This is a genomic window from Pseudomonas sp. Irchel s3h9 (assembly GCF_900187475.1).
GTDB lineage: Bacteria > Pseudomonadota > Gammaproteobacteria > Pseudomonadales > Pseudomonadaceae > Aquipseudomonas > Aquipseudomonas neuropathica.
Genome location: NZ_FYDH01000004.1, coordinates 1 through 57,541 on the forward strand (window position 1 = coordinate 1; position 57,541 = coordinate 57,541).

The 57,541-nt window shown below is 57.4% G+C and carries 48 protein-coding genes, 5 tRNA genes and 1 riboswitch (1 of these 54 cut by a window edge); of the genes, 16 read left to right on the forward strand and 37 right to left on the reverse strand.

Annotated features, from left to right (window positions below; translation table 11 throughout):
- Positions 1–458: 458 nt before the first annotated feature.
- A tRNA-Arg gene (locus CKW26_RS07510) sits at positions 459–535 on the reverse strand.
- A gap of 295 nt (positions 536–830) precedes the next feature.
- On the opposite strand from CKW26_RS07510, the gene CKW26_RS07515 reads away from it, so the two are divergent.
- Positions 831–1,067, forward strand: coding sequence for a hypothetical protein (locus tag CKW26_RS07515; RefSeq protein ID WP_095048110.1), 237 nt, complete (start codon positions 831–833; stop codon positions 1,065–1,067).
- A 20-nt stretch (positions 1,068–1,087) separates the two neighbouring features.
- Positions 1,088–1,267, forward strand: a complete 180-nt coding sequence (locus CKW26_RS07520) for a PA3371 family protein (protein ID WP_095048111.1) — start codon at positions 1,088–1,090, stop codon at positions 1,265–1,267.
- On the opposite strand, the gene phnN is transcribed toward CKW26_RS07520, so the two are convergent.
- Positions 1,242–1,811 carry a phosphonate metabolism protein/1,5-bisphosphokinase (PRPP-forming) PhnN gene (phnN, locus tag CKW26_RS07525; RefSeq protein WP_095048112.1) on the reverse strand — a complete coding sequence of 190 codons (570 nt, stop codon included), beginning with the start codon at positions 1,809–1,811 and terminating at the stop codon, positions 1,242–1,244. The genes CKW26_RS07520 and phnN overlap by 26 nt on opposite strands.
- A gap of 390 nt (positions 1,812–2,201) precedes the next feature.
- On the opposite strand from phnN, the gene CKW26_RS07530 reads away from it, so the two are divergent.
- Positions 2,202–2,528 (forward strand): Arc family DNA-binding protein, encoded by a 327-nt coding sequence (locus tag CKW26_RS07530; protein ID WP_003178899.1) that lies wholly within the window; start codon positions 2,202–2,204, stop codon positions 2,526–2,528.
- A 113-nt stretch (positions 2,529–2,641) separates the two neighbouring features.
- Here the strand turns inward: CKW26_RS07530 and mgtE are convergent, their stop codons facing one another.
- Complete coding sequence (gene mgtE, locus CKW26_RS07535; protein ID WP_095048113.1) at positions 2,642–4,084, reverse strand: magnesium transporter; 1,443 nt, start codon at positions 4,082–4,084, stop codon at positions 2,642–2,644.
- A 321-nt stretch (positions 4,085–4,405) separates the two neighbouring features.
- On the opposite strand from mgtE, the gene CKW26_RS07540 reads away from it, so the two are divergent.
- Positions 4,406–4,924, forward strand: a complete 519-nt coding sequence (locus tag CKW26_RS07540; protein WP_095048114.1) for a cell envelope protein SmpA — start codon at positions 4,406–4,408, stop codon at positions 4,922–4,924.
- A 19-nt stretch (positions 4,925–4,943) separates the two neighbouring features.
- On the opposite strand, the gene CKW26_RS07545 is transcribed toward CKW26_RS07540, so the two are convergent.
- The 8 genes from CKW26_RS07545 to ltaE form a co-directional block, all read right to left on the reverse strand.
- A tRNA-Arg gene (locus tag CKW26_RS07545) sits at positions 4,944–5,020 on the reverse strand.
- A gap of 71 nt (positions 5,021–5,091) precedes the next feature.
- Positions 5,092–5,168, reverse strand: a tRNA-Arg gene (locus tag CKW26_RS07550).
- 72 nt (positions 5,169–5,240) lie between these two features.
- A tRNA-Arg gene (locus CKW26_RS07555) sits at positions 5,241–5,317 on the reverse strand.
- Between the two features lie 107 nt (positions 5,318–5,424).
- Positions 5,425–5,515, reverse strand: a tRNA-Ser gene (locus CKW26_RS07560).
- 62 nt (positions 5,516–5,577) lie between these two features.
- Complete coding sequence (gene csrA, locus CKW26_RS07565) at positions 5,578–5,766, reverse strand: carbon storage regulator CsrA (protein WP_002554426.1); 189 nt, start codon at positions 5,764–5,766, stop codon at positions 5,578–5,580.
- A gap of 187 nt (positions 5,767–5,953) precedes the next feature.
- Positions 5,954–7,195, reverse strand: coding sequence for an aspartate kinase (locus CKW26_RS07570; protein ID WP_007919332.1), 1,242 nt, complete (start codon positions 7,193–7,195; stop codon positions 5,954–5,956).
- Positions 7,196–7,285: 90 nt separating this feature from the next.
- On the reverse strand, positions 7,286–9,904 hold the full coding sequence (gene alaS / locus CKW26_RS07575; RefSeq protein WP_095048115.1) for an alanine--tRNA ligase: 2,619 nt from the start codon (positions 9,902–9,904) through the stop codon (positions 7,286–7,288).
- 146 nt (positions 9,905–10,050) lie between these two features.
- Positions 10,051–11,055 (reverse strand): low-specificity L-threonine aldolase, encoded by a 1,005-nt coding sequence (gene ltaE, locus CKW26_RS07580; protein WP_095048116.1) that lies wholly within the window; start codon positions 11,053–11,055, stop codon positions 10,051–10,053.
- Between the two features lie 198 nt (positions 11,056–11,253).
- A riboswitch (FMN riboswitch) is annotated at positions 11,254–11,425 on the forward strand.
- Between the two features lie 101 nt (positions 11,426–11,526).
- Between ltaE and CKW26_RS07585 the strand changes: the two genes are divergently transcribed.
- Positions 11,527–12,036, forward strand: coding sequence for a 6,7-dimethyl-8-ribityllumazine synthase (locus CKW26_RS07585; protein WP_095048117.1), 510 nt, complete (start codon positions 11,527–11,529; stop codon positions 12,034–12,036).
- 151 nt (positions 12,037–12,187) lie between these two features.
- Here the strand turns inward: CKW26_RS07585 and astE are convergent, their stop codons facing one another.
- The 7 genes from astE to CKW26_RS07620 form a co-directional block, all read right to left on the reverse strand.
- On the reverse strand, positions 12,188–13,198 hold the full coding sequence (astE, locus tag CKW26_RS07590) for a succinylglutamate desuccinylase (protein ID WP_095048118.1): 1,011 nt from the start codon (positions 13,196–13,198) through the stop codon (positions 12,188–12,190).
- A 12-nt stretch (positions 13,199–13,210) separates the two neighbouring features.
- A complete protein-coding gene (locus CKW26_RS07595) occupies positions 13,211–13,501 on the reverse strand; it encodes a hypothetical protein (protein ID WP_016983958.1) in 291 nt (96 codons plus the stop codon).
- 57 nt (positions 13,502–13,558) lie between these two features.
- Positions 13,559–14,905 (reverse strand): N-succinylarginine dihydrolase, encoded by a 1,347-nt coding sequence (gene astB, locus CKW26_RS07600; protein WP_095048119.1) that lies wholly within the window; start codon positions 14,903–14,905, stop codon positions 13,559–13,561.
- Between the two features lie 163 nt (positions 14,906–15,068).
- Positions 15,069–16,538, reverse strand: a complete 1,470-nt coding sequence (astD, locus tag CKW26_RS07605; protein WP_176471327.1) for a succinylglutamate-semialdehyde dehydrogenase — start codon at positions 16,536–16,538, stop codon at positions 15,069–15,071.
- Positions 16,535–17,560, reverse strand: coding sequence for an arginine N-succinyltransferase (gene astA / locus CKW26_RS07610; protein ID WP_095048121.1), 1,026 nt, complete (start codon positions 17,558–17,560; stop codon positions 16,535–16,537). The genes astD and astA overlap by 4 nt, the downstream gene beginning before the upstream one ends.
- A 51-nt stretch (positions 17,561–17,611) precedes the next feature.
- Positions 17,612–18,631 carry an arginine/ornithine succinyltransferase subunit alpha gene (gene aruF, locus CKW26_RS07615; protein ID WP_007951057.1) on the reverse strand — a complete coding sequence of 340 codons (1,020 nt, stop codon included), beginning with the start codon at positions 18,629–18,631 and terminating at the stop codon, positions 17,612–17,614.
- A gap of 215 nt (positions 18,632–18,846) precedes the next feature.
- Positions 18,847–20,067 (reverse strand): aspartate aminotransferase family protein, encoded by a 1,221-nt coding sequence (locus tag CKW26_RS07620; protein ID WP_008077923.1) that lies wholly within the window; start codon positions 20,065–20,067, stop codon positions 18,847–18,849.
- 304 nt (positions 20,068–20,371) lie between these two features.
- On the opposite strand from CKW26_RS07620, the gene CKW26_RS07625 reads away from it, so the two are divergent.
- Positions 20,372–28,159, forward strand: coding sequence for a dermonecrotic toxin domain-containing protein (locus tag CKW26_RS07625; protein ID WP_095048122.1), 7,788 nt, complete (start codon positions 20,372–20,374; stop codon positions 28,157–28,159).
- Positions 28,160–28,166: 7 nt separating this feature from the next.
- Here CKW26_RS07625 and argR read toward each other — a convergent pair whose 3' ends face one another.
- The 7 genes from argR to acs form a co-directional block, all read right to left on the reverse strand.
- Positions 28,167–29,159: a transcriptional regulator ArgR gene (gene argR, locus CKW26_RS07630; RefSeq protein ID WP_176471324.1), complete on the reverse strand. Its 993-nt coding sequence runs from the start codon at positions 29,157–29,159 to the stop codon at positions 28,167–28,169.
- A gap of 245 nt (positions 29,160–29,404) precedes the next feature.
- Positions 29,405–30,169 carry an ABC transporter ATP-binding protein gene (locus CKW26_RS07635; RefSeq protein ID WP_007912705.1) on the reverse strand — a complete coding sequence of 255 codons (765 nt, stop codon included), beginning with the start codon at positions 30,167–30,169 and terminating at the stop codon, positions 29,405–29,407.
- A gap of 27 nt (positions 30,170–30,196) precedes the next feature.
- Positions 30,197–31,309, reverse strand: a complete 1,113-nt coding sequence (locus CKW26_RS07640; protein ID WP_095048124.1) for a M14 family metallopeptidase — start codon at positions 31,307–31,309, stop codon at positions 30,197–30,199.
- Position 31,310: 1 nt separating this feature from the next.
- The gene (locus CKW26_RS07645) at positions 31,311–32,009 is read right to left on the reverse strand and encodes an ABC transporter permease (RefSeq protein WP_007912703.1); all 699 of its coding nucleotides are present in this window, start codon (positions 32,007–32,009) and stop codon (positions 31,311–31,313) included.
- Positions 32,006–32,695 carry an ABC transporter permease gene (locus CKW26_RS07650; RefSeq protein ID WP_007912702.1) on the reverse strand — a complete coding sequence of 230 codons (690 nt, stop codon included), beginning with the start codon at positions 32,693–32,695 and terminating at the stop codon, positions 32,006–32,008. The genes CKW26_RS07645 and CKW26_RS07650 overlap by 4 nt, the downstream gene beginning before the upstream one ends.
- A 91-nt stretch (positions 32,696–32,786) precedes the next feature.
- Positions 32,787–33,560 carry an ABC transporter substrate-binding protein gene (locus tag CKW26_RS07655; RefSeq protein WP_038366516.1) on the reverse strand — a complete coding sequence of 258 codons (774 nt, stop codon included), beginning with the start codon at positions 33,558–33,560 and terminating at the stop codon, positions 32,787–32,789.
- A 748-nt stretch (positions 33,561–34,308) separates the two neighbouring features.
- A complete protein-coding gene (gene acs, locus CKW26_RS07665) occupies positions 34,309–36,264 on the reverse strand; it encodes an acetate--CoA ligase (protein ID WP_095048126.1) in 1,956 nt (651 codons plus the stop codon).
- Between the two features lie 481 nt (positions 36,265–36,745).
- Between acs and CKW26_RS07670 the strand changes: the two genes are divergently transcribed.
- Together CKW26_RS07670 and CKW26_RS07675 are read left to right on the forward strand one after the other, a co-directional pair.
- Positions 36,746–37,006, forward strand: a complete 261-nt coding sequence (locus tag CKW26_RS07670; RefSeq protein ID WP_093430405.1) for a DUF2790 domain-containing protein — start codon at positions 36,746–36,748, stop codon at positions 37,004–37,006.
- Positions 37,007–37,547: 541 nt separating this feature from the next.
- A complete protein-coding gene (locus CKW26_RS07675) occupies positions 37,548–38,798 on the forward strand; it encodes a ribonucleotide-diphosphate reductase subunit beta (protein ID WP_095048127.1) in 1,251 nt (416 codons plus the stop codon).
- Between the two features lie 86 nt (positions 38,799–38,884).
- Here the strand turns inward: CKW26_RS07675 and CKW26_RS07680 are convergent, their stop codons facing one another.
- The 8 genes from CKW26_RS07680 to CKW26_RS07710 form a co-directional block, all read right to left on the reverse strand.
- Positions 38,885–40,165, reverse strand: coding sequence for an MFS transporter (locus CKW26_RS07680; RefSeq protein ID WP_095048128.1), 1,281 nt, complete (start codon positions 40,163–40,165; stop codon positions 38,885–38,887).
- Positions 40,162–42,603 carry a lantibiotic dehydratase gene (locus CKW26_RS07685; protein ID WP_095048129.1) on the reverse strand — a complete coding sequence of 814 codons (2,442 nt, stop codon included), beginning with the start codon at positions 42,601–42,603 and terminating at the stop codon, positions 40,162–40,164. Before CKW26_RS07685 ends, CKW26_RS07680 begins: the two co-directional genes overlap by 4 nt.
- A gap of 3 nt (positions 42,604–42,606) precedes the next feature.
- On the reverse strand, positions 42,607–43,413 hold the full coding sequence (locus CKW26_RS07690) for a hypothetical protein (RefSeq protein WP_095048130.1): 807 nt from the start codon (positions 43,411–43,413) through the stop codon (positions 42,607–42,609).
- Positions 43,403–44,317, reverse strand: coding sequence for a DUF692 family multinuclear iron-containing protein (locus tag CKW26_RS07695; RefSeq protein ID WP_095048131.1), 915 nt, complete (start codon positions 44,315–44,317; stop codon positions 43,403–43,405). The genes CKW26_RS07690 and CKW26_RS07695 overlap by 11 nt, the downstream gene beginning before the upstream one ends.
- Before the next feature lie 66 nt (positions 44,318–44,383).
- The gene (locus CKW26_RS29970) at positions 44,384–44,539 is read right to left on the reverse strand and encodes a TglA family RiPP precursor (protein WP_156685508.1); all 156 of its coding nucleotides are present in this window, start codon (positions 44,537–44,539) and stop codon (positions 44,384–44,386) included.
- Between the two features lie 10 nt (positions 44,540–44,549).
- Positions 44,550–45,695, reverse strand: coding sequence for a M50 family metallopeptidase (locus CKW26_RS07700; protein ID WP_177409233.1), 1,146 nt, complete (start codon positions 45,693–45,695; stop codon positions 44,550–44,552).
- On the reverse strand, positions 45,692–46,609 hold the full coding sequence (locus CKW26_RS07705) for a bifunctional 2-polyprenyl-6-hydroxyphenol methylase/3-demethylubiquinol 3-O-methyltransferase UbiG (protein WP_256579885.1): 918 nt from the start codon (positions 46,607–46,609) through the stop codon (positions 45,692–45,694). Before CKW26_RS07705 ends, CKW26_RS07700 begins: the two co-directional genes overlap by 4 nt.
- A 13-nt stretch (positions 46,610–46,622) precedes the next feature.
- On the reverse strand, positions 46,623–47,369 hold the full coding sequence (locus CKW26_RS07710) for a methyltransferase domain-containing protein (protein WP_256579886.1): 747 nt from the start codon (positions 47,367–47,369) through the stop codon (positions 46,623–46,625).
- A gap of 555 nt (positions 47,370–47,924) precedes the next feature.
- Here CKW26_RS07710 and CKW26_RS07715 point away from each other — a divergent pair.
- Both CKW26_RS07715 and CKW26_RS07720 read left to right on the forward strand, forming a co-directional pair.
- On the forward strand, positions 47,925–48,632 hold the full coding sequence (locus CKW26_RS07715) for an HNH endonuclease (protein ID WP_371857761.1): 708 nt from the start codon (positions 47,925–47,927) through the stop codon (positions 48,630–48,632).
- Positions 48,633–48,872: 240 nt separating this feature from the next.
- Complete coding sequence (locus CKW26_RS07720) at positions 48,873–49,862, forward strand: hypothetical protein (RefSeq protein ID WP_095048133.1); 990 nt, start codon at positions 48,873–48,875, stop codon at positions 49,860–49,862.
- 3 nt (positions 49,863–49,865) lie between these two features.
- Here the strand turns inward: CKW26_RS07720 and CKW26_RS07725 are convergent, their stop codons facing one another.
- The 3 genes from CKW26_RS07725 to CKW26_RS07735 form a co-directional block, all read right to left on the reverse strand.
- Entirely contained in the window at positions 49,866–51,056 is a 1,191-nt protein-coding gene (locus CKW26_RS07725) for a hypothetical protein (protein WP_095048134.1), read from the reverse strand.
- An 85-nt stretch (positions 51,057–51,141) separates the two neighbouring features.
- A complete protein-coding gene (locus CKW26_RS07730) occupies positions 51,142–51,861 on the reverse strand; it encodes a hypothetical protein (protein WP_095048135.1) in 720 nt (239 codons plus the stop codon).
- Between the two features lie 76 nt (positions 51,862–51,937).
- Complete coding sequence (locus CKW26_RS07735; RefSeq protein WP_095048136.1) at positions 51,938–52,753, reverse strand: sulfite exporter TauE/SafE family protein; 816 nt, start codon at positions 52,751–52,753, stop codon at positions 51,938–51,940.
- Positions 52,754–52,865: 112 nt separating this feature from the next.
- On the opposite strand from CKW26_RS07735, the gene CKW26_RS07740 reads away from it, so the two are divergent.
- The 4 genes from CKW26_RS07740 to CKW26_RS07755 all read left to right on the forward strand — a co-directional run bounded on the left by CKW26_RS07740 (position 52,866) and on the right by CKW26_RS07755 (position 54,762).
- Entirely contained in the window at positions 52,866–53,633 is a 768-nt protein-coding gene (locus CKW26_RS07740) for a helix-turn-helix domain-containing protein (RefSeq protein WP_095048137.1), read from the forward strand.
- A gap of 93 nt (positions 53,634–53,726) precedes the next feature.
- On the forward strand, positions 53,727–54,044 hold the full coding sequence (locus tag CKW26_RS07745) for a hypothetical protein (protein WP_095048138.1): 318 nt from the start codon (positions 53,727–53,729) through the stop codon (positions 54,042–54,044).
- Between the two features lie 42 nt (positions 54,045–54,086).
- Positions 54,087–54,455 carry a type II toxin-antitoxin system RelE/ParE family toxin gene (locus tag CKW26_RS07750; protein ID WP_095048139.1) on the forward strand — a complete coding sequence of 123 codons (369 nt, stop codon included), beginning with the start codon at positions 54,087–54,089 and terminating at the stop codon, positions 54,453–54,455.
- Complete coding sequence (locus CKW26_RS07755) at positions 54,442–54,762, forward strand: helix-turn-helix domain-containing protein (RefSeq protein ID WP_095048140.1); 321 nt, start codon at positions 54,442–54,444, stop codon at positions 54,760–54,762. The genes CKW26_RS07750 and CKW26_RS07755 overlap by 14 nt, the downstream gene beginning before the upstream one ends.
- 11 nt (positions 54,763–54,773) lie before the next feature.
- Here the strand turns inward: CKW26_RS07755 and CKW26_RS07760 are convergent, their stop codons facing one another.
- Complete coding sequence (locus CKW26_RS07760; RefSeq protein WP_095048141.1) at positions 54,774–55,829, reverse strand: MBL fold metallo-hydrolase; 1,056 nt, start codon at positions 55,827–55,829, stop codon at positions 54,774–54,776.
- Between the two features lie 216 nt (positions 55,830–56,045).
- Between CKW26_RS07760 and CKW26_RS07765 the strand changes: the two genes are divergently transcribed.
- A complete protein-coding gene (locus tag CKW26_RS07765; protein WP_095048142.1) occupies positions 56,046–56,654 on the forward strand; it encodes a TetR/AcrR family transcriptional regulator in 609 nt (202 codons plus the stop codon).
- Between the two features lie 156 nt (positions 56,655–56,810).
- On the forward strand, positions 56,811–57,541 hold the 5' portion of the coding sequence (locus CKW26_RS07770; protein ID WP_095048386.1) for a diguanylate cyclase. The gene runs 337 nt beyond the window's last position; 731 of the gene's 1,068 nt are visible here — the first part of the coding sequence; the start codon lies at positions 56,811–56,813; its stop codon lies off the right edge, out of view.

The following is a 57,541-nucleotide window of genomic DNA, read 5'->3' on the forward strand; positions in this document are numbered from 1 at the left end:
TGTCAAGTGATTATTTTCAGAAGTTTTCGAAGAATTCTTCAACAACTTCAACCACTTGCGCTTCCGATCTCTCGTCAGCGGGAGGCGAATTCTACAGCGTTACACGCTGCTGTCAACACCTCTTTTTCAACTTCCTTCTGGCTTCGATAAACTGAAGCAACCTGCCGCCGAAACCTACATAACTCATTGAATATCAAGGAGTTTTCCGTTTCGACTGCGCCGGAAGTGGGGCGAATTATAGACATCCTGAATCTGCCGTCAACCGTTAATTTCACTTTTCTATCAAAGCAGGCGAAAAAGCTCCCTCTATATAGACACAACTCCCATGCCTGATTCGAACTCAACCAGAAAGCCCTCCAAGAGAAAGCGCATACAAATTACGACTAGGCCTTGCCACGCCTGCTGATTGAGCGCTTCAAGACCATCGAGTATTAAAGGAGGGGAGTTTCAACAATAGATGGTGTCCCAGGGCAGGTTCGAACTGCCAACCTTCCCCTTAGGAGGGGGATGCTCTATCCAATTGAGCTACTGAGACACACGCTTTGTCGCAGCAGACGCTGCATGACGGACGGCGTGCATGTTAACCACCGAACCCTGATTTGTCATGTCGTCCGTTTGGCTTTTTAAGTGTAGGCAAGCGGCCTGCAATGCTGCGGGAAGATTTACCGTGCATTTTGCACGCCCCCAGAAAAGCCACTATTGCAGATTGCAACCTGCACAATTCGAGAAACCCGCTCAAATGCTTGTTTTTAAAGGACTTAACAGAGGTTAAACTGTTGGCACGACGGCTGCTTTGTCTGTTCTATCGAAGAACATTCGGAGCTACATCCATGAACAGCGCCCTTTTGCTTGCAAATGCAATTGCTCTAGCGGTTTTGGTGAGCTTCCAGTTTGTGCCCGAGCGTGCAACACAGAAGCCATTGGCCCAGCGCATGCCGTATTACTTGCAGGTACAAAAAGCCCCCCAACTGGCGGTGCTGAACGATCAGGACACCTCTACCCCACAGGCCGTCAGTAACTCCGAGCAGGTGCGACCAGCACTGACCTCCGAATATCTGGTTTTTTGAAACATCTTCAGGAGTAAAACATGTCCAAGTCAGCTGCGGGATTTCTGATCCTCGCCCTATTGAGTGGCGTTGTGCATTTATCGCTGTTCGAGGGCGCTGAAATCACCCTGCCCCTGATTGGCTGCGCCATTTTTGCCACACTATTTGTGTTGGCACTGGCTGCGGGAAGAAAGATCAAATTTGATCCGGTTTTACGCTGAGCCTGATCAGACGCAAAAGATCACTGACGGCCTCCGCCAGCTCCCCGGAATTATCAATGACATTTACCGGCTCATCACTTGACCGCCTATCCTTGAACAACATATTGCGATCCAGTCTTGCGTCAATTTGCTCAAGCGTTTCTCGACCGCGCTTGAGCAGACGCTCTCGCAACACCTCACCCCGAACTGTCAGCAAAACTGGCAGCAGCGCTGGATAGCGCTCCATTGCTTGACGCAGATTGGCCCGGGAACCATTGACCAATACATGCCGTCCGGCATTCAGCCATTGATCCATTTCCACTGGAATCCCGTAGGCGAGACCATTGGCACGCCAGGCCAATGAAAATTCGCCGGCGCGCTCACGCTGCTCAAACTCATCCGGTGTCACCCCAACAGCATCCTCCCCCACCGATTCGGCAGATCGCGTGATCACCCGACGCATCACTTCACAGTTCAATGCACGTAAGGGGGCTCGCGCAGCCTCGATCAAACTGTCCTTGCCTGACCCGGACGGCCCCATCAAGTAAATTAGCTTGCCATCCATCCTGAAAACGCCCTCCAGCAGGTGTATGCCACTAGTAAATCGGCAATTTGCCACTATCCTGTACAGGTAAGGAACAAGGATGCAGAACCCGCATAGCATGCACGTTCTGATGCTATCGGACATCAATTGATGTGCAGCAGGAAGCGGACAAGGATGCGGACAGAGGTGAAGATTTCTAACCAGTCCGCATTTCTGATAATTGGTGCTGGCATTACGCCTTTACCCAGCTCAATATTTGTCACAGAATTGACGCCAATGATCTGGCAATTTTGAGGCATGATGCGGGCCTCTTAACAATTCAGGTTGAACCATTTGGCGCGGATGCTTGTCCTACCACACATCCTGCGGCCAATCCCGAGAACCGCTCCCCTGAACTAACCGGTTAAATATATGCGCCCATTGAAACAGGCAATTTATTCCAGCCGTACGGCTGACAAGTTCGTCGTACGTCTGCCAGACGGAATGCGTGAACGCATTGCCGAGGTGGCTCGCAATCATCATCGCAGCATGAACTCCGAGATCATTGCGCGCCTTGAGCAGAGTCTTATTCAGGAAGGTGCACTGGGCGAAGAGCTGAGCATGCGCCTGGACAGCCCGGAACTGTCGTTGCACGAGCGCGAGCTGTTGCAACGTTTCCGCCAGCTGTCTCATCGTCAGCAAAACGCTTTGGTGTCCTTGATTGCCCATGACGCCGAAATGGCAGCAGACGCGTCCTGAGCCATACCGAACATCTCAAGCCAGCTTAATTGCTGGCTTTTTTTTGCGCGGCATTTGAGATTTCGCAGCCACAAAAAAGCCCGCCAATTGGCGGGCTGTTTCGCTAATACCGATCAGAGCAGGAAGATTGTCGCCAGCCCGAGGAAGATGAAGAAACCACCGCTGTCCGTCATCGCAGTGATCATCACGCTCGCCCCCATCGCCGGATCTCGCCCCATCTTCGCCAGGGTCATAGGGATCAACACCCCCATCAACGCAGCCAGCAATAGATTCAGCGTCATCGCTGCCGTCATTACCACGCCCAACGACCAACTGCCGTAGAGCAGATAAGCAACGACGCCGATCACACCGCCCCAGACCAAGCCGTTAATCAAGCCCACCGCCAACTCCTTGCGCATCAGACGCGAGGTATTGCCAGTGCTGACTTGGTCGAGCGCCATGGCGCGAACAATCATGGTGATCGTCTGGTTACCGGAATTGCCGCCGATACCCGCCACGATCGGCATCAGCGCTGCGAGCGCTACCAGCTTCTCGATCGAGCCTTCGAACAGACCGATCACTCGAGAGGCGACAAACGCAGTGATCAGGTTGACCGCCAGCCATGCCCAACGGTTGCGTAAAGACTTCCAGACGGAGGCGAAGATGTCTTCCTCTTCACGCAAACCGGCCATGTTGAGAACTTCGCTCTCGCTTTCTTCACGAATCAGGTCGACCATTTCGTCGATCGTCAGACGGCCGATCAACTTGCCGTTCTTGTCGACTACAGGGGCCGAGATCAAGTCGTAACGCTCGAACGCCTGAGCGGCGTCGTAAGCATCTTCGTCCGGATGGAAACTCACCGGATCGCTGGCCATCACCTCGGCAACCTGTTTCTCCGGATCGTTGACCAGCAGACGCTTGATCGGCAACACACCCTTGAGCACGCCGTCGTAATCGACCACAAACAGCTTGTCGGTGTGGCCGGGGAGCTCTTTGAGTCGACGCAGATAACGCAGAACCACTTCGAGACTGACATCCTCACGGATGGTGACCATCTCGAAGTCCATCAACGCACCGACCTGCTCGTCGTCGTAAGACAGGGCCGACCGTACGCGTTCACGTTGCTGGTTATCCAGACTCTCCATCAGCTCATGGACGACGTCTCGCGGCAGCTCGGAAGCCAGGTCAGCAAGTTCGTCGGCGTCCATGTCCTTGGCCGCAGCCAAGAGCTCGTGATCGTCCATGTCGGCGATCAGCGTTTCACGAACGGAGTCGGATACTTCGAGAAGAATGTCGCCGTCGCGATCAGCCTTGACCAATTGCCAGAGCGTCAGACGATCGTCCAGCGGCAAGGCTTCAAGGATGTAGGCGACGTCGGCAGAGTGCAGATCATCGAGCTTGCGTTGCAGCTCGACGAGATTTTGTCGGTGAACCAGATTTTCGACGCGATCGTGATGCGCGCCTTCCTGGCGGTGAGTCAGGTCTTCCACGACCCGCTGACGCTGCAGCAGTTCGACGACCTGAGCCAGGCGATCCTGCAGGCTTTCTTGTGTTTTCTTTACTTCGATTTCAGACATAGGCGAACTCCACTCCCAGCAGCGGGGCACGCCGGAAGGATCAATCAGTCAATTCATGATTGGTGAAACTATTTACTGAGTAACTACTGGGTAAGTCCATGGAGGTTTTCCATAAGCCCCGGCGGGGCTGACGGGCGCAATGATACACCGCCTGACGGTTTAAAACGTTAAAAAATCGCGGTCGAAACAAGCGCTTGCGAAACAAACCTGAGCACTGTCCTGATCCCTGCAAATGCGACGACTCATCCTGAAAAGAAAACACACCGGCGCTTGAAAATGTAGCGACTACTCTTGAGCGTAGATCGTCATGGAGGACGCCGAATGCCATTGAAACCATCCCACCTTGTGCTCACCTGTCTGCTCTGCCTGCCGCCCACCGGGGCCGCCCTTACCCTCCATCGTTGCGAAGCCGATGATGGCAGCATCACCTTCACCTCGATGAGCTGTGCGCACGGCGAGCAGCGCTCAGCACAGGAAGTCCACCCCTATTCCCCCGGATCAGTCGTGGCGGTGATGCCGGAACACAATCATGAAGAAATATCCGGGATGACAACAAAAACTCGAGCACTGGGGATTGTTGGTCACGCTGAAGACAGATGCGGAAACCTGATCGACGCCAGGCAACGTCGCGAAGCGATCATCAATCGCCGTGTCATTGCCGGCATGAGCCAACAAGATGTCGAGAGCGCGCTAGGTAAACCGCACAAGGTAAATATCCGAACATCGACGACGAGCTATCGATACGACCTCAAGCGAGGACGTTCGGCTCAAATTGATTTTGACGAGCGAGGATGCGTGAAAGCAAAAGCCAAATCCCGGACAGCAAAAAGCCCGCGTTAAACGCGGGCTTTTTGGTATATGGTGCACTCGACAGGATTCGAACCTGTGACCGCTCGGTTCGTAGCCGAGTACTCTATCCAGCTGAGCTACGAGTGCATTTGTGTTTTTAGACCAGACCACAACTGGCTGAAACCAAGTTATTCACATTGCTGCAACTAACTCTTAAATGGTGCACTCGACAGGATTCGAACCTGTGACCGCTCGGTTCGTAGCCGAGTACTCTATCCAGCTGAGCTACGAGTGCATTTGTGTTTGTTAGACCAGATCACACCTGGTTGAAGCCAAGTCATTTACATTGCTGTAACTGACTCTTAAATGGTGCACTCGACAGGATTCGAACCTGTGACCGCTCGGTTCGTAGCCGAGTACTCTATCCAGCTGAGCTACGAGTGCATTTGTTGCGCCGCATTATAGCCCGTCTAATCTCTATTCCAACCACTTTTTCTATTAATTTCAACAACTTACAGAAAAAGCCAGATTACAACGTACTAAGCAAATAATGGCGGAGAACGGGGGATTCGAACCCCCGACACCCTTTTGAGGTGTACTCCCTTAGCAGGGGAGCGCCTTCGGCCACTCGGCCAGCTCTCCGCAACACGGGGCGTATCTTAACCAACCTTTTCCCCGTTTGCAAACATAAAAATCGATAAAAATTAATGGCTTGGTTCTTCGTCCTTCTCTTTCTTTATACGCAGGTAAATTTCCTCACGGTGCACGGCAACCTCTTTCGGGGCGTTGACGCCGATACGCACTTGGTTTCCTTTAACGCCGAGCACGGTCACGGTGATTTCGCCATCACCGATAATCAGGCTTTCTGCGCACCGACGAGTCAGAATCAGCATACCTTTCTCCTCACGCAATTCATTTCAGGGACAACAGTCTGCAAAAAAAAGGCACCCGACCTACAACCGGAGCGATCGTAGCCCTACATGCCTGAGTATTGACCAGCGCGAGCAAAAGAACAGTTCAGGGCTCGCGCCATTCAAAAAATAAAGGGCGCGGTCAGACCGCGCCCTTCAAGAAACGGAATTACTCGCCCTGACGGGCCGGAGCATCCAGTTCGAAAGCCGTGTGCAGGGCGCGCACGGCCAGTTCCAGGTACTTCTCTTCAATCACCACGGAAACCTTGATTTCCGAGGTCGAGATCATCTGGATGTTGATGCTTTCTTTCGCCAGGGATTCGAACATGCGGCTGGCCACACCTGCGTGGGAACGCATGCCGACGCCGACGATCGAGACCTTGGCAATCTTGGTGTCGCCAACCACTTCACGGGCACCGATCTCGCGAGCGGTGTTTTCCAGCACGGTCTGTGCGGCCTGGTAGTCGTTGCGGTGCACGGTGAAGGTGAAGTCGGTGGTGTTATCGTGCGCGACGTTCTGCACGATCATGTCGACTTCGATGTTCGCGGCACTAATCGGGCCGAGAATCTTGAACGCCACGCCCGGGGTGTCTGGCACGCCACGGATGGTCAGCTTGGCTTCATCGCGGTTGAAAGCGATGCCGGAAATGATCGGCTGTTCCATGGTTTCCTCTTCATCAATAGTAATGAGGGTGCCCGGACCCTCCTTGAAGCTGTGCAGTACGCGCAGCGGAACGTTGTACTTGCCGGCGAATTCCACCGCACGGATCTGCAACACCTTAGAACCGAGGCTGGCCATTTCCAGCATCTCTTCAAAGGTAATCTTGTCCAGACGCTGAGCGACCGGCACAACGCGCGGGTCGGTGGTGTAGACACCATCAACGTCGGTGTAGATCTGGCACTCGTCAGCCTTCAACGCGGCAGCCAGTGCCACGCCGGTAGTGTCGGAACCGCCACGACCGAGGGTGGTGATGTTGCCGTGCTCGTCGACGCCCTGGAAACCGGCGACAACCACCACGCGACCTGCTTTCAGATCACCGCGAATCTTCTGGTCATCAATCTGCAAGATACGCGCTTTATTGTGCGCACTGTCGGTCAGGATCCGCACCTGATTACCGGTGTACGACACCGCCGGCACACCGCGCTTGATCAGCGCCATGGCCAGCAGGGCAATCGTCACCTGCTCGCCGGTGGAAACAATCACGTCCAGCTCACGCGGAACCGGTTGAGTGTCGCCACTGATTTGCTTGGCCAGATCGATCAGACGGTTGGTTTCGCCGCTCATTGCAGACAGCACAACCACCAGGTCATCGCCGGCATCGCGGAATTTCTTAACCTTGTCGGCGACCTGCTCGATTCTCTCGACGGTACCGACCGAGGTGCCTCCAAATTTCTGTACGATCAAAGCCATTTCAAAGCCGCCTCTGCCCATGAAGGGCGCCCAATAATCACTCGAACAGCCGCCGGGCCCGCCACTAGACTGCGGGCCGGGCGGACTGCCTTATAAACCCTGCTCGACGAATGGAACGGTCAGCGCCAAAGCACCATCCAGTGCGCCGGCGTCGACACCGCCGCCCTGCGCCATGTCCGGACGACCACCGCCCTTCCCGCCCACTGCCGCAGCAGCCTGCTTCATCAAATCACCGGCTTTGAGTTGGCCAGTCAGGTCCTTGGTTACGCCTGCAACCAGTACGACCTTTTCCTCATGGACACTGCCGAGCAGGATCACTGCGCGGCCGAGTTTGTTTTTCAGCTGATCAACCAGCGCCAGCAGCGCCTTGCCGTCCTGACCATCCAGACGTGCGGCCAGAACCTTCACACCCTTGACGTCCACTGCCGAGTTCGACAGATCGTCGCCCGCGGCACTGGCAGCCTTGGCCTGTAACTGCTCCAGCTGTTTCTCCAGTTGGCGGTTGCGCTCCAGCACAGCCGACAGCTTGTCGATCAGGTTGTCGCGGCTGCCCTTGACCAGGCTGGCCGCTTCCTTGAGTTGTTCTTCTGCCGCGTTCAAGTAAGCCAGTGCTGCAGCACCAGTGACTGCCTCGATACGACGCACGCCTGATGCCACACCGCCTTCGCTGATGATTTTCAGCAGGCCGATATCGCCGGTACGGTTGGCGTGGATACCGCCACACAGTTCGACGGAGAAATCGCCGCCCATGCTCAGCACGCGCACGTTGTCGCCATACTTCTCGCCGAACAGCGCCATGGCGCCTTTGTTCTTCGCGGTTTCGATGTCGGTTTCTTCGGTTTCAACCGCGGAGTTCTTACGGATCTCCGCGTTGACGATGTCTTCCAGCGCTTTGATCTGTTCCGGCTTGATCGCTTCAAAGTGGCTGAAGTCGAAACGCAGACGCTGGCTATCCACCAACGAACCTTTCTGCTGAACGTGCTCGCCCAAGACCTGACGCAATGCAGCGTGCAGCAAGTGCGTGGCCGAGTGGTTCAGCGAGGTAGCGTGACGCACTTCGGCATCGACGTGGGTTTCCACTGGCGCGCCAATGGTCAGGCTGCCCGAGTCCAGCACGCCGTGGTGCAGAAAGGCGCCACCGGTCTTGGTGGTGTCACGTACGTCGAAACGCGCGTTACCTGCCTGCAGGAAACCGCAGTCGCCGATCTGGCCGCCGGATTCAGCGTAGAACGGCGTCTGATTCAGAACGATCACCGCCTCTTCGCCTTCATTCAAGACGTCGACCGACTGACCATCTTTATAGATAGCGACAATTTTTGCCGAACCGCTGGTGTCTTTGTAACCGGTGAATTCGGTGGCGACATCAACCTTGACCAGGGTGTTGTAGTCCAAACCGAAGGAGCTGGCCGAACGCGCGCGAACACGCTGGGCTTCCATCTCACGTTCGAAACCGGCTTCGTCGACAGTCAGGCTGCGCTCGCGGGCGATGTCGGCGGTCAGGTCCATCGGGAAACCGTAGGTGTCGTAGAGTTTGAACACCACGTCGCCCGGCACCACGGTGCCTTTGAGTTCCAGCAGATCCTGCTCGAGGATCTTCAGGCCGTGCTCCAGCGTTTTGGAGAACTGCTCTTCTTCAGCCTTGAGCACACGTTCGATGTTGCTCTGCTGCTTCTTCAGTTCCGGGAACGCTTCGCCCATCTCGGCGACCAGCGCCGCGACGATCTTGTAGAAGAAGCTGCCGGTGGCGCCCAATTTGTTACCGTGACGGCAGGCACGACGGATGATCCGGCGCAGTACATAACCGCGACCTTCGTTGGACGGCAGCACGCCGTCGGCGATCAGGAAGCCGCACGAACGGATGTGGTCGGAAACAACCTTGAGCGAAGACTGGTCGCCATTTTCGCAACCGATGGCTTCAGCGGAGGCCTTCAGCAGGTTCTTGAACAGGTCAATGTCGTAGTTGGAATTGACGTGCTGCATCACCGCACTGATCCGCTCCAGGCCCATGCCGGTATCGACCGACGGCGCTGGCAACGGATGCAACACGCCATCGGCGGTGCGGTTGAACTGCATGAACACGTTGTTCCAGATCTCGATGTAACGGTCGCCGTCTTCTTCCGGCGAGCCCGGTGGGCCGCCCCAGATGTGGTCGCCGTGATCGTAGAAAATCTCGGTGCATGGGCCGCACGGGCCGGTATCGCCCATGGTCCAGAAGTTGTCGGAGGCGTAAGGCGCGCCTTTGTTGTCGCCGATGCGGATCATGCGCTCGACCGGCACACCGATTTCTTTGGTCCAGATGTCATACGCTTCGTCGTCGGAGGCGTAGACAGTGACCCAGAGTTTTTCCTTCGGCAGTTTCAGAACGCCGGTCAGGAAGGTCCAGGCAAAGGTAATCGCGTCGTGCTTGAAATAGTCGCCGAAGCTGAAGTTACCGAGCATTTCGAAGAATGTGTGGTGACGAGCGGTATAACCGACGTTTTCCAGGTCGCTGTTCTTGCCACCGGCACGCACGCATTTCTGGCTGCTGGTCGCGCGGGTGTACGCACGTTTTTCCTGGCCCAGGAAGCAGTCCTTGAACTGGTTCATCCCCGCGTTAGTGAACAGCAGGGTCGGGTCGTTGCCCGGAATCAAAGAGCTGGAGGCTACACGGGTGTGGCCTTGCTCTTCGAAGAAGCGAAGGAAGGCTTCACGGATTTCTGCGCTTTTCATTAGGTTCTTCCACGGAGGCTGCGGCCAAAGGCCTGTTCGAAACGTCAACAGACGAAGCGACGGCAAAGGGCCGCATTATATCGGCCCTGCGCGCGGGGTACAGCGTGTTTATACGATAGAAACGGTCAATTGGACGGCTAACGCTATCACTTGCGCGAAAACTCGACGAATGTCGCGATCACTTGCTCGATTTGCGAGCGTTTGACGTCCATGTGCGTGACCATGCGCAGACGTGCGGCAGCGCTCAACTTGATCCCGCGTTCGGCGGCAAAGGCCTTGATCGCTTCAGCTTTTTCACCCATTTGCACATAAACCATGTTGGTTTGCACCGGTTCGACGATGAAACCTGCTTCACGCAAGCCCTCGGCCAGTAACTGTGCGTTGGCATGGTCGTCTGCCAGACGATCAACATTGTGGTCCAGCGCATACAGCCCCGCCGCTGCCAGCAGCCCGGCCTGACGCATGCCGCCGCCAACCATTTTGCGCAAGCGACGAGCCTTGCCGATCAACTGCTCAGAGCCACACAGCACTGAGCCCACCGGCGCGCCAAGGCCTTTGGACAGGCACACCGACACCGAATCAAAGTACCGAGTGATTTCCCGAGCATCGACGCCCAGCTTGACTGCCGCGTTGTAAAGGCGCGCGCCGTCGAGGTGCAGTTGCAAGCCTTTGTCCTGAGTGAAGCGGCGGGCGCGGGCCAGATACTCCAGCGGCAGGACTTTGCCTTGCATGGTGTTTTCCAGCGCCAGCAAACGAGTCCGGGCGAAATGGAAGTCGTCAGGCTTGATCGCCGCCGCGACCTGATCCAGATCCAGCGAACCGTCGGCCTGCACTTCCAGCGGCTGCGGCTGGATCGAGCCCAGCACCGCCGCGCCACCGCCCTCATATTTGTAGGTGTGCGCCTGCTGGCCAACGATGTATTCGTCGCCGCGCTCACAGTGCGCCATCAACCCCAACAGATTGCTCATGGTGCCCGTCGGTACGAACAATGCGGCAGCAAAACCCAATCGCTTGGCCAGTTCGGCCTCGAGACGATTGACCGTCGGATCTTCGCCGTAAACGTCATCACCGGTGTCCGCTGCGGTCATCGCATCGAGCATGGCGGGAGTCGGTTGGGTGACGGTGTCGCTGCGAAGATCGATAACGCTCATGAACCTGGCCTCTAATCAGCAGGGGAAATCCCTTTACGAAGTTGAATTACTGCGGTCATCGCTCGGATTAATCAACCCTTGCGCAAGGAAAAGTCGTTTCGAACCGCCAGAAAATTCGATGGCAATCATCAGAAAGGCGCAATGCACACAGCCACAATCTGTGTTAAAAACGCTGCGCCGCCCGATAAAGGGCGGCAAAAACGTTCTCAGGGCGGGGTGCAATTCCCCACCGGCGGTAATTGCGCGCAATGCGCATAGCCCGCGAGCGCTTGGCGACGAACACAGCTTGGGTTGTGCGCGGTGGCAAGGTCAGCAGACCCGGTGTGATTCCGGGGCCGACGGTCATAGTCCGGATGAAGAGAGAACGGGATTAACGCCAAAGGGCCGTCCGCGCGATGTTGTGCGTGTGCGCACCCTTGAATCCCTTTCGATTCATAACGCCCTGTTTTTCACACAAACAGGAGTCAGAACATGCAACCCACCGCTATCGACAGCAAAAGCAAACACCCTCACGGCGAGCGCGTCGCGTTCATTCAGGCCTGCTGGCACAAGGAAATCGTCGACCAGAGCCGTAAAGGCTTCGTCGCCGAAATGCTTGCCTTGGGTTATCAGGAATCGGACATCGACATCTTCGAAGTCGGCGGCGCTTTTGAAATGCCTCTGCACGCCAAGTTGCTGGCCAGAACCGGTCGTTATGCCGGCATCGTCGCCGCAGCCCTGGTCGTGGACGGCGGCATCTACCGTCACGAGTTCGTCGCTCAGTCGGTGGTCAGCGGCCTGATGCAAGTGCAGCTGGAAACTGAAGTGCCGGTGTTCTCGGTGTCCCTGACGCCGCATCACTTCCATGCCGGTGACGAGCATCAGAAGTTCTTCTTTGAGCACTTTGTACACAAGGGCCAGGAAGCGGCGCGGACTTGCGCCGATACGTTGCGCAAGGTTCGCGCACTGCGCCGCACCGAGCCGCATGCTGTAGCGGTCTGACGCCGAGTGAGGTTTTGACCTCACTCAAATAAATGTGGGAGCGAGCCTGCTCGCGAAGAAGGACTGCCAGTCGATGATAAGTTGACTGATAGACCGCTTTCGCGAGCAGGCTCGCTCCCACATTGGGTTTGTGCCGGTTTAGAGATCGCTGTCAGGCGAGGTTTTCGTCGGTGGCCGGCACGATCAGGATGCCCGCGCGCAAGCCGTTCTTGACCTTGGGATTGGGAAAGATGATGCGTGCTCCCTCCTCCTCAATCACCCAATGGGTATTGGCCAAATCCTCGGCCAGCACGTAACCCACTTCCAACTCTGAAAAGTTTTCGATGTCCTGCGGCAGGTTCAGGCGGAATGCATCGCTGTGCTTGATGATTTCCCGGGCGACGCTGAACAGCTGCAAACCGTCCAGCCCCTGCTCAGCCATCTGCGGCTCGTTGCCTTCAATGATCTGCTGCAGACGGGTTTCCAGCAGCGAGACATTGACCCCGTCGTTCTGCCCGAACGGCCGCGCCTTGCCCAGTTCCAGCGTGAAAGCCTCGGCACCGAGCTTGTCGTAGGTGTACGAGCTGAAGACGATCGACGGTTTGTTCTGCAACAGCACCGCTTCCATCCCGGCAGCACGCAGACGTGCCAGCTCCAGACGCGAATGCTGGCGACCTTCCTTCCACGGATACAACGCGAATTGCTCGATCTTCGAGCCTCGAATCGCCGTGTGCAGGTCGTAGTGCAGACGCTGGCGATCCGGCAGGCTGAAGAAACTCGCCGCCAGACGTTCCAGCTCACAGGCACGCAGCGCTTCGCTGCCACTGCTTTGTTCATGACGGCCGTTGAACAGCCGATTGACGTCCTGCTCGACGAAACGCTCGCCCTTGCGAATCGCTTCCGGGTTGCCGAACAGGAACAGAATGCGTGCGCGCGGCTTCAGGTCACCGCGAGCGATATCGTGCAGCAGCCGATCAAGCAACTCGATCGGCGCTGTCTCGTTGCCGTGGATGCCTGCCGACAGCAGCAGGTCCAGGCCATTGTCGCGCGCTTGCGGTGGCCGGACTTCCAGCGCACCTTCGCTCAACCAGCGCATACGCACGCCTTCGACAGTCAGTTGAGTCTTCTCCGCCGGTTCACGGCCGGCGAGGGTCAGTTCAAGCAGTTTGCCGAGGGCGAGCATAGAGCGGTTTCCTTAGTGATCGTGGTTGCAATCCGGGCCGTGCACGTGGTCTTCGTCGTCGCCGACGTCAGCCGGTTCCATTTCCAGTTGCAGACTTACCAGATTAGTCGCCAATGGGCGCAGCAGCAGGTTGGCGTACTCGGCGTCACCTTCTTCAACGTCCACGCCAATTAGCAGTTGGCCACGGCCGTCCTGCTGGATCCACAGCTCTTTGCCTTGCCACATGACCGCGACGCGGGTGCACGAGGTTTGCAGTTGCGTGCCGTCGGTGTCTTCAAGGATCAACTGCAGGGAATCGCTCATGTTTTTACTCTCTTGGGGAGACAAGCCGCGCGCCGCGTTCTGGCGACGCGCCGGCCATCAATTGATCTGGAATGGATAAACCGCGCCCAGTTTAAGGATTTGCGTCAGTTCATCCAGTGCCGTCCGGCATTCAAGCAGCAATTGCGGATCCGCCAGATCGGTTTCGCTCAGGCGGTCGCGGTAGTGCTTTTCAACCCATGCGGTCAACGAACCGTACAACGGTGGCGTCATGATAACCCCTGGGTTGACCGCCGCCAGTTCGGTTTCGTTAAGCGCGACGCGCAGTCGCAGGCACGCCGGGCCACCACCGTTCTGCATGCTTTGCTTGAGATCGAAGACTTTCACTTCGCGAATCAGACCGCCGGAGCTGGTCAGGCTTTGCAGATAAGCCCAGACGCGCTCGTTGGCCTGGCACTCTTGCGGCACGATCAGCAGCATCGAGCCGTCAGGACGCGAGAGCAACTGGCTGTTGAACAGGTAGGAACGCACCGCATCATCCACGGTGACTGCCGAACGCGGCACACACACGGACTGGAAGTTGCCGCCGACTTTGGCGAGCTTGCTTTGCAGTTCGGCGAGCATCTGATCGGTCTCGAGGAATGCATCTTCGTGATAGAACAACACTTCACCGTTACCGACGGCGATCACGTCGTTGTGGAACACGCCCTGATCGATCACGTTCGGGTTCTGCTGCGCGTAAACCACGCCTTCGTCTCGCAGACCGTGTAGACGCGCGACCGCTTGCGAGGCTTCGAGGGTCTGGCGCGCCGGGTATTTCTGTGGCGCCGGGAAACGGTTGTCGAACGCACTGCGGCCGAACACGAAAAACTCGACGCCCGCCTCGCCATACTCTCGACAGAAACGCGTGTGGTTGGCCGCGCCTTCGTCACCGAATTGCGCTACCGCTGGCAATGCCGCGTGATGCGCGAAGTGCTGCTGATTGGCGAACATCGCGCCGAGCACACGGCTGGTGGTCGGGTGCTCGATGCTGCGGTGGTATTTGCAGTTGAGGTTGGCGGCGGTGAAATGCACGCGACCGTCTGCGGTGTCGGCACTCGGGCTGACAGTCGCGGCGTTAGCCACCCACATGCTCGACGCGGAGCAGCTGGCGACCAGCAGCGGCATCGCCTCTTTGGCGGCGCGCTCGATCACTTGCGCGTCGGTGCCGCTGAAGCCCAGACGGCGCAGGGCGGCCACGTCCGGACGTTCCTGTGGCGCCAGCACGCCCTGCTGAAAGCCCATTTCCATCAGCGCTTTCATCTTCGCCAGACCTTGCAAGGCCGCTTCCTTCGGGTTCGAAGACTGCTGGCTGTTGCTCTGGGAGGCAACGTTACCGTAGGACAGACCGCCGTAGTTATGGGTCGGCCCCACTAGACCGTCAAAATTGACTTCATAGGATTTCATCAGCGAGGCTCCACGAGAATCTGTTGTTATAGGCTTCAGTAACTATTCTTTTAGACCGAGGCGCGGCCTTCGCGAGCAGGCTCGCTCCCACAGGATTTATGTTGAACACAATATGTGTGAACACCACTGAACCTGTGGGAGCGAGCCTGCTCGCGAATGGGCATCACGCCATCTTCACGCCGGGCGTCAGGGCAGCAGGCAACACCAGGCTTGGGGTTTCCAGCGAGGCCACCGGGTACGCGCAGTAATCCGCCGCGTAATAGGCGCTGGCGCGGTGGTTGCCCGAAGCGCCGACACCACCGAACGGCGCGCTGCTCGCAGCACCGGTCAGTTGTTTGTTCCAGTTGACGATACCGGCGCGGCTTTCCAGCCAGAACTGCTGATAACGCGCTTCAGAATCCGACAACAGACCTGCGGCCAGGCCGTAAGCAGTGTCGTTGGCTTCAGCGATCGCCGCTTCGAAATCGGTGTAGCGGATTACTTGCAGCAACGGGCCGAACAGCTCTTCGTCCGGGCGATCGGCAACTGCGGTGACATCGACGATTCCCGGGGTCAGCAGCGCGGCTTGGGCCTGCGGCTGAGTCATTTCCAGCAGCGACACGGCGCCGTTGGCCAACAGATGTTCTTGAGCATCCATCAGCGCTTTCGCCGCGCCGAGGGAAATCACCGAGCCCATGAATGGGGCTGGTTGCTGATCGAATGCACCGACCTCAATGCTCGCACTGACTTCCACCAGACGCTTGAGCAGGCTGTCGCCCCACGCGCCTTGCGGCACCAGCAGACGGCGTGCACAGGTGCAACGCTGGCCGGCAGAGATGAATGCCGACTGAATGATCGTGTAAACCGCCGCATCCAGATCCGCGACCTGATCAACCACTAGCGGATTATTACCGCCCATTTCCAGCGCCAGAATCTTGTCCGGACGCCCGGCAAACTGCTGGTGCAGATGGTTGCCTGTGCGGCTCGAACCGGTGAAGAACAGGCCGTCGATGCCCGGGTTCGCCGCCAGCGCAATGCCGGTTTCGCGCGCACCTTGCAACAGGTTCAAAACGCCCGCCGGCAGACCGGCTTCAATCCAGCACTTGACCGTCAGCTCGGCGACTTTCGGGGTCAGTTCGCTGGGTTTGAACAGCACGCTGTTGCCGGCCAGCAGCGCCGGAACGATATGGCCGTTCGGCAAGTGCCCTGGGAAATTGTAAGGACCGAACACCGCGACCACGCCGTGTGGTTTGTGGCGCAATACGGCGGTGGCGTCGCCCAACGGGCCGCTCTTCTCGCCGGTACGTTCACGGTAGCTCTGCACCGAGATGGCAATTTTGTTGACCATGCTGGTCACTTCGGTCGCCGATTCCCACAGTGGTTTGCCGGTCTCTTCACCAATGGTGCGAGCCAGTTCGTCAGCGTGGCTTTTCAACGACGCGGCAAAAGCCTCAAGCACAGTGATGCGCTCGTCCAGCGTGCGACGTGCCCAACCCGGAAACGCCTGACGCGCAGCTTGCACAGCCGACTCAACCTGCGCAGCCGTAGCACCCTCCCCCGACCACAGCACTTGCTGGGTCACCGGGTTCAGCGATTGAAAGGCTTCGCCCTGACCGGCCAGCCACTCACCTGCGATGTATAGCGAATTCATTATTTCGACTCCCGTGCAGCGGACAACGCCACGGCGCGCACTTGATCGCCAGCGTTGAGTTGAAGACGTTTGGCGGTCTGCGGATCGACCACCAGGGTGCCGGCAGCCAGACGCGCCGGCGCAGCGGTGATGCGGCAGTCTTCGCGTTTGCGGTTATGGATGATGAACGGCGTGGCGTCTTCGCCCGGTGTGCCAACAGCGAGCACCAGCGCTTCACTGTCACGTACCGCGCGGATCTTGCCGGTTTCGCATTCAATGGCCGGACCTGCGTCGAAGATGTCGACGTAACCCTGGTAGCTGAAACCTTCGCTCTTGAGCATCGCCAATGCCGGCTCAGTGTCCGGGTGCACCTGACCGATGACGTTACGTGCGCCTTCGGAGAGGAAGCAGGTGTACAGCGGGAATTTCGGCATCAGCTCAGCAATGAACGCCTTGTTGCCGACACCGGTCAGGTAATCGGCCTGGCTGAATTCCATCTTGAAGAAGTGACGACCGAGACTTTCCCAGAACGGTGAACGGCCGGCGTCATCGGACACACCGCGCATTTCGGCGATGATCTTGTTGCCGAACAATTCAGGGTATTCCGCGATGAACAGCATGCGCGCCTTCGACAGCATGCGACCGTTCAGACCGTTGCGGTAATCGGCGTGCAGGAACAGCGAGCACAGCTCGGAATTGCCGGTCAGATCGTTCGCCAGAAACAGCGTCGGGATCTCGCGGTAGATGTTCAGCTCTTGCGAAGCGCTGACGGTCAGACCGACACGGAAGTTGTACCACGGCTCACGCAGACCAACGGCGCCAGCAATGGCGGAAATCCCTACCACGCGGCCATCGTCGTCTTCGAGCACGAACAGGTAGTCCGCGTCGCCACGGCCAGCTTCGCCGCGAAAGGTCTTCTCGGCCCAGCCGACCCGGTGGGCCAGACGTTCTTCGTTGGCCGGCAATGTGGTCAGGCCGGTGCCGGTGCTGCGGGCCAGGTCGATCAGAGCGGATAAATCGCTGCTGCGTACGGGACGAACAATCATGCTATCTCCTCAAACGGGCCGCCTTCGCCACCCGTGAAACTCGCTAAGGCGTTAAACCGCCACCAGGCGCACGCTGGCACCTTCACCGACGCCCAGGGCTTCGGCCGCTTCCAGATCCAGAGTCACCGGTTTGCCCGGCGCGTAATCCAGCTCCAGCAACACCGCGCGGTAATCCTGCAGCTGCGCGTTAGCCACCAGATACTGACGCCCGGCACCTTTCACCGGCTCGCCGATCTTCACCGGCACCACGCGGCTCTGAGCGATCGAACGGATCCCCGACACACGTGCATGCAGGGTCGGACCACCGTCGAAAATGTCGATGTAGTGATCGGTCTCGAAGCCTTCGCGCATCAGGATGTCGAAGGTGATCTGCGCACGCGGGTGCACCTGGCCCATCGCCTCTTGGGCGGAATCCGGCAGCAGCGGTACGTAGATCGGGTAATGCGGCATCAGCTCGGCGAGGAACGTACGGCTTTTCAGCCCGCACAGACGCTCGGCTTCAGCGTAATTGAGGTCGAAGAAGTTGCGACCAATGGCATCCCAGAATGGCGAGTCGCCGTTCTCATCGCTGTAACCGACGATCTCGGTCACCACCGAATCGGCGAAACGCTCCGGGTGACTGGCGACAAACAGCAGACGGCCACGGGAGTTGAGCTCGGACCACGGCGAACCGACCAGCTCGCGCTGCACGTAGAAACTGGTCAGCAAGCTGTTGCCGGTCAGGTCGTGGCACTGCGAAAGCACGTGGATCTTGTTGTGGATCTTCAGCTCACGGGAGGCATGCACGAACGTCTCGTTGCGGAAGCTGTAGAACGGCTCCGAGTAACCGGCCGAAGCAACAATCGCCGAGCAGCCGACCAGCTTGCCGGTGGCGGTGTCTTCGAGGACGAAGAAATAGCTTTCCTCACCGTTGAAGCTCACTTCGGCAGCAAACGAGGCTTCGCTCGCGGCAATCTTGTCGCTCAGACGTTCCACGTCATCCGGCAAGGAAGTGACACCAATCGGGCTGTCCGCAGCCAGACGCTGTACCTCGCCCAGATCAGCCATTTGCGCGGGGCGCATCACCAGCATGGTGTCACTCCTTTCTCTTATAAATTCACAGAAAAAAAATAACCGGGCCTACATGGAGATCAATGTAGGAGTGAGCCTGCTCGCGATTGCGGTCTGTCAGAAACCAATGAGTTGACTGACACACCGCAATCGCGAGCAGGCTCACTCCTACAGTTGATCTGGTCCGGCATAAAATTTTGATCGACGCCTGAAAACTCCAGGCGCCGAAGGGTCTATCAGGCTTGCGTCAGTGCAGCAGCTGCGCGCTCGAAACGATCCAGACCGGCATCGATATCAGCGTCTTCCACCACCAGGCTCGGGGCAAAACGAATCACGTCCGGGCCGGCTTGCAGAATCATCAGGCCTTCTTTTTCAGCGGCGTTGAAGATGTCTTTGGCCTTGCCTTTCCAGGCATCGCTCAGCACGCAACCGATCAGCAGGCCGAGGCCACGCACCTGAGTGAACAGGCCGTATTTCTCGCCGATCTGCTCAAGGCGCGCCTTGAACTTGTCGTGCTTGGCGTTCACGCCGTTCAGCACTTCAGGAGTGTTGATCACATCGATCACCGCTTCAGCGACCGCACACGCCAGCGGGTTGCCGCCGTAGGTGGTGCCGTGAGTGCCGACGACCAGATGTTTGGCCAGCGCTTCGGTGGTCAGCATCGCCGCAATCGGGAAACCGCCGCCCAGGCTCTTGGCGCTGGTCAGGATGTCCGGGGTCACGCCGTAATGCTGGTAAGCGAACAGCTTGCCGCTGCGGCCCATGCCGGTCTGCACTTCGTCGAACACCAGCAGCGCGTTGTTCGCGTCGCACAGTTCGCGGGCACCTTGCAGGTAAGCCAGTTCGGCCGGCAGTACGCCGCCCTCGCCCTGAATCGGTTCCAGCACGACCGCGCAGGTCTTGTCGGAAACCGCAGCTTTCAGCGCGGCCAGGTCGTTGTAAGGCACGTGGGTGATGCCGGTGATTTTCGGGCCGAAACCGTCGGAGTACTTCGACTGGCCACCGACGTTGACGGTGAACAGGGTACGACCGTGGAAGCTGTTCAGCGCCGCAATGATTTCGTACTTCTCAGTGCCGAAACGGTCGAACGCAACGCGACGGGCCAGCTTGAACGCGGCCTCGTTGGCTTCAGCGCCCGAGTTGCAGAAGAACACGCGCTCGGCGAACGTGGCATCGATCAGCTTGTGCGCCAGGCGCAGGGCTGGTTCGTTGGTGAACACGTTGGACACGTGCCACAGCTTGTTCGCCTGTTCGGTCAGTGCACCGACCAGCGCCGGGTGCGCATGGCCCAATACGTTAACGGCAATCCCGCCGGCGAAGTCGATCAGCTCGCGGCCGGCCTGATCCCAGACGCGGGAACCGGCGCCACGCACCGGAATGAAAGCGGCAGGCGCGTAGTTGGGAACCATTACCTGGTCGAAATCGGCGCGTTGTACCGCAGCGTGCTCAACGGACATCGGAGTCTCCTGAAGAGGAACACTCGCCTGAAACTGGCGAGCTTGGTGAGGATTGTAAGGACAGTTTTCAGCCCGGCCTTGTCGCCAAGCGACAACTTCTTATAGCGCAAACCCCGGATTTTCCCGGGTTTACGGCAATGCGACATATAGCGTCGCAAAGGCGCAGTTTAACTGGCACCGTCGATTTGCGGCAGGCTGCAGAGAATACCAACTCAACCCTGCGACAAAGATATAAATATGTACCGCACAAGGGTGGCCGGTTGCTGATTTGCTGCGCGTTCTTTTCAACGCCAAGGAATGGCCCATGCACCTGACTCAGCGACACCCTCCGACAGCCTCGACCGCCACGAACAACGCGCTGCATCCAGACGATCATTACCTGCCGCTGAAAAATGCCTTGCCCGATTGGCTCGGCGCCGCGACACCGACTCGCCGCCTGGCACTCAGGAACAGCCTGCCGCGCCTGTCCCTCACTCTCCAGTCGGCACCTGCCGAGCAACATCAGCAGATGAATAGCCTCAACGCCACGCAATGGGCCGCGCAAAGCAAGGTCGATCAAAGCCTGGAGCACTTGCAGGACGCCAGCACCTTTGCCGAGCCCTTGCTCCAGCAAGAACTGAAAAACTGGTTCGGCCTGGACCTGGATGTGCGCAACACCTTCGTGCGCCTGTACATCCCCGCAACCACTCCGTGGTTTCCGATCCGCACCGGCACGCGCGCCTGGACCGTGTCGTTACTGGAGGCCGCGCTGCACAACTTCGAGGAATCGGAAACCCGTGACGATGCCTTCGAAGCTGACTCGACCTTCGTCACTCGTCCCACCGTCAGCGGCCAGTTCAGTCCCCTGCCGGCGATCAAGGCGAAAATGAGCATCGCCGCTTTCACCCGATTGTGCCGAAGACTGGACATCGGCGCGCGATACAAGGCCCATCTCAAAGACAACCTCGGCTATACCGATCCGATGGTGGCCACCGTGCTGCGCAACAAAATCGATGACAGCCAGAAAGCCGCGATGAAAGCCGCCCTGCAGTGGGCGCGGATGAACCGCGATGTGTCGGAAAGCTATTTTCGCTTGATCGATGCCGTGCTCGACGGCATGAAAGGCCTGTACATCAGCGGGGCAGCGGTGTTGTGCCATGACATGGGGATGCTGTGCGCACCGCTGACCGGTATCGTCGTGTTTGCCCCAGACCTGTACGCCTCGCCAGACCCGGCACGGGTGGTGGCTTATGTCCCCGATGATCCCGAGCACCCTTTCAAGGAATACGCCTCGACCTACGACCTGGTCGCTGAACTGACCCGCCAGTTGCGCTCGAAAGACTACCAGCAGTTTTTCAGCCGATTCGTGAACCACGAACATCGAGGTGTTTTCTTCAGCACCCTCAATAGCCGCTTGAGCCAGATCATGTGGCACCCGCCCGAGTCCGGCAGCTCGCTGCCCGCATGGCGCGACACCGCTGTCGAGCGCCCGGATCTGCAAACCACGCTGACCGCGTTCCATGACAATCTCTGGCAACACATCCATCACGCGAAACTGAACAAGATCTTCAATGACGCCAGGGTGATCGCCGTACCCACCGCGGTGGTCGACCAAAAAGCGCGCTGGGCCTTCTGGGACTCGGTGAGCAACATCATTTCCACCATCGTGCAGACCGCCGCGCTGATCGTTGCGCCGTTCGTGCCGGTGCTGGGTGAAGCCATGATGGCGTACATGGCCTATCAAATGCTCGATGAAGCGTTCGAAGGCGTCATCGAGTGGGCGCAGGGGCGAACGACCGAAGCCTTGGAACTCTTGATGGGCACCGTGGAATCGATGATCCAGTTGGGCCTGTTCGCCGTGGGCGGCAAGATTGGCGCGGCCGAGTTCCGCAAGATTTTGCCCAAGGAAGTCGTGGCGTTCATCGACCGCTTCAAACCGGTAAAACTGGCCAGTGGCAAGACCCGCTATTGGGAGCCGGATCTCGAACGCTACAAGCACCCGCAGGTTCCAACGGCAGATTCGCAACCCGATGCGCTGGGTTTGCACACGCATCAGGGCAAGCGCCTGCTGCCCTTGGAGGATGCCCACTTTGCAGTAAAAGAAAGCCAGGTGCCGGGGCAGTACCGCATTGAACACCCGAGCCGCCCCGACGCTTACCAACCGGTGGTGCGCCACAATGGCGAAGGCGCCTGGCACACTGAACTCGAGCAACCGCTGGAATGGGATGGCGAGACGGTTCTGCGCCGTATCGGTTCTTCCGTCGAGAGCCTGTCGCCGAACGAGCGCGAAACCGTCTTGCGGATCAGCGGAACCAGCGAAGACGCGTTGCGCAAAATGCATGTCAATCAGGAAAAAGTCCCGCCTTTGCTTGCCGACAGTATCCAGCGCTTCAAGATTGATCAGCAGTTGCAACGCTTCATCGATCAGCTCGACAGCCATGTCGCCGAAGAGTTTTTGCGCGCCGACCCGGTCACACAGCTGCAGGTGCTCAGCGAATACGGGCGTTGGCCAAGCGATAAGTGCCTGCGTCTGCTCGATCGACAAGGGCAGCGGCTGTGGCAATCGTCTGCGGACACAAGCCTGCCCGTGACCGAACTGCGCCAGGACAGACTGCTCGGTGACGACGTGCTTAAAACCCTGCTCTATAGCCTCGACGAGACGCAGATCAAAGCCTTGTTGAACGAACCCTTTGCGGGACCGACGCAGTCCGTCGAGGTACGCAGCCAGAACCTGCGCAAGCAAGTGGCCGATCTCGCCAAACGCAACAGGAGCGCGCTGTTCGAGACGCGTTATCAGGCCCTTCAGCACCTCGATGATCCGTTGGCGACACGACTCAAGGCCCACCCTCCCGAACTGCCGGCCAGCATCACCCGCGAACTGCTCGATACCGCGACCGGTAGCGAACTGTTGCAGATCAACGAAGGACAATTGCCCGCGCGCCAGCAGGCACTCATGCAGATGGCCAGTCAGGAGGTGCGCGTTACCCGCGCCTATGAAGGCCTGGAGCTGGACTCGGTGAGCAATTCCGACTCCGACTCTCTGGCGCTGCACAGCCTCAAATTGTTGCCAGGCTGGAGCGGCGATGTACGCATCGAGATCCGGGACAGGCGCTACGAGGGCCCGTTACTGGACACCATCGGCCGTGAAGATGCAGTCGCACACAAGGTTCTGGTTCGCCGCGACGATGGCCAATATCAACCTTACGACGATCGTGGGCAGCAGCTGCATTCGTTCAGCGATTTCTATTCCAGCCTGTTGTACGCATTACCCGACAGCGAGCGCCAGAACCTCGACATCCGGATTGGCCAGGGCCAGGCGCTGAAGGCGACCATTCGCGAACGTACGCTTGAGCGCAACGAGTTGCGTCAGGTGATCGGCGATACGCCGACCCAACCGTCGGCTGTCGACACACTGCGGCTGCTGGGGACCGATGGTTATCCCCCTGCGCCACCACGTCCGCCGCGCCCCAGTTCCCAACCGCGCACACTCGAAGAAGACATCCGGGTGCTCTATCCGCGAATGTCGAACCGTGAGGTGGGTTATCTCGCCGAAAGCATGCTACGCAGTCCCTCTGGCCCGCGCGCAGAGATACTTCGCTTGCAAAATGACTACCTGCAATTGCAGAACGAACTGCATGTCTGGGCCAACAATCCGCCCGCCATTCACCCCGAAACCGGCATGGCGCTCACGCCGCTGGAGAAGCGCGCCGAAATCCAGAACCGCAGGTTGCTCAGGGACGAGTTACTCAAAAGCTGGCGACGGGAGAACGTCACGCACTACGATCAACAGGGCTTCGCCGCCGGGCACGCCGTGCTGCTTAAGCACGCCATCATCGGCGACTTGCCCGTCCTCTCGAGCGATTTCAGTCATATCACTTCGCTCGGCATTGATGGCAGCCCCATGACCACCTCGGTCGAGCGCTTTTTGCAGTCTTTCAGTCAGTTGCAGATTCTGGATGCGCGCAACCTCAACCTGCCAAGCCTGCCACAAGCGCTGACCTCGATGCGCTCGCTGCGCGAATTGAGATTACGCGATTGCCGAGTCAGCCTGACAACGGTCACCGAGTCGGTGTTCGCCTCTATGCCGCAACTCACTCTGCTCGATCTGGAAGGCAACGCGCTGGGCTTGCCGCCGGACCTGCACTCGATGCCTGCATTGCGTTACGTCAATCTGTCGAATACCGGTATTTACACGGTGCCCGACGATTTGCTGGATCATCCACGCCTGATCTCGGCGCAATTCGATCGCAACCGCATCACCCGGATACCGGAAAGGTTTTTCAACCTGCCCAGCTCCCTCAGCGACGGTTACACCTTTGCTGACAACCCGTTGAGTGCGGCCTCTCGCGAACGGGTGAAAGTGTTCTTCGAGCACACCGGAAAGTACTTCGGTGTACGGCCTGTACAGGAAGATCTGCAGCGCACGATCGCCTTGTTCCCAGCCCTTGATGCTGAAAAAGCTACACAGGTGTTGTACCGACTGCCCGGGCCGTTGGCCGAATTCGGTGCACAGTTGTCGCGCTGGGAAGATGAACTCGGCGCCCTGAACCTCGAACTCAATCAATGGACCAACCAGGCCGCCGTCCTTGACCCTGAGACGGGCGAACGTCTGCCCCTTGAAGCACAAACCCGCGAACTGGACGCCAGGCGATCCTTTGCGCAACAGATCGAGCAGCTCTGGCGCAGCCCGCCCGGCTACTACCGCCTTAAAGTACTCAGGGCAACGGCAACGTTCACGGGGGATATGCCGACGCTCAGCGCCGGTTTCGAGCACGTTACCCGGCTGGACCTCAACGGCAACGCCAATATCACCAACGCCCTGCGCTTCGTCGAGTGCTTCCCGAACCTGGCCGAGCTGAAAATGAACGGCTTCGAACTGGAGCCGCTTGCGCTTGGCGAAGTAAAACTGCCTCGACTGACCGACCTGGAGCTGAAAAATTGTGGCGTGGTCATGACCCCGGAAAATCAGGCTGTGCTGCTTTCACTCGACAGCCTCGACTCGCTGAACTTGAGTAACAATCCGCTGGGGACGTTCCCCGACCTGAACCTGCTGCCCCAACTGGACGATCTCGACCTGTCCAACTGCGGGCTGACCGTCGTGCCTGAAGGATTGACCAGCCATCCAGGTTTTCGAACCGTGGTGCTTGCGGGGAACCGCATCACGCAACTGCCTGACGCGCTGTTCGACCTTCCCGCCGATCGCAGTGACGCTATTGACCTTGCCGACAACCCGCTATCGGCAGCCTCCCGCGACCAGATCAAGAATTACTTCCGCAGCCATCGAAACGACTTTGACGTACTGGCTGACGAGCAAGACGTTGCCCTCGCCCGGCAGTTGTTTCCCGGTCTGAACGCCCAAGAGGCCAGCGAGATGATCTACGACTTGCCTGGCGACCTGGCCGGCGGTCGAAAACAACTCGTGCGCTGGAGAGCGGAGCTGCAACAGATGCGCGAGGATCTGGCGCGCTGGGCACTGGAAACTCCATCAGCGCACCCGGTTACAGGTCAGGTGCTTAGCGAAGGCGAGCGTCTGGAGCAACAAGACGCGCGTTCCGCCTTCAAGGAGCTCATGGAGGATTTCTGGCGTGAAAGGTCAATTGACACCGGCGCGCGCACCGCGTCTTTTGCGACAGACCTGAAGTTCTTCGGCGAACTGCCCCGCCTGACTGTGAACTTCGATCACGTGACAAGCCTCAAGCTTGCAGACAATGCAACGACCACAGGCATCGATTCATTTGCTGCCTTGTTCCCGAATCTTCAGGCGCTGGAACTGAAAGCCTTCGCGCTCGATGACATCCCCTCATTCGTCGGGCGCCTCAAGGATCTCAAAGAGCTCAAACTGACTGACTGCGCGCTGACATTCACGCCTGAAGGGCAGCAACTGCTCGGTGCCATGTCCAAACTGCAGTTGCTCGATCTGAGCCACAACCCGCTGACAATCGCACCTGATTTGAACGCCTTGCCAAACCTGACGAGCGTTTCACTTGCCCATACAGATATCAGCAGCGTGCCCGAGGGTATCGCCGAGCATCCGGCTCTTGAAATTCTCCATCTCAATAACAACAACATCACCGAGCTGCCGGACACTTTTTTCAGCTTGAGTGCCGATCAGGCCGACGGCGTATATCTGAACGATAATCCGCTGTCCTTGAATGCTCGCGAGCGCATCAAGCGCTACTACGCCACACAGGGACGCAACTTCCGGGTCAAACCGGCATCGGCTGACATTGCCATGGCGCAAAGACTGTTCCCGCGACTGGGTGACAACGCGGCCATCAACATGATTTATCGCCTGCCCGGGACATTGCTGGCCGGCACGACTCAACTGCTCAGTTGGGAGGCAGAAATCGCCCGAATGATGGGTGATCTCAACGCGTGGCGTGAGCGTCTGCCGGTCAACAATCCGTTGACTGAACTGCCATGGACTGCTCAGGAAAAAGCCACAGAACTCGCCGCCAGACAAGAATTCAGCGACAAGCTTGAGCAACTCTGGCGCGGCCGGCGTAACGACAATTCAGCACTACGGTTCAACACCTTCGATGCCAAGCCGGCGTTTACCGGTGAGTTACCGGAGCTGAGCACTGATTTCACTCACATCACGCATCTCAATCTTCAGGGCAATCCAGGGCTGAAGGTTTCCGGGGGTTTTCTCAGAAGCTTCAGCGGATTGCAGGGACTGGAACTGCAGGGCTTCGGCCTCGGCCGCATACCTCAAGCGCTTCAAAGCCTGCCGTCGCTCGAAACGTTGATGCTGAGCAAGTGCCAGATCACTCTGGATCCTGAAGGACAAGCGATCCTGTCCACGCTGACCCGATTGAAATCGCTGGACTTGTACAGCAACACATTGCAGGCCACGCCCGATGTATCGGCCCTGCAAAACCTGACGTTCATCGATCTGATCAACACCGGGATCGATAGTGTGCCTGCCGGGCTGGAACAGCTGCCGCATCTGGAAGTGGCGTTGCTGAGCGACAACAACATCATCGAACTGCCGGCGGAACTGACGCGTTATTCGGGTCGCGGCATGGAACTGGGCAGCAACCCGCTGTCAGAGGCTTCCAGAGAACGAGTCAAAGCCGCTTTCCAGGCCAAGGCCGACAACTTTGGTATCTCCGCTCGACAGGACGACATCGAACTGGCTCAAAGTCTTTACCCATCGCTGTCCGGTTTCGACGCCAACGATCTTATCTACAGCCTTCCGGGTACGCTGGCCGATGGACGTCTTGAGCTGATGCGCCGCAAAACCGAGCTGACCGGCCTGCTCGACCGCCTGGGCACCTGGGCAAATGAGCCTCCCAGCGATCCTGTAACGCAGATGCCACTTGGGAACGACGCTGCAGCGACGGAAAAACTCAATCGCCAAACCTTCAGGCTCAACCTGGAAAAGGAACTGCGCCTAACGCCCACGTTCCTGACAGATCCAGCGGTTTACTGCGAGTTGTCGTTTACCGGTGAGCTGCCGCCGCTGACCGCACGCTTTGACCACATTGAAAAATTGAATCTGACCACCAAAGCGTCCGCCCCGCCTCGGGTTGATCGTCTGCTGGAGCTTTTTCCCAAGCTCAAAGACATCGACATCCGCAAATTTCCGCTGGGCGAGATTCCCGCCCCGATCTTCGCTATGGACAGGCTGCGCAGCCTGCATCTGCCCGACTGTGGAATCACCCTGACGGAACCGGCTGCAGAGGCCTTCGCAGGCTGGAAAAACCTGAGTTCCGTGGACCTGAGCAACAATCCGCTCAACATTGCTCCAGACCTGAGGCATCTCCCGCAGTTGGACAATCTGCGTCTCGGCAATTGCGCCTTGAGCAAGGTACCTGACGGTCTGTTCGAGCTGCCTCGATTGACGAGCGCGGACTTGTCCGGGAACGCGATTACCGAGTTGCCAGGCGAGTTTCCTTCACAGCCCGGCGACGCCGTGACCGAATACAACTTCGACGACAACCCCCTTCACCCGGAAAGTCAGCAACGCCTGGACAGATACACCACGGCGTTTAACGAGCAAATGAACGAAAGATGGAGGACGGGGGTTCGGCGCGAACTTGACGACTTCGTGGATTCGGATTTTTCCGATGGCGAGGAGCGACCATTACCATCGGCAAGGCATAGCTGACCCGCCGTCAGCCACGTTCTGGCGGCACTGACGACAACTCGAACGGGCTGCTGCTGCGCCGCTGGTTGCGATCTTCCCGCGGCGTGGCACCGAAGAAGTTGCGATAGGCGCTGGAGAAATGCGGCCCCGAGGAGAAGCCACAGGACAGGCCGATCTGGATGATCGACTTGCTGGTCTGCATCAACATCTGCCGGGCTTTGTTCAGGCGCAGCTCCAGGTAGTACTGGCTCGGCACACGGTTGAGGTATTGCTTGAAGATCCGCTCCAACTGGCGACGGGACACGCACACATGCTGGGCGATTTCGTCGGTGGTCAGCGGTTCTTCGATGTTGGCTTCCATCAGCAACACCGCTTGGGTGAGCTTCGGATGGCTGGAGCCGAGACGGTTCTGCAACGGGATGCGCTGACGCTCGCCGCCCTCGCGAATGCGTTCAACGACCAGTTCTTCCGAAACCGCTCCGGCCAACTCTGCACCGTGATCGCGAGCCAATACCGCCAGTAGCAGATCAAGCACGGACATGCCGCCGCACGCGGTCAGGCGATCGCGATCCCAGTCGAACAGGTGACTGGTGGCAATGACTTTAGGGAAACGCTCGGCGAAATCGTCCTGCCAGCGCCAGTGCACGGCAGCACGATAACCGTCGAGCAACCCCAGTTGCGCCAACGGATAGACACCGGCCGACAGACCGCCGATGACCGTACCCGCACGTACCAATTGCTTGAGCGCACTGCTCAGTGCCGGCGCCAATGTGGTCGGCGGCTCGTCAGCGAGCAGGAACAGTTTCTGGAAGTTTTCGAGTTTGCCGGTCCAGGCTTCACCGGGCAATTGCCAGGCGCCTTCGGCCGCCGCTGCGGTCACGGCTTCCGCCTGCAGGAACGACAGCTCGTAAACCACCTCCGGGTGCACACGCTGAGCAACACGCAAGGCTTCCTCCGCCAGCGCCAGCGTCAACGCTTTAGTGCTGGGCCAAATCAGGAAACCAATTCGATGGGCAGTCATGGGCGGGCGATCCGAAACGAAGAACAGTGATGAAGGCATGGGCCAATGCTAGCCCGTAAATGAACACAAATCTGAGACCAACACCGATCAACTGTAGGAGCTGTCGAGTGAAACGAGGCTGCGATCTTTTGATCTTGTTGTTGAAGATCAAAAGATCGCAGCCTTCGGCAGCTCCTACAGGAAATTGAAGCCAGCCTACTGGCTGCGAAGCATGCACTATCGCGGTGCACAACGGCAGCCCTGATTTATTTCAAACTGCCCGAGAGGAATTGTTGCAAACGTTCAGACTGCGGATTCACCAGCACTTCACGCGGGTTGCCGCTTTCTTCAACAACACCTTTGTGCAGGAACACCAACTGGTTCGACACTTCACGGGCAAAGCCCATTTCGTGCGTGACCACGACCATGGTGCGACCTTCCTGAGCCAGCGCTTGCATGACTTTCAGCACGTCTCCCACCAACTCCGGGTCGAGGGCTGAAGTCGGTTCGTCGAACAGCATCACCTCAGGTTCCATCGCCAGCGCACGGGCGATCGCCACACGCTGCTGCTCGCCACCGGACATGTGCCCCGGGAACGCGTCTTTACGATGGGCCACACCGACCTTGTTCAGATAGTACTCGGCTTTTTCGCGGGCTTCGTACTTGGGTACGCCCAGTACGTGAACCGGCGCTTCCATGATGTTTTCAATAGCAGTCATGTGCGACCACAGGTTGAAATGCTGGAACACCATCGACAGGCGCGAACGCATGCGTTGCAGCTGTTTCGGATCAGCGGCTTTCAGCGCGCCGTCCTTGTTCGCCACCAGTTTCAGCTCTTCGTTGTTGAGCAGAATCTTGCCCGCGTGCGGCTGCTCGAGCAGGTTGATGCAGCGCAGGAAAGTACTTTTGCCGGAGCCACTGGAGCCGATGATGCTGATCACATCGCCGGCTGCCGCTTTCAGGGACACGCCCTTGAGCACTTCGTGACTGCCATAGCGTTTATGCAGGTCTTGGACTTCAAGTTTGTACATGCGGTCGGTTCTCACAAAAACAGTCAGTCAGTCGTTGAGCAAGCGCCCGTGACGCAGCGCTTCGCGCCCCGCCACCTTGGCCAGCCAGAAACCGGGTTGGGCATAACGCAGCCGTTCAATGGCAAACAGCACCCCGGAGGTACCAGCACACACCGTGCTGACCCGATCGGACAGAGGATCAATCACTTCAAAAATCTCGTCGCCGGCCTCGACCCACTCGCCGGGCTTGCGCAGAAAACTTACGACGCCCGGATACGGCGCGAACAGCAACTCGGTGCCTTCGAACGGCATGCCGTCACAGGCCTCGTGCGCCGGGTTCGGCCACTCGCCGGTGATCAAACCTTGCTCGGCGAGGAAGGCGAGAATGCCTTCAGCATACGCGCAAGCTTCGGCGCGACCGGTATCGGCCTGACCGCCCAGCTCAATGGTCGTTGCCAGACACGCCAGTGGAATCTGCGCATCAGGGAACAGCCGCGACAGACGCAGCCATGGCAGCGAACAAGCCTCATCGAACGAGCTGCCGCCGGAATCTTCCGCGAGCAATCCGACCTTCACATTCAGGTGCGCGGCCAGTGAGCGCCACTGCGGCCAATGCTGCGGCAACGCGTACATGTGCAGTGCGGCTTCGGCATCGCAGTGCAAGTCCAGCACCACGTCGGCTGTGCAGGCATGGCTGAGCAACACGCGCTGCATGCCTTGCAACTGGCTGCTCGCCTCTGGCAATGCCGCCAGGTGATCGGCCATGGCCTGACGAATCAGGCGCACATTGGCGTGCGGATCGTCACCGAGATTGTCGGCTAAAGCGGCCGCAACCGGCGCGCTCAGTTCGACGAAATCACGATTGAAATTCTTGCCACTGCCGGCCTCGAAACGGCCCTGGTGATTGCCTTGCAGCAATTGCCCGAGACCCAAGGGGTTGGCGACTGGCACCAGCTCGATGACACCGTTGAGCAGGCCTTTGGCTTCGAGTTCGCCGAGGCGCTTTTTCAGCTCCCAGGCGGTGCGCATGCCCGGCAATTCGTCAGCGTGCAGGCTGGCCTGAATATAGGCCTTGCGCTCGCCGCGACCGAAGCGAAAGACCGAAATCTTGCGCTCGCTGCCCAAGTGGCTCCACGGCAATACGTGGTCGATGCGTTCCATATCAGTGCTTCCGCGGGGCCAGGTAGCTCAACCAGCGACGCTCGGCCAGTTTGAACAGCTTGACCAGAATGAACGTCAGGCACAGGTAGAACACGCCAGCGGTGATGTACGCCTCGAACGGCAGATAGAACTGCGCGTTGACCGTGCGCGCTGCGCCAGTGATGTCGATCAAGGTCACGATGGAGGCCAGACTGGTGGTCTGCAGCATCATGATCACTTCGTTGCTGTACTGCGGCAGTGCCCGGCGCAGGGCCGATGGCAGCAGAATGCGCTTGTACAGTTTGAAGCGCGACATGCCCATGGCCTTGGCCGCTTCGATCTCACCGTTCGGCGTGGCTTTGAGGCTGCCGGCAATGATTTCCGCGGTGTAGGCGCTGGTGTTGACCGCAAAGGCCAGGCACGCGCAGAACGTTGCGCTGGACAGCCATGGCCACAGGAAGCTTTCGCGGACCGCTTCGAACTGCGCCAGACCGTAGTAGATCAGGAACAGTTGCACCAGCATCGGCGTGCCACGAATCACGTAGGTGTAAAGCCACGCGGCGCCGTTGACGACTGGGTTCTTCGAGACGCGCATCAGCCCCAGCGGCAGGGCCGCGAGCAGACCGAAAAACAGCGACAGCGCGAGCAGTTTAAGGGTGGTCAGCAGGCCGCCGAGGTACAGCGGCATGGCCTCCCAAATGACGTTGTAGTCGAAGATCATAGATCAGCCGCCCTTACGCCTACCGAGTAGCGCTTCTCAAGTTGACGCAGGATCAGCAACGAAACACTGGTGATCACCAGGTACATCGCCGCCACTGCGAGGAAGAAGGTGAAAGGCTCGCGGGTGGCATCTGCCGCCTGCTTGGCCTTGAACATCATGTCTTGCAGACCGACCACGGAAATCAGCGCGGTGGCCTTGGTGAGAACCAGCCAGTTGTTGGTGAAGCCCGGAATCGCCAGGCGAATCATCTGCGGCACCATCACCCGGAAGAACACCTGAAAACTGCTCATGCCGTACGCCATGCCCGCTTCGGCCTGACCTTTTGGAATGGCCATGAACGCGCCACGGAAGGTTTCCGACAGGTACGCACCGAAGATGAAACCGAGGGTGCCGATGCCGGCGGCCAGCGGATTCAAATCGATGTAATCGTCATAGCCGAGCATCGGTGCGACGCGGTTGAGCAAATCCTGACCGCCGTAAAAGATCAGCAGGATCAGCACCAGATCAGGAATCCCGCGGATCACCGTGGAATAAAGATCGCCCAGCCACGCCAGCCAGCGCACCGGCGACAGGCGTAACGCGACACCAATCAGCCCGAGAACGATGGCCAGAGCCATGGACGACAAGGCGAGCTGAAGCGTCAGCCATGCGCCATCGAGGATGACAGCCCCGTAGCCTTTCAACATGATTCAGGTCCTCGAAAGTTGGGATGAAAAAATGGCGCAAACCGCAGAGATCCTGTTGCTTGCGCCATTTCGGACTTGTCGCAGAGACGTTTTACTTGCCGTAGATATCGAAGGCGAAGTACTTGTCCTGGATTGCCTTGTATTTGCCGTTTTCACGGATGGCCGCGATGGCCGCGTTAATCTTGTCTTTCAGGGCGTCACCCTTACGGACTGCGATGCCTACGCCGTCGCCGAAGTATTTGACGTCGGTGAACGCAGGACCTGCAAACGCGAAGCCTTTGCCGGCGTCGGTGTTGAGGAAGCCATCTTGCAGCAGAGTAGCGTCAGCCACGGTACCGTCGAGGCGACCGGCAGCCACGTCGAGGTAGATTTCGTTCTGCGAGCCGTACGGCTTGATCTCGGCACCCAGCGGGGCGAGGACTTCGCGGGCGAAACGCTCGTGGATCGAACCACGTTGCACGCCGATGTTCTTGCCCTTCAGCTCAGCCAGACCTTCGCTGACCTGAGTACCGGCCTTCATGACCAGACGTGCCGGGGTGTTGTAGTACTTGTTGGTGAAGTCGACCGACTTCTTGCGATCTTCAGTGATCGACATGGACGACAGGATCGCGTCGATCTTGCGCACTTTCAGTGCAGGAATCAGACCGTCGAACTCTTGCTCGACCCACACACACTTGACCTGCATCTGCTCGCACAGAGCGTTGCCGATGTCGTAGTCGAAACCGACGATGCTGCCGTCCGGTGCTTTCGAAGCGAACGGAGGGTAAGCCGCTTCGATACCGATCTTCAGAGGTTTTTCGTCAGCGAAGGCGTTCATCGACAGCACGGACAGTGCCAGGGCGCCAAGCAGCACAAGTTTCTTCATCTTGGGACTCCATCGGTAAAGGGCAAAAACGGCAGAGTGAGCGACAGCCCAATATGCGAATGGGTGAATCGGGAAATCGGTTGCTGCATCGGTGGGAAATTTCCCATTGAAACCGTCGGAGATTTCAACGTCAGCCACGATGAGCGAGTGATCGGCATTCTAACGACAGGCCCGAAGCCGATATTTCTTCAATGCGACAACTAATTACAGATGCACAGAGAAAGCGACTTGAGCACATTGACAGCCTTGCAATTTCATGCAAGAGCGAAAGACAGTGAACCGATCTATGCTGCAAATTGCGGGCCTATTATTCGCAAACCCTTCTAATCCGGCAAGCGCAGCGTTGTGTCTTATTTTTCACCGGGGGTTTCGAGGCTCTAAAACGGGGCAATGCGTTTCCCTTTGCCCCGCTCCGGGGCGGGCGGTTACACATTCGGTTACGTGGAAGGTGTTGGGTAACAGGGGGAAATGTCTTACGGGGGAGATCGATAATTATTGACCCCCCGATCGTTCCCACGCTCTGCGTGGGAATGCAGCAAGGGACGCTCCGCGTCCCCGGAGCCGACGCAGAGCGTCGAGGGAGGCATTCCCACGCAGAGCGTGGGAACGATCGGAAGGTACTCGGTCAAACTGTGGGAGCGAGCCTGCTCGCGAAGAGGCCCGCCCAGCCACCACAAAACCCCCAGACACAAAAAAACCCCGCCCGGCAAACACCGGACGGGGCTTTTCAATGCATCAAGCCGAATGCTTAAGCAACATTCATGGTCTTGTGCGTATCAATCAAATGCTGCACCACACCCGGATCCGCCAGGGTCGAGATATCCCCCAACCCGTCATATTCCGCCGTGGCAATCTTGCGCAGAATCCGGCGCATGATCTTGCCCGAGCGGGTCTTCGGTAGCCCTGGCGCCCACTGGATCACATCCGGCGAAGCAATCGGGCCGATCTCCTTGCGCACCCAGTTCTTCAATTCCAGACGAAGCTGCTCAGTCGGCTCCTCGCCATTCTTCAACGTGACATAGACATAAATGCCCTGCCCCTTGATGTCATGCGGCACACCGACCACCGCCGCCTCAGCAACTTTCGGATGCGCAACCATCGCGCTTTCGATCTCGGCCGTACCCATGCGGTGGCCAGAGACGTTAAGCACGTCATCCACGCGCCCGGTGATCCAGTAGTAGCCATCGGCATCACGACGCGCGCCGTCACCGGTGAAATACATGCCACGGAAGGTCTTGAAGTAGGTATCGACGAAACGATCGTGATCGCCATACAGCGTGCGCGCCTGACCTGGCCACGAGTCGAGAATCACCAGATTGCCTTCAGCCTCGCCCTCAATAATGTTACCGAGGTTGTCGACCAGCGCCGGCACCACACCAAAGAACGGACGTGCTGCCGAACCCGGCTTCAGCGCGTGGGCACCCGGCAACGGGCTCATCATGTTGCCGCCGGTCTCAGTCTGCCACCAGGTATCAACGATCGGGCAACGCGACTTACCGACATTCTTGTAGTACCAGTCCCAGGCTTCCGGGTTGATCGGCTCGCCGACCGAACCGAGCAGACGCAGGCTGCTGCCATCCGCACCTTCAACGGCGGCCTGACCCGAGGCCATCATCGCGCGAATCGCGGTGGGTGCGGTGTAGAGGATGTTGACCTTGTGCTTGTCGACGATCTTCGCCACTCGGGTGATGTCCGGATAGTTCGGCACGCCTTCGAACAGCAACGTGGTCGCGCCATTGGCCAGCGGGCCGTAGACAATGTAACTGTGGCCAGTGACCCAGCCGACGTCGGCGGTGCACCAGTAGATTTCGCCTGGGCGGTAGTCGAACACGCGCTCGTGGGTCATCGCCGCGTACAGCAAATAACCGCCAGTGGTGTGCTGCACGCCCTTCGGCTTGCCGGTGGAGCCGGAGGTATAAAGGATGAACAGCGCTTCTTCCGCGCCCATCTCTTTCGGCGCGCAGACGGTGCCCGCCACTTTCATCAGGTCTTCGTACCAGATGTCGCGATGCTGGTTCCACTTGATGTCGCCACCGGTGCGCTTGCACACGATGACTTTCTGGATGCTGCTGGTTTCCGGGTTGGTCAGCGCGTCGTCGACGTTGGCCTTGAGGGAAATCTTCTTGCCGGCACGGATGCCTTCGTCAGCGGTGATCACCACTTTCGATTTGCAGTCAATGATGCGACCGGCCAGGGCTTCCGGCGAGAAACCGCCGAACACCACCGAGTGAATCGCGCCGATCCGGGTGCAGGCCAGCATGGCGACCACGGCTTCGGGAATCATCGGCATATAAATGGTTACCACGTCGCCGCGGTGCACGTCCTGACCACGCAAGGCGTTGGCGAGTTTGCACACTTGCTCGTGCAGTTCGCGGTAGGTGATGTTACGGCTTTCGGATGGATCGTCGCCTTCCCAGATGATCGCGACTTGATCGCCGCGCTCGGCCAGATGACGGTCGAGGCAGTTGTAGGAAACGTTCAGGGTGCCGTCGGCAAACCATTTGATGTCGACATGGTGATCGTCGAACGACGTCTGTTTCACCGTGGTGAAAGGCTTGATCCAGTCGAGACGCTTGGCTTGCTCGCGCCAGAAGCCGTCAGGGTTGACGACCGACTGCTGGTACATGGCTTTGTAGGTCGCCTCGTCAGTCAGCGTGTTAGCCAGAACCTCGGGACGAACGGGATACAGAGAAGCCGCACTCATCTTTCCTACCTCGGTGTAATAGTTGTTTTTGTATGACCCTGTTGTAACGGGGCGGGGGCCATAGAACCATTCGACGATGGTAGTAACAAGCCCCTACAAGTCGTGGCGATACCGAACCAAAACCCTCAACCCCATGCCCCACGCCCCACGCCGCCTGTAGGAGCTGCCGAAGGCTGCGATCTTTTGATCTTGCTTCTAAACATCCAGATCAAACGATCGCAGCCTTCGGCAGCTCCTACAGGGGGATTTCGGGGATTGTTACCAAATCTGCCAAAGGTGTTTATCAAAACCCGGTCTGTTTACCCCCGCCCCATCTCCCTAAAATTCACCTCGCCGACAAGGCAAACGCGATTAACAACGTTACAGCCCCCACGAAGGCCGTTAATCCAGCTCTCCAGTAATAACTGCAAATGATGAAGTTCCACACGCAACCCTAAAAAGGTTGCGTGACCCCACTCGACCTCAAAAAGGTAAATCTGAAATGAAAGCTTTATTGGTTCTGGCCCTCAGCAGTCTGTGCGCAACCGCCATGGCAGATGAGGTTCCGACTGATGTCGCGCAGCAACAACCGGTTGTTGAGGAATACACTTACTCGACTCACCTGGACATCGCCAAAGTTGTTTCCATGAGCGAAGTTCCGAATGTCTGCGAAGTGGTTCCAGCCAAAATGGAATACGACGACTCCAAAGGTCAGCGTCACATCCTGCGTTACAGCATCATGGGTAACGGCTGTACCAATTGATGTTTGAGACTGCACCGAATTGGATCTCTCAGCGCTTCATTGAGGGTCGATTCCAGCCCGACTTCGGTCGGGCTCAGTTGTGTTTGAAGCCGGTAAAAATGCTTGCAAAACACTAGATGTAGTGAAAAAGCGGTTTTTTTGTTCGTTTTTTGAGCAAATTCACAATAGCGAGATTTTTACGAAAAAAAATCTATCCCCGGCAAAGCCCTGTAAACCCTCACTCTCGTCGAAAAACCACCCTCCTCGACCGCTCCATGCGCGGATTCGCCTCAGCACAGCCGTGTTTTTTTCCCTATAATGCCGCCCCATACGGGTCAGCAATATTCCCTTACAGGGAGCAAAAGCCATTCTGAAGCCCCGCAGCAGCGTTCAACGCTGATTGCGCCCATCAGAGGCTCTCGGAACCCGTCAAAATTTCTGTTTATTTGCCTGCGTGCATCGCTGCAAAAAACGACATCCAACGCGGTCTGTACGACCGTGTGAAAAACCAACCAATCAGGTTTCACACGGGCACAGGCCCTCACGCAGGAGACGACACGTCATGCTGAGCTGGGACGAATTCGACAAAGAAGACAGTGAAGTAGCAACCGTGAAAGGCGCCAACGCCGGCCACGCTACTGAAGCCAACATGGACCGCCTCGACAACGCTGGCGGTGCTGCCGCGATCGAAGCTCGCGCCGTGACCGCCGACGACTCGGCCGCTGTCGCCCGCGCCAAGGCTGCACTGAACTCCCTCGACGTTGCCGAAGGCCTCGCCGAACTCGAAGGCGCCTCCGCCCGTGTCGCCGTTGACGAAAAGCGCATGATCAACTGCCGCGCCGACCTCAACCAACTCGTGCCATTCAAGTACGACTGGGCCTGGCAGAAGTACCTGGACGGTTGCGCAAACCACTGGATGCCGCAAGAAGTCAACATGACCGCCGACATCGCCCTCTGGAAAAACCCGGAAGGCCTGACCGACGACGAGCGCCGCATCGTCATGCGTAACCTCGGCTTCTTCTCCACCGCCGACTCCCTGGTTGCCAACAACCTGGTCCTGGCCGTGTACCGCCTGATCACCAACCCGGAATGCCGCCAGTACATTCTGCGCCAGGCGTTCGAAGAGGCGATCCACACCCACGCCTACCAGTACTGCATCGAATCGCTGGCCATGGATGAAGGCGAGATCTTCAACATGTACCACGAGATCCCATCGGTCGCTAAAAAAGCAGCCTGGGGCCTGAAATACACCCGTTCGATCTCCGATCCGAAGTTCGAAACCGGCACCCCGGACACCGACAAAGAACTGCTGCGCAACCTGATCGCCTACTACTGCGTTCTGGAAGGCATCTTCTTCTACTGCGGCTTCACCCAAATCCTCTCCATGGGCCGCCGCAACAAAATGACCGGCGTCGCCGAGCAGTTCCAATACATCCTGCGCGACGAATCCATGCACCTGAACTTCGGCATCGACGTGATCAACCAGATCAAAATCGAAAACCCACACCTGTGGGATGCTGAGATGAAGGAAGAAGCGACCCAGATGATTCTGCAGGGTACGCAGCTGGAGATCGAATACGCACGTGACACCATGCCTCGCGGCGTACTGGGCATGAACGCGGCGATGATGGAGGACTACCTGAAGTTCATCGCTAACCGTCGTTTGTCGCAGATTGGTTTGAAGGAAGAGTACCCAGGGACGACTAACCCGTTCCCTTGGATGAGCGAGATTATGGACTTGAAGAAAGAGAAGAATTTCTTTGAGACTCGGGTTATTGAGTATCAGACTGGTGGGGCGTTGAGCTGGGATTGATTCTAGCTGCACCCCAAAAAAAACCCGCACATGCGGGTTTTTTTTTCGAGTCGGCTTCTGAACGAAAACGATCTGGCAGTCCTGGTTTACCGCGCCGTCGCTGTTTTCAGTTCCCACGGCTTAAAACTCAGCCACAGCAACACCCCCGGCACCTGCAACGCAATCATCACTCCCAGCGACCACTGATAAGCCTCTACCGGGTGCCCATGCCCAGTTGCCGGCCACAGGTTCAAAATTTCCCCCATCAACCATTGCAAGACGAACGCCAGCACGAACACCACCAGGTTGAACGACGAACTGACCCGCCCGGCCAGCTCAGGCGATACCGACTGAGCTACGATCGCGTAGTTCATGGTCGTCGAGGTGCCGAAGAAGCTGAAACCCATAGCAATCAACAGCGGCGATACAGGCAGTCCGCTGATCATCAGCGATTGAAATACGATGAAAATCGAAACCCCGGCGCCGCATACCATGATCGGTTGAACGCCAAAGCGCCGCAGGTAATCTGTGATCGAGCCGAAGGCCAGCGAGCCTGCAACCATCGCCACGGTGCCCCAGAGCAGGGTATTGGCCATGCTGGATTCGCTCAACTGGGCGACATCGCGTAGCCACGGTCCCATCCACAGCGACAGCACCGACATATAGATCGCATGGGCAAATACCGAGTACAACGCCAGTCGCCAGAATACCCACGAGGAATACAGCGTCCCCACGGCCTTGGACATTTCGGCGAGAGTGGTGTGTTTGGGTTTGTAGGTGCGCGGCACGCTGAAATGAATGACCACGCAGACGAACAAAGTCAGTAGCGCCAGGATCAAGAATGCTTCACGCCATGAGATCCACTTGAGCAGTTCATGCAAGGGCGTGGTGGACGCCATGGCGCCCAGGCCGCCTACCGATAACAGGCATGCCGTACTCAACGGCAGGCGTTCGGCGGGCAACCAGATGGCGCACGCCTTGATCGCACTCATCAGAGAACCAGCGACACCCAGGCCGATCAGACCGCGACCAATGATCAGACCCAGTTCGGTATGGGAGAAACTGAAAATCAGAGAGCCCAACACGGCGAACAGCAGCATAGGTGCCTGCACGCTGCGCGGACCGTAGCGGTCGAGCATGACACCGAGCGGAATCTGCGCCGCAGCGAAGGTCAGAAAATACACGCCGGTCAGGAGACCCAGGCTGCTGGGGGGCAGGTTCAGTTCCCGTTCCAGGTCCACATAAATCAAGGCATTGACCGTGCGAAACAGGTACGACACAAAATGGCCGAGGCCAAACGGGATGAATATGGTCAAGAACAGGTACAAAAACGTGTGTTTGATTTCCTGGTCGGCCTTGGCGCACGAGCCTGTATTCTCATTACTCATGTCGAAGCCTCGCATGTGGAAAAGGTTGTGCGTATTTCACAGCAGAAACGCCCCCGCACCTCTTCAAGCCAAAGTTCATCGGGGCACGGTCGCATTTCAGAGAACTTTACGTGACCAGCATTCTTCAGCGCATTGGTGATGCCGTCGAAGGACAACGGATTATCGAAGTCGAGGAACAGCGGTTTGGGTTCGGTATCAATCTTGACGAAGGCATAACGGGGCAAACCGTTGACGGCGGCCCAGGCACGCCATTGCAGGGTGTGCTCAAGCTCGTCGACCGAGCCCTTCGGCTCTGGCAGGAGATCGCTGGTAAATAGCCAGGAAGCGCGCTTGTAGAGGGTGCGGCCCAACCAGATACGTCGGTGTTCGTGTTTGGCCACGGCGCTGCCAGCCAAGGCGAAGCCCAGCCGATGCATGGGGGTGGAATACACGCACAGCAAGTCTTCGCTGAACTGACCCAGGGCATCGACCACTTGCAGGCGACCGTTCACCCGCAGCACTTTTGCCCTGCCGGCGGCAAACTGTTGATGCGCCGCGACACAACCGCCGCCAGACGGCAGCACCAGTTGCAAATATGAGGGCTGCAAAGGCCAGTCGATGTGGGAGCGTTGATAGCTTTCGGGCGAGTCAGCCAATACCAGACGAGGGCGTTGGAATAACGCCTCTACCTGTTGGTTTATCTGAGTATTGAACGGTCCGAACGGCGCGGCGACGGGCTGGCTCAGAGTATGGACTGCCGGATGCACTTCACCCACGATGATTTGGTAGTCGCCGCGATTGAAGGCCTCGACCGACGCGCTGGAGAGCAGGATATCCGGAGAATGATAGTCGCTGCCGAACACCTCGAAGCCAGCAACATTCAGATCGTTATTGAGCAAAGTGATCAGGCGTTCGATGTCCGCCGCGCAAAGTTGTACCTCGGGATGGTCCGGGAAGTCCTGCAGCACTTGCGTCCAGGCTGTTTCCAGGCGCTGCTCGAGATCGAGGATGAGGCGCGCTTCAAGTGCAGGTAACAGAGGCGCGAGGGTGTTGAGCAGGTCGAGAAAATCAACTGGCTGATCGGGGCTGGCAGTCTGGCGCTGTTCCCAGACTTCAATGAAAGCCTCATTGAGTTGATGCGCGATGGCTTTGATCAGCCACTGATTGATGCGCATCAGCGGCGCCAGTTCTTCATTGACCTGGCTGAGCATGGCCTGGCCAAGGCTGATGTCTATGTTTCTCGAACAATCTTCGTACACCGGGTAACGTCCGACATACATGGCGCCGGTTTCTCGGCTGAGGTCGACCCCAGCCTCGCCAAGCAGCTGGTTCAAACCCTCCAGGCATTCGGTCCGGCGCATCAGGTCGCCGTGGGCATAATCCCGGCGCAAGCCTTCCAATGCTTCAAGGCGCGATTGCCAGGCCAGGCCGAAATCAGCGGACACTTGCGCGTCGACCAGGCAGCGCTGCAGCCGCGCGATGGGGCTTCGCTCGCGAGGCGATACTTGCCAGCCTCGGCGCACGATCCGTTTGCTCACCAAGTGCTCCAGCAGGTCGCGCAGAGTGCTGGGCGCGACTTCCGGACAGGCGCTCAACATACCTGCAAACGTGGGCTCTTGACCCTGTTGGTCGCTGATGTAGTGCAATACCCGAGCGGTTTGCGGGGTGAGGCGCTGGCTTTTGCCAATCGGCATGAACAGGATCTGCTCTTGCAGATAGCAACCGGTATTGAGCTGCAACGGCATTCGGTCGGTGTCTGGACATTGCCGGTTAATCTGTTCGACGAGCCGCTGCACCACCCAGTTCTCGAAGAATGTGTGGCGCTCCTTGATCCACGCCGTGTCACCTTGGGTCAGACGTACATTGTCAGTCTGGTTGGCATCGAACCGGCCCCAGGCCAAAGGTCCGAAAAAACTTGAGGTATCGTTCTTGGCGCAAAAACGTTGCGCGTAACTCCAGCCCAAACGCAGCTTCTGTTTTTTGCGGGTATCGTTTCTGCCGTGCCGATCCCGGACCAGCTCACGGATACGTGTCATCGCCGAGGGGTTAGATATGAATAAAGCCTCGGCGACTGCGTCGTCATCCAGGAAGTCGATCAACCCTTGGCGGGCACTTTCCAGATAGGCGTCATATTCCTCGGCTGCCTCTTCACGTGCCGCCGTCCGCTCCAATAAGCCGTTCCATTGCTGCAAAGACTCGGCCAGTGGTTCGCGCAGTACTTCCGGCAGATCAGAGAGTTGCAGGACCTGGTGCTCGTTGAGTTTGCGGATGAGCTTGCGGCAGGCCTGCGGTGAGTGCGCGTTGGCTTTCTCAAGCAACGTTGCCTTCAACGCCTGCAGTGAGCGAAAGTCTTGTTCAAAGACGCGGCACGATGGCAGGTCGGCGAACCGGCCCAGATCGGTCAAGTGATGAATGGGAAATCCGGTCGAGCGCAGCCAGAAGTATTGTGAGCTTTCCATGTTCTAGACCGGCATCCTGATTGCGTTGAGTTGCTGCAGTTTACCGAGCAATGACAGGTCTTCACTGCTGAGTTGCGCGGTGGCGGAGGAACTCAGTATCTGCATCAAAGTGGCGAGTGACTGCGGTTGCTCCAGGCATCTATAGAGGTGCGCCGCGCGCGGGCTTATGAGCGTAAATTTATGGCGGGCCTCAGGGTCAGGTAAATACACCAGGATGTGTTGGCTGGTTTCCTCCGGGCTGCTACGCCCCAACAGGCTTTTGTCGCGCAACCACTGCGACAGCGCATAGCTACTCTGGTAAATGCGTGCACCGTCGGTGCGCTGATAATGGCCCGGCACCACGGCGCTGGTTTCCACAAGTCCGGTGTAGAGGCGCACACATTCGCGCTCAAGCCCCATCAGGTCACGGATCTGCGGGTAATCAGCGAGTTCCTGGCGCTCGAGCAGAAACCCCAGCGCCGCATCGCAATAGCCATAAACTCTTGGCCCATAATCGAGCCAATTTTGTTGCCGCAGAAATGCCTTGGACAGTTCAGGCAGATCCAGCCCGATGTTGAGCAACGCGCGCAACGTCAACGGGGCACCGGTTTCCAGCGCGTTGATAAACGAATTGACCAAGCGGAACTGATAGTTCTCGACGAACCATTTCACTCTCTCAAACTGACTGGCATACACCTGCAAAATCGCCCGCTCGTCATCGGGATAATGCTCCAGCCATTGAGTCGCCCCCTGGGCTTCGTACAACTGCTGCTGCAGTGTTTCATCGCGTAGCAGGCGTCGCCACAGCTTCCAGACCTGCTCAGCATCCATGCATCAGCTCCTTAACCGGTTTGGTGTAGTGATTCCAGATTTTCTGTGCGCGGCGCACATCGGTGACGATCATGTGTTCGTCGTTGGCGTCCATCACCCGTGTCAGCGCATGGTGGGCCTGCCCCTGGTATTCCAGGATGATCGCCGAAGGCTGGGTACGAGACATAAGCTCCTCGTATAGATCCCAGACAGGTTCAGGCACACACGAGTCATGCCAGTCGTGGTAAAGCCCTTCGTGCCAACTGCCACCCGCCAGATGCACCGAGATCACCTTGTCCAATGGCAAGGTGTCGAGGTAGTCGCGCAAGTCGAAATTTTTCAGGTTCAAGTGATTGGTGTAGATGTTGTGCAAGTCCAGGTGCAAAAAGGTGCCGGACTGCTGTACGAGCCGGGCCAGGAACTCAGCTTCACGCATTTCCGCGCCCGGGCATTGCAGGTAATAAGCAGCGTTTTCATGGGCCAGCGGCATCCCGTAATGGGCCTGCAACATCTTTGCGCGTTCGGCACAACGGAGCACCTCGGCATTGGAAAACTGCAGCGGGCTGCTCCAGATGTCCAGCCAGGAGTTGTCGCCATAGAAACAATGGTTGGCGACCCATGGGCTGTTCAGCATTTTGGCCAGGGGCACATGGCGTTGCACCGCGGCGGTTTCTTCGAGAGGGCTGAAACCGAAATCGCAACCGTAATTGGAATGCGCCAGCAAGGTGAACTTCTCAGCCAGCCGATTGATCATCTCCTTGGCTGCGGGCCTGATAATCTGCGGGCCGTCCATGGGGGCCATGATGTTGTCGAGAAGGATTTCCAGCACATCGACTTCGATGTCCTCAAACGGAAACCAGTCGAGAATCTCGGGGTTGTACTGGATACCCACACCAATCGGTTCGGGCTTAACGAAGTGAGCCATGTGGTTGCCCAGTCAGAGGAAGGGGACGGCTCCCTCGACGTAACGCCGAGGAAGCGTTTGAAACGATCAGGCGAAAACTTTGCTTTCGATGATTTCGATATCGTCGAGATCAAACTCTTCGAACGCCGTTTCGTTGAGGGCTTGCGGTGCGACGTTGGTGGTGGATTCGGTGGTGAGTTCATCCGCGTTGGCGATAGCCGGGGTCACAGTAGATTGAGTCATGTCACTGTCCTTATGGGTGGTTGAAAAGGCGAATCAAGGTGGCTGCGGTGAAGCACCAGGCTATTACCCAGCCCAGGCAGGTCAACAGAAATGTACCCCAGTAGAGTCTGCGCAATGCAGGGGAAACCGTTTCCAGCGGCGCAGTACGCCAATGGCGCTTTACATGGTTGAAAGCACGCTGACGCAGGCGTGGCTGCCCGAGCACTTCGGTAATGGCCAGGTACGTGTCGCCATTGAAGATGGGCAGCAGCGTCGGTATCAGGGAAATGAACGAAGCCACGATCATCACGACAAAAAGAGCCGGTAAAACACCTTCGGTGTCACGAAACATTGCCCACAGGGCTATGCCCACGCCGGCATACAGAAGGCTAACCAAGGGTCCTGCCAGAATGGTGATCACCCGCTGGTTCAGTGGCAGCTGCGACCATTGCGTCTGCACCGGACGTACCCAGCCGGTGGCGAGCAACACGTAGATGCCGATTCCGAAATCGTTAACCTTGACCCCATAATGACGACAGGCCATCGCATGCCCCAGTTCATGAAGGGCGATGGACGTCAAAATGACCGGGAAGTGCCAGAGCAACCAGTGGTAACTGTGGATATACGTCTCGCCGACATCGGCCAGGAACGTGCCGAAGTGCATACCCAGATACACGAAGCTCGCCAGGGCCAATGCCAGCAGCGGCAAAATGAATACCGCGCGGCAGCACCAGGGCGCCCACCGGTAAATATGATCGAGCAAAGGCTGCGGATCGGTTTTCACCAAATTAATCAGCAGATATTCTTTTAGCGGGCCGTAGGTGATACCCGTGGCGGGATCACGCAGATCCTTTTTATGAGCGGTTCGCTCGCTGCTCAGCAACTTCAGATTGAGTAGCTTGCGCTCGAACTGCGCGAGCTTCTCAGGGCTGACCTTTATTCGATGCTGCGCAAGGGCAGCGTCGGCAATGTCTTGCCGGCTTCGCTGGCCATCGAAGAGCATAGCGAGTGAGTACTCGGCCTTGCCCAGTTCAAAGCCAATATCATTACGAGGGTCGTAGAGGTTGTAGCGCCCCGTCACCGAATCGGCAGGCGGCGAGGTCACGACCAGGTCATCCCTGAAGCAGGGATGGGCTTGGATGCTCGACTTTTCGAGAACGCAGGCCGAGGCACTCATGCGCGGGCTCGCAACGCGTGCAGGCTGGGCATGTAAGACTCCTGAAGTGCCTTGCGACCCTGGGCCTTAATGCTTTCGAGGCGTTCGGTGGCAGGCTGGGCACAGGCGCGGCCCAGCACGAACACCGCTCCCGGCCTGGTCGGCCCGCACACCGGTTCGTGGGTGGTCTGGATCGGTTCCCAACCATGCAGGCACATCAAGTACTCGATGCTACTGGCACTCAAGTAACGGCGATGGTTATGCGTCAGAAACCCTTGCTCGATGCCATAACCCAGCGCGCGCCCCTCAATCAACAACAATCCGTCCTCGGCACTGGCCTTCCGGCAAAGTTGCATGACCTGGTTGACATCATGAACATGTTCCAGCGAACCATTGATGATGATCAGGTTGTAATCACCACTAGGGCTCATATGCTCGGCGCCCACCAGATCGATATCCAGGCCGATTTTTTTGCCGTATTCCACATAGGCGCGGTCGGGGTCGTTGCCTCTGACAGTCCATCCCCGTTTAGCGAAGGGAATCATCAAGCCGCCGGCGGAACAACCGACGTCAAGCAGTTTGCCTTTGGCGGGCAGCACATCGTGCAAGTACCGACACAGGTGTTCGCCACGGCGGACCTGGTCTAGAAAGAAGGCGCGCTCCGGCTCCGTATTGCCAAACAGGGTCAGGCGGTAGAATTTGTCGTAGTAGGCGTTGTAAAAGGCTTCATCGAAGCGGTACTGCTGGAAAATATGCCCGCAATCCTGGCAGCCGAGTACAGGCAATGCCACGACCTGATCACCAGGACCTTGGACACTTTCCAGTAAAACCCAATGTGCTTTGGAACTGCACAATTCACAGTTCATTTTCTGCGCGCAAAACTTTCCAGGCATTTGCAAAACTTGCAAATACTGTTGCTCTATAGTTGTACTCACGATGACATCCCGGTCACTTGATGCAGAAGAAACCTTCAAAGCATATGTACTTGAATATACTGGTTATATCCTTAAAGCCGGCGCGAGATAACATATCCATATTGCCAGCCGTGGAAAAAGGCTCAAGTACGCCTTTCAAACTTCTTGTCTTCGCCAGGATTTCATCGGCGTTATAACCCTGGTCGCGTTTATAATCTACATACAGGCTACTGAGGATGTCTTGAAAGCGCGCATCCGGGCCGCGTACTTTTTCAAACATGATAAAAGTACCGCCCCAGTTCAACGATTCGTAGATACGATCAAACAAGGCTTGGCGAATACGCGGGTGCACGAACTGAATAGTGTAGTACGCAACTATCAGATCGCTTTTTTCATAAGGAAAGGTCAGGATGTCATCGGTAACGAAGCTGACATTGTGCTGCGGCGATGCGCTCAGAAGCTCATTTGCCTTGCGGGTCATGGCGTCTTCCACATCAATGCCCACCCACTTTGCCGAGGCGCAATGACGCTGTGCGAGTTGTCGGGTAAGGGTGCCGGTAGAACTACCCAGTTCGTAACAGGTGCTGTCGCTCTTTACAAAAAAGTCACTGAGCGACAGCACGATATCGTGCCCGTCCTTATATTTAGGTACGGATTTCGATACATGGGAGTCAAAGTGTTGCGGGGTCGTGCCTCCGAAACTCCATGAGGCATTACTGGACTCTACGCCGTCACCGACGGTTTCGTAGAGAGTGGCAGGCGAAGTCATTAGGGAAGACATGTATGTCACATCCTTGTCCGATAACATGGGAGCACTTTAGTGCAACGAGATTCCTTTCTGCTCGACCAGAGAATATCCAGTCTTAATTAATGTGTCATCATTTTTCTGTGGAAAATAATTATTTCATGCGCACCAAACAGGTGCATGAAAACTGACCCAGGAATGTTTGAAGTGCACGCCGTTTTTTGATGCATCACTGCTTAAGGTTCAAAAAATGCTGAGTCAGTCGAAAAGCAGAACTTTCCTGCTCTGAACCGATGGGTCCCTCTAAGGAAGGTCAGAAACGCCCGCTCTTCTCGAACGCCAGACTTCGACCAGCAGCAGGTATTTAGCGGTCTATTACTGCTCACGTCGATTGAGGTTCTAGGTCAAGACGACATTGGCAATCGAGATGTCAGTCTGCGCGCACTCAATACCATCACCGACGTGGGTTGGGTGCTGCTAGCGGGATCACTTGCAAGACCTGTCGCTCATTTCTGTAGGAAATTTCCTAGACAGCCGTGATGGCCACTCAGTATCGTCCGAGGATTTACAGCCCTCGGCGATTGTATGGTTATGGAAAAAAGTAACAGCGACTGGAGTGACGTAGAGATTCAGGCGGCGGTCGATGCCTATCTCGGGATGTGGTCGTGTGAACAGAAAGAACTGACATACAACAAGGCACACGAGAATCGTGTACTTCGCGAGGGCGTATTGGCCAACCGAACCAAGAGCTCTATCGAGTTTCGGATGCAGAACATTTCTTCCGTCATGGTCGAGCTGGGCCGTGAACCTATCAAGGGTTACAAACCTGCCAAGAATGTTGGCGCTAATGTTGCGCGTAGCATTCGCACAGCGCTCGATGCTTCTAGCGTTGTTACTCCTGAGGACTCTGATCCCACGGCGGACGAAGCAAAGCTAGAACAGCGGGCGGGCAAATTTGAGCGGCAACCATTCCTATACGTCCCAAAAGGGATAAAGAATCCTGTTTGGACCGAATCCACCAGAAAGGTTTACTTTCGCGATCCCGAGTTGAGGGGCTGGGTTCGTCAGCAGGCCAATGGAAAGTGCGAAGGCTGTGGCGAACCAGCTCCATTTAAGAAGGATGGGAAGCCGTTTCTGGAAGTGCATCACGTTAAGCATATGTCGCAAGAGGGTTCGGACCGTCCTTCGAACGTTGTGGCGTTGTGTCCCAACTGTCATCAACGTTGCCACCATTCGGACGACAGTGCGCAATTCACTGCTTGGCTTTACGACAAAGTTGGAAGACTAGAAGAGGAATAATGCGGTTTATCTGGATAACCGCATTCGCTGGTTGTAGGGCCGCTTCGCTGCCTATCGGGGATAAATCCCCTCCCCCCTATCGCTGCTGCGTAGACACCTGTCTTCAGGACTGAGTTGATGCCACCAATCGCCAGCACGCTGCCTCCCACAAATTCCGCATCATCCTGAAAACAATCAGTGCAACCCGCGCCGCCTCCCGCTATTAATACCCCTCCCCCACTCAAGGATCCGAGCCCCACCATGAAATTCGATCTCGCCTACTGCCTCAGCCTCGACGACAAGTTGTCGATCTATGACGTTCGCGATCTTAATTTCGATGAGACGGTGGCGTTTGACTCCGCGAAGGAGCACTTCCAGTGCCCCAACGATGCGTGTCGTTCGGCGTTCGAGGCTTCCAACGAGTTGGGCACGTTCAACGCCAAGAATGTGAATTACGTGCGCACGCCGCACTTCAAGAATCTGCCCACTACCCAGCATGTAGCGGGTTGTCCGTATGTGAGTTTGAAGGTTTCAGCGTCTGGCGTTGAAACGGCGGATGGCGAGGTGGATGACGGGCGTGAGGAACACTTCCCATCAGAGTTGCTGCTCACCCGGCGTGAGTATGTGCGCAAGCCTGTCGCGCCAGCGGGGGCGGCGGATGTGTTGCGCAATGATCCGGTGCGGGGGGTGGCGGACACTGGTAAAGAGTCGGCGAGTCGTGAGTCGGCACCGGACAAGACCAGTGTGTTTGCGCACCCGGTGGAGTGCTTTGTTTCGAACTTCGCGGACAAGGAGTTGCTTAAGCGCATGCCGTTGAAGGTCGGCGAGCATACGGCGCCGTACAGTTCGTTCTTCAAGAAGATTGAGTATCTGACGGACAACAAGGGGCTGATTTACTGGGGGCGAATCAAGAAGATTGAGGACTTCCACAGTGGTGCCAGTTTCCGGATCGATTTCGAGGACAAGGTCTGGTTCAAGAAGCCCGAGGACAGTAAGAAGAAGCCGTACCCGGTCAGTGTTTATCTGAACAAGAAGCTGATCGACAACTACCGCAAGCGCAAGGCGTTTCTGGAGGAGATCAAGCACGCGGCGGATAGCGACAAGGCGTTGTTCTGTTTCTTCTATGGGGTGACGCCGGAGTTGAAGCAGGTGCCCGGCAAGAAGAACCCCGAAAAGCCTTTCGAGGTCTTCAATGCCAATATCGAGAACCTGGATCACTTCATTATTCGTGAAGCGCCGGGGCTGGAGTGACGGTTAGCCTTGGGGCAGTTGCAGTTTGACGGCGCCGGGGTGTTGTTTGACGACGGAGTACGGCAGGATCGACCAGTCAGGTCTATCGCAAGAGCGTTGCACGCGGGCGAAGTAGGCGCCGAGGTACAAGCCCTTCTCGGTGAAGTACCAAGGTGAAGTGCCCCAGATGCTCTCATCCTGGAAGTTGCAGTCGTCATCTCCCGTCGGTTTCTTCATTTCTGTGGGGTACAGGGCGGTGAATTGCTTGATTACCCATGGCACCAACTCTTTGCTTACGTACTGATAGCGCGCGTTACTTTCGTCCTTGCTCAGCGGTTTGTCGCCCAGGCTGTCGCGCTCGGCATGTAGCAGCGGTTTGCCCTCTCCGACCCACAGCACATCTTCGAGGGACAGCGGGTGGCCGGTTTTCACGTCGATATTGAGCGGGGAATCACCGAAGTCCGGATGCGCGCCGCCGCAGTAATAGCTGGTCGAGATATTCAGGCTGACCACGGCTGGCGAGATCATTTTCGGTTCTGCCTGTTGCATGAAATCGACGTTCTCTCCGCCACTCAATTGGCAACTGTGATAACGGATGACTTCAAGCCAGAGCCGTCCCAGCAATTGCTGATTAACCCGCTGCAGATCATCTTTCGGCAAACCGGATTCCACACTGAACAGGGCAATTTTCGAGTCGGGCTCCGTCCACCATTGCAGGGTGTAGCCCATGAAATTGTCTTTCTTCGTGGCTTTGAGATTGAGCCCCTGCACTCGCAAGTATTCGTACAACTCGCCGCTCGGCAGCGCGGCGATGATTGGCAGCGTGTTAGCGCTAGGCGTCGGAGCTTTGGCCTCGGTGAGTTGCACTGACAGCTTTTTTCCCTTCGGACTTTGCCACTCGCCCTGCCAGCCGTCGCCGTTCTCTTCCAGCTTCAACGTTGGCAGAGGCTTTTCATCACCGTAACGATTGTTGCCCTCGGTCAGGGTCAGTGTGCTGTCCTGCAACGCGCCGCTTAGGGGCAGATCGCGATGGTACTTCTCATAGAAGTAGCGGCCAGTCACTTCGTCCGGCTGTGTGGTATTCAGCTCCACGACAATCGGTGTCTTACCCAGCGTACCGGTAAATACGCGCCGGCCATCTTCGGCATGGGCAGTGGAAATCAGTGTGAACAGCGCCGCGGCATATGGCGCCAGGCGCATCAGTCCCTTGAGCATGAATCAATCCTTGAAGGAGTCGGAGGTCGCGTCGGCACATAGGCGCCGACGCTAAAAATACGCTGCGGATTATGGCGGGGGCCGCTTAACTATTCGAGTTTTCTTGCTCGTACTTTTTAAGCCAGGCTTCGTGCTCCAGCGCCGCAATTTCCCGAGCCATTTGTTGGCGACGTTCCTTGGCAGCATGAAGCTGGACGTCATCAAGAAAGCAGTAATGACGCAGCCAGTGAAGCGCCATTTCCTCATCCGGAAAGTAGTAAGACTTGGCGCCCTTGCTGTTCCTCGGCGTGTCATTCATTTGCTCGTCAAATACCATCGCGGTGATTTCATCCGGTGGCAAAGACCCCGTATGGGCGACCTTGTCCTGGAAAATCCATGCAATCTCATCAATGTGTTTTTGCGCGCTGCGATGACTACGTCGATAGAACCGTTGATGCTCACAAGTCTGTTTCAGCCGCGCCAACATCAACTCAGGGTTTAACCACTGCCCGAGGTCGTGATGATGGGCGTTGATCACTATCCCCTTGACCCAACGATCCACAAATCGATCAACAAAGTCTTCTGTGTCAGCCTTTTTCGCATCAGCGAAAATCAGGCAATAGCGGGTCTGGACGTGAATGACCAGCAACACATGCTTGCGTTGTACCGTTATCGCGTGCACCAGCCACTGCTCATCAGCGCCGCTCGACTCATCATCTTCAATGATTGAGGACGGCGGATTAGTGTCCACCGGCGTAATCTTTTTGCCTTTGTGAACACGGCTGAAAAACTTACTGGCGGCTTCGGTGCAATTGAAGATCAACATCCTGGTTCTCTGGTCGTTGCTGAGGACAGCGTTCAGTTACCGATTTTGGTTTCTTCCGCTGTAACCTGGCAATGGTTCATTTAAGCGAAATGCACAGCAGCACAATAATCAGCAAACCAATATAGACCCAGGCATGCACCCGATCCGGGATCCGCCCAATCCATGGCGCGGCCAATCGAATCCCGATGAGCGAGCCAACCGTCAGCACCGCAAACGCGAGCAAATCCACATACCCGACAAACCACGCGCCCAGGTCAGCCTGACTGAACCCGGCCAACGCCATGTACGTCAGCGTCCCCGCCAATGCCACCGGCACACTCAACGGATTGGCCATGGACGTCGCTTGCGACATGCTCAGCCCGCAACGGCGCAATAGCGGCACGGTCATGACGCTGCCTCCTACACCGAGAAACGTCGCGATGACGCCGATGCCTACACCGCCTGCGGAAGTTTCCATAGCGCCAAGTCGGCGTGGGATGACGTCTGCGTTTTGCGTGAGGAATCCGCGTCGTAACAGGCAATCGACGATGGTCACGCCGAGGTAGGCGATGAACGCGTAGCGAATCACGTCGCCGCTGACCCACACCGCCGCTATCGCGCCAACGACCGCACCCATCCCGATAAACCCACCCAGCGGCCACAGGTAATGGCGGATGAGATTACCGGCCCGGCGGTGTTTGTCGGTGGCGATCAGGGCGTTGACGATCATCACGCAGGTCGAGGTGGCGACGGCGATGTGCATCGCCGATTGGCCGATCGGGTCGTCGGCGCCGTGGCTGGCGGTGAGCAGGCGATACAGCAGCGGCACCACGACGAAGCCGCCGCCGAAGCCGAACAGGACGGCGGTGATGCCGGTCAGGCAGCCGAAGAGGGTCAGCAGTAAATAGAACATGACGAGGTTTCCATGAAAGGAGAGCGATCGACGATAGAACGGCATCGCTTGGCCTGCTTCAGCAAGTCAGCCAATAATGTTTGCGTTTACGCCAACCACCGGAAAACGCCTGATGCGCAATGTTTCGATCAATCTGCTGGATGACACGCCGCGCGTGGTGGTGGCGATCGGTACGGATTATTCCCACGGTCACTTGCTGCCCTTTCATACGCATCGGCGGGCGCAGTTGTTGTACGGCGCGACCGGGGTGATGCAGGTCAGCACCCATGACGGCAACTGGGTGGTGCCGCCGCAGCGGGCGGTATGGATTCCGCCGGGGGTGGCGCACGAGGTGTTGATGCTTGGGGTCAGCACGCGCAGCTTGTACATCGAACCGGGTGCAGTGGATTTGGGGGAGCACTGTCAGGTGATCAGTGTGTCGCCGTTGATGCGGCATTTGCTGATGGAGGCGGTGGAGTTACCGCTGACCTATGACTTGGGCGGACGCGACGGCGTGTTGATTGATCTGTTGCTGCATGAATTGACGCGCAGTGCGCCGCTGCGGTTGCACATTCCGCTGCCGACTGACGGAAAACTCCTGTCTATTTGTCAGAACTTTCTGCATCAGCCGTACGCCCACCAATCACCACAGGTATGGGCTGACCAGTTACACATAAGCTTGCGCACCTTCAACAGACTGTTTCGTCAACAAACCGGGCTGAGCTTCAGACAATGGCGGCAGCAGGCCTGCGTGGTCCTGGCGCTGGCACGTTTGGCCTCGGGTGAAGCGGTGACGCGCATCGCGCTGGACTTCGGTTATGAGAGCCCGGCGGCGTTCTCGACGATGTTCCGGCGGATCCTCGGACAGGCACCGTCCGTCTGGTTGGAGGCGGCGAATTAGGGCAAATCAAAAAATGCGTTTGATCCCGGCCGAAAACAACTGTACAAAAACACAGTACATTTTCAATCAGCACTCTTGAGCCCGGAGCACACCATGGCCTCTCTTGCGATGAACCACATCCTCGAACGCATTGCCCTTTTCCAGTTCACCCCGACGCACTGCGTCCAGGCCCGAGCGATGCTGGGCTGGAGCGTGGAACAGCTATCGCGCGAGGCTGAGGTTTCGGTTGAAGACATTCAACGCTTTGAAGCGCAGCAGGATGTTGCGGATGCGGCTCGGCTGGCGTTGGCGTATCGGTTCGAAGCGCAGGGGCTGGTGTTCTTTCCCGGGTTTGCACCGGGGCGTAGTGCAAGTGTTCAGGGCGTGTCGTCGGAAGCGGTGGGGCGTGGGGATTTTGCGATGGCTGATTGAGAGAACGAGTTGATCTTTATCCCTAAATAGGTATATTTTCGCATGAGTGCAAGGAAGCCGCTCTTGTGGGTCTGCAGTAGCAAGAAAGATCTCAAGCAGATGCCCACAGACGTACAGGATGTTTTTGGTTATGCACTGGATTTGGCCCAGATTGGTTTGAAGCATCCGGATGCAAAACCCCTGAAAGGGTTTGGAGGCGCAGGTGTACTGGAGCTGATCGAAAACTTCGACACCAACACCTACCGTGCCATCTATACGGTTCGTTTCGGCAGTGCCATTTATGTATTGCACTGCTTTCAAAAGAAGTCGACTACCGGAATCAAAACGGCTCAGTCCGATGTTGATCTGATACGAAACCGCCTTCGAGCCGCTCAGGATCACGCGAAAGGATCAGAAAATGATAGAAATTGAAAAGGGTAGCGGGAACGTCTACCAAGACCTCGAACTGCCCAATGCCAGTGAAATGCAGGTTAAGTCGCAGCTCGCGGCGAAGATCGGCGAGATCATCAAGGCTCGCCATCTCACTCAGATTCAGGCGTCTGAAATCCTTGGATTATCCCAGCCAAAACTTTCCGAAATGCTGCGGGGTAAATTTCGAGGGATCAGTGAAGCCAAAATGATGGAATGTCTTTCGCATCTTGGGCGAGACGTGCAGATCGTAGTGAAATCGGCCCCCCGATCACGGAAAGAAGGCCGAATTGAAGTGGTGTTTGCTTAACCTGAAACTCATTAAGCGCTCTGTACAACTCCCTCACTCTCCCCTTCAACCACCAACCACCACGCCTCCCCGCGTTGCGGTTGAGCGATATTAAACGCCTCCCCCATCTGCGGCGTGGTAATCGAAACACTGCGTTCCCACGCCAGTGCCAGAATCCGGTCGAACGGTTCGTGCCAGGCGTGCATCGCCAGGTCGAAGGTGCCGTTGTGGATCGGGAAGAGCCAGCGGCCCTTGAGGTCGATGTGCGCTTGCAGGGTTTCTTCGGGCTGCATGTGCACGTGCGGCCATTCGACGTTGTAGGCGCCGGTTTCCATCAGGGTCAGGTCGAAGGGGCCGTACTGTTCGCCGATGCGTTTGAAGCCATCGAAGTAGCCGCTGTCGCCGCTGAAGAAGATCCGCGTGTCGCCGTCGATCATCACCCAGGACGCCCACAGGGAGCTGTTGCCATCGAACAGGCCACGGCCGGAAAAATGCTGCGACGGTGTAGCAACGAAACGGATGCCGGCAATCTCGGCGCCCTGCCACCAATCGTACTGGCGGACTTTGCTGGCTTCGATGCCCCATTTGATCAGCGTGTCGCCGACGCCCAGTGGCGTCAGGAACAGGTTGGTCTTGGCAGCCAGTCTGAGCACGGCCTGGTAATCGAGGTGGTCGTAGTGGTTATGCGACAGAATCACCGCTTCGATCGGCGGCAATTGGTCGATGCTGATCGGCGGCTGGTGGAAGCGTTTCGGCCCGGCCCACTGCACTGGTGATGCACGCTCGGCGAAGACCGGGTCGGTGATGAAGAATTTGTCGCGCAGTTTCAGCAACAAGGTCGAGTGACCGAGGCGATAGACGCTGTGATTGGGCGCTGCCAGCAGCTCTTCCCGAGTCAATGCTTGCACCGGGATCGGCGCAGCGGGCCGGGTGTTGCGCGGTTTGTGGAAAATCATGTTCCACATGATCCGCAGCATTTTGCGCAGGCCTTCGCGTTGCACCGGCGCATGGTTACGAAACAAGCCTTGAGCCTGTCGAGAGGCTTCAGGCGTGGATGTTTTATCCGGGATAGAAACAGGATTGGCCATGACTGAATGACTCCAGAAAAACCGCGCAATTCGCGGTTTCTCCACGGTTGGGACGATAAATGGCCAAGCTGCACGCATAGGCCGAACTGTCTGCTTTTTAGGTTGCGAGGATTAACGCAACATTACACTGCTCGGTGTAGTTTCTAGGTTGCATCAAAGCGGATGACAAGTAAACTGCCAAGTGTAATTTCATCTTTTCTTTGCCGAAGCGTACTTATGACAGCTCCACAGCGCCTCACCGACCGTAAACGCGAAGCCATTATTCAAGCGGCGATTGCCGAATTCCGTGCCAACGGTTTTGAGATCACCAGCATGGACAAGATTGCCGCCACCGCCGGTGTGTCGAAACGCACGGTGTACAACCATTTCCCTAGCAAAGAGGAGTTGTTCGCCGAAATTCTCAACCAGTTGTGGGCACGAATCAGCGCAGAGCAATCCGTCGTCTATAACCGCGATCAGCCCTTGCGCGAGCAATTAAGGCAGATGCTCCAGGCCAAAATGCAGTTGATGGCTGACGAAAATTTCCTGACCCTGGCCCGTGTGGCAATTGCCGCCACCATTCACTCGCCGGAGCGCGCGCAGAACATGGTCGAGCGCATGGGCAAGCGCGAGGAAGGTCTGACCGTGTGGATTCGCGCCGCGCAGGCTGACGGCCGACTGAAACCGGTCGATCCGGAATTCGCCGCACAGCAAGTACAAGGCTTGCTCAAGACCTTTGCTTTCTGGCCGCAGATGTCGATGGGCCGTGCCGCCCTCGATGTCGATATGCAGAACAGCGTCGCCGAATCGGCGCTGCAGATGTTTCTGGCCCACTATCAGCTCTAAATCGCCCCTCTCCTGCGCGAACCATCGACTAAATGGCTCGGAAGGACACTGATTATTCCCGTTGGAATAAATGACAATGTCCGACAATCGACCGACGAACGGTTAGCCTGAGAAAATACTGCAAAGTATTTCAGGATGAATTTCGCGCAGGGCATCATGGAAAACCAACGCGGCAAAGGCTTGTCATTCGCCAGACGTATTTATCTGCCCAGAGCCATTGGCTTGGGCGTGGGATTCTTCAGCGTCGCTGCGGCGTTGTATCCGCTGACCATGCCCGACTGGCTGTGGGCGCTGTTGTTGTTTAACGGTTTCGCCTGGCCGCACTTGGCTTACCAGATCTCCACGCGCTCGGCATTCCCGTATCAGGCTGAACGCCGCAATTTGTTATACGACTCGATGTTCGGCGGTTTCTGGGCGGCGTGCTTTCAGTTCAACCCGCTGACCACCGTGACCATCCTGTCGATGATGACCATGAACAACGTCGCCGCCGGCGGCCAACGTCTGTTCGTGTTCGGCGCCCTCGCGCAACTCGCCGGTGTACTGCTGGGCTGGGCGATTTTCGGTGTTAAATTCAGCCTGACGATGACCCAAATGCAAGTCTGGGCCTGCCTGCCGATGCTCACCCTGTATCCGCTCGCGCTGGGCATGGTGTGTTATCACCTGGCGATCAAACTCTCCCAACACAAGCGCGCACTGAGTGCCCTGAGCCGCACCGACAGCCTCACCGGCCTGCTCAATCACGGGGCCTGGAAAGACCTGCTGCACCTGAAATTTCAGCAGTGCCGCCAACACAACACCCAAGCCACGCTGGCGTTGATCGACATCGACCATTTCAAGGAGATCAACGACAGCTTCGGGCACATCGTCGGCGATGAAGTGCTTCAGCA

What these genes read in the sequence shown, in the direction of transcription:
- CKW26_RS07620 (WP_008077923.1), bottom strand. Translation starts at nt 20,067, where the DNA reads ATGTCCGTTGAGCACGCTGCGGTACAACGCGCCGATTTCGACCAGGTA.
- CKW26_RS07530 (WP_003178899.1), top strand. Translation starts at nt 2,202, where the DNA reads ATGCGCCCATTGAAACAGGCAATTTATTCCAGCCGTACGGCTGACAAG.
- CKW26_RS07680 (WP_095048128.1), bottom strand. Translation starts at nt 40,165, where the DNA reads ATGAGTAATGAGAATACAGGCTCGTGCGCCAAGGCCGACCAGGAAATC.
- CKW26_RS29970 (WP_156685508.1), bottom strand. Translation starts at nt 44,539, where the DNA reads ATGACTCAATCTACTGTGACCCCGGCTATCGCCAACGCGGATGAACTC.
- CKW26_RS07735 (WP_095048136.1), bottom strand. Translation starts at nt 52,753, where the DNA reads ATGTTCTATTTACTGCTGACCCTCTTCGGCTGCCTGACCGGCATCACC.
- CKW26_RS07685 (WP_095048129.1), bottom strand. Translation starts at nt 42,603, where the DNA reads ATGGAAAGCTCACAATACTTCTGGCTGCGCTCGACCGGATTTCCCATT.
- CKW26_RS07730 (WP_095048135.1), bottom strand. Translation starts at nt 51,861, where the DNA reads ATGTTGATCTTCAATTGCACCGAAGCCGCCAGTAAGTTTTTCAGCCGT.
- astB (WP_095048119.1), bottom strand. Translation starts at nt 14,905, where the DNA reads ATGAAATCCTATGAAGTCAATTTTGACGGTCTAGTGGGGCCGACCCAT.
- CKW26_RS07750 (WP_095048139.1), top strand. Translation starts at nt 54,087, where the DNA reads ATGAGTGCAAGGAAGCCGCTCTTGTGGGTCTGCAGTAGCAAGAAAGAT.
- mgtE (WP_095048113.1), bottom strand. Translation starts at nt 4,084, where the DNA reads ATGTCTGAAATCGAAGTAAAGAAAACACAAGAAAGCCTGCAGGATCGC.
- CKW26_RS07700 (WP_177409233.1), bottom strand. Translation starts at nt 45,695, where the DNA reads ATGAGTGCCTCGGCCTGCGTTCTCGAAAAGTCGAGCATCCAAGCCCAT.
- CKW26_RS07635 (WP_007912705.1), bottom strand. Translation starts at nt 30,169, where the DNA reads ATGTACAAACTTGAAGTCCAAGACCTGCATAAACGCTATGGCAGTCAC.
- phnN (WP_095048112.1), bottom strand. Translation starts at nt 1,811, where the DNA reads ATGGATGGCAAGCTAATTTACTTGATGGGGCCGTCCGGGTCAGGCAAG.
- CKW26_RS07645 (WP_007912703.1), bottom strand. Translation starts at nt 32,009, where the DNA reads ATGATCTTCGACTACAACGTCATTTGGGAGGCCATGCCGCTGTACCTC.
- CKW26_RS07585 (WP_095048117.1), top strand. Translation starts at nt 11,527, where the DNA reads ATGCAACCCACCGCTATCGACAGCAAAAGCAAACACCCTCACGGCGAG.
- CKW26_RS07720 (WP_095048133.1), top strand. Translation starts at nt 48,873, where the DNA reads ATGAAATTCGATCTCGCCTACTGCCTCAGCCTCGACGACAAGTTGTCG.
- CKW26_RS07690 (WP_095048130.1), bottom strand. Translation starts at nt 43,413, where the DNA reads ATGGATGCTGAGCAGGTCTGGAAGCTGTGGCGACGCCTGCTACGCGAT.
- CKW26_RS07595 (WP_016983958.1), bottom strand. Translation starts at nt 13,501, where the DNA reads ATGAGCGATTCCCTGCAGTTGATCCTTGAAGACACCGACGGCACGCAA.
- astA (WP_095048121.1), bottom strand. Translation starts at nt 17,560, where the DNA reads ATGATTGTTCGTCCCGTACGCAGCAGCGATTTATCCGCTCTGATCGAC.
- CKW26_RS07740 (WP_095048137.1), top strand. Translation starts at nt 52,866, where the DNA reads ATGCGCAATGTTTCGATCAATCTGCTGGATGACACGCCGCGCGTGGTG.
- CKW26_RS07670 (WP_093430405.1), top strand. Translation starts at nt 36,746, where the DNA reads ATGAAAGCTTTATTGGTTCTGGCCCTCAGCAGTCTGTGCGCAACCGCC.
- CKW26_RS07745 (WP_095048138.1), top strand. Translation starts at nt 53,727, where the DNA reads ATGGCCTCTCTTGCGATGAACCACATCCTCGAACGCATTGCCCTTTTC.
- argR (WP_176471324.1), bottom strand. Translation starts at nt 29,159, where the DNA reads ATGACTGCCCATCGAATTGGTTTCCTGATTTGGCCCAGCACTAAAGCG.
- ltaE (WP_095048116.1), bottom strand. Translation starts at nt 11,055, where the DNA reads ATGAGCGTTATCGATCTTCGCAGCGACACCGTCACCCAACCGACTCCC.
- csrA (WP_002554426.1), bottom strand. Translation starts at nt 5,766, where the DNA reads ATGCTGATTCTGACTCGTCGGTGCGCAGAAAGCCTGATTATCGGTGAT.
- CKW26_RS07765 (WP_095048142.1), top strand. Translation starts at nt 56,046, where the DNA reads ATGACAGCTCCACAGCGCCTCACCGACCGTAAACGCGAAGCCATTATT.
- acs (WP_095048126.1), bottom strand. Translation starts at nt 36,264, where the DNA reads ATGAGTGCGGCTTCTCTGTATCCCGTTCGTCCCGAGGTTCTGGCTAAC.
- CKW26_RS07540 (WP_095048114.1), top strand. Translation starts at nt 4,406, where the DNA reads ATGCCATTGAAACCATCCCACCTTGTGCTCACCTGTCTGCTCTGCCTG.
- CKW26_RS07650 (WP_007912702.1), bottom strand. Translation starts at nt 32,695, where the DNA reads ATGTTGAAAGGCTACGGGGCTGTCATCCTCGATGGCGCATGGCTGACG.
- CKW26_RS07760 (WP_095048141.1), bottom strand. Translation starts at nt 55,829, where the DNA reads ATGGCCAATCCTGTTTCTATCCCGGATAAAACATCCACGCCTGAAGCC.
- CKW26_RS07515 (WP_095048110.1), top strand. Translation starts at nt 831, where the DNA reads ATGAACAGCGCCCTTTTGCTTGCAAATGCAATTGCTCTAGCGGTTTTG.
- CKW26_RS07655 (WP_038366516.1), bottom strand. Translation starts at nt 33,560, where the DNA reads ATGAAGAAACTTGTGCTGCTTGGCGCCCTGGCACTGTCCGTGCTGTCG.
- CKW26_RS07755 (WP_095048140.1), top strand. Translation starts at nt 54,442, where the DNA reads ATGATAGAAATTGAAAAGGGTAGCGGGAACGTCTACCAAGACCTCGAA.
- alaS (WP_095048115.1), bottom strand. Translation starts at nt 9,904, where the DNA reads ATGAAAAGCGCAGAAATCCGTGAAGCCTTCCTTCGCTTCTTCGAAGAG.
- astE (WP_095048118.1), bottom strand. Translation starts at nt 13,198, where the DNA reads ATGCTCGCCCTCGGCAAACTGCTTGAACTGACCCTCGCCGGCCGTGAA.
- CKW26_RS07520 (WP_095048111.1), top strand. Translation starts at nt 1,088, where the DNA reads ATGTCCAAGTCAGCTGCGGGATTTCTGATCCTCGCCCTATTGAGTGGC.
- CKW26_RS07695 (WP_095048131.1), bottom strand. Translation starts at nt 44,317, where the DNA reads ATGGCTCACTTCGTTAAGCCCGAACCGATTGGTGTGGGTATCCAGTAC.
- CKW26_RS07725 (WP_095048134.1), bottom strand. Translation starts at nt 51,056, where the DNA reads ATGCTCAAGGGACTGATGCGCCTGGCGCCATATGCCGCGGCGCTGTTC.
- aruF (WP_007951057.1), bottom strand. Translation starts at nt 18,631, where the DNA reads ATGCTGGTGATGCGCCCCGCGCAAATGGCTGATCTGGGCGAGGTACAG.
- CKW26_RS07715 (WP_371857761.1), top strand. Translation starts at nt 47,925, where the DNA reads ATGGAAAAAAGTAACAGCGACTGGAGTGACGTAGAGATTCAGGCGGCG.
- CKW26_RS07710 (WP_256579886.1), bottom strand. Translation starts at nt 47,369, where the DNA reads ATGTCTTCCCTAATGACTTCGCCTGCCACTCTCTACGAAACCGTCGGT.
- CKW26_RS07640 (WP_095048124.1), bottom strand. Translation starts at nt 31,309, where the DNA reads ATGGAACGCATCGACCACGTATTGCCGTGGAGCCACTTGGGCAGCGAG.
- CKW26_RS07675 (WP_095048127.1), top strand. Translation starts at nt 37,548, where the DNA reads ATGCTGAGCTGGGACGAATTCGACAAAGAAGACAGTGAAGTAGCAACC.
- CKW26_RS07625 (WP_095048122.1), top strand. Translation starts at nt 20,372, where the DNA reads ATGCACCTGACTCAGCGACACCCTCCGACAGCCTCGACCGCCACGAAC.
- CKW26_RS07570 (WP_007919332.1), bottom strand. Translation starts at nt 7,195, where the DNA reads ATGGCTTTGATCGTACAGAAATTTGGAGGCACCTCGGTCGGTACCGTC.